The 56,203-nt window shown below is 60.5% G+C and carries 58 protein-coding genes and 1 pseudogene (2 of these 59 running past the window's edge); 33 read left to right on the top strand and 26 right to left on the bottom strand.

Translation table 11 applies throughout. The annotated features are described in order from the left end of the window. The 3 genes from HT585_RS28195 to HT585_RS28185 all read left to right on the top strand — a co-directional run. A protein-coding gene (locus HT585_RS28195; protein WP_176356099.1) for a C4-dicarboxylate TRAP transporter substrate-binding protein crosses the window boundary here: on the top strand, nt 1-60 show its 3' end. 918 nt of this gene lie to the left of the window's left edge; the window shows 60 of its 978 coding nt (coding positions 919-978); its start codon lies beyond the left edge, outside the window; its stop codon occupies nt 58-60. A gap of 159 nt (nt 61-219) precedes the next feature. Beyond that, a complete protein-coding gene (locus tag HT585_RS28190; protein WP_176356098.1) occupies nt 220-732 on the top strand; it encodes a TRAP transporter small permease in 513 nt (170 codons plus the stop codon). Continuing rightward, complete coding sequence (locus HT585_RS28185; RefSeq protein WP_176356097.1) at nt 729-2,042, top strand: TRAP transporter large permease; 1,314 nt, start codon at nt 729-731, stop codon at nt 2,040-2,042. Before HT585_RS28190 ends, HT585_RS28185 begins: the two co-directional genes overlap by 4 nt. Nucleotides 2,043-2,090: 48 nt before the next feature. On the opposite strand, the gene HT585_RS28180 is transcribed toward HT585_RS28185, so the two are convergent. Both HT585_RS28180 and HT585_RS28175 read right to left on the bottom strand, forming a co-directional pair. Continuing rightward, on the bottom strand, nt 2,091-3,386 hold the full coding sequence (locus HT585_RS28180; RefSeq protein WP_176356096.1) for an MFS transporter: 1,296 nt from the start codon (nt 3,384-3,386) through the stop codon (nt 2,091-2,093). 38 nt (nt 3,387-3,424) lie between these two features. After that, a complete protein-coding gene (locus tag HT585_RS28175) occupies nt 3,425-3,820 on the bottom strand; it encodes a MarR family winged helix-turn-helix transcriptional regulator (RefSeq protein WP_176356095.1) in 396 nt (131 codons plus the stop codon). 240 nt (nt 3,821-4,060) lie between these two features. Here HT585_RS28175 and HT585_RS28170 point away from each other — a divergent pair, with 240 nt between their 5' ends. Then, the gene (locus HT585_RS28170) at nt 4,061-4,288 is read left to right on the top strand and encodes a DUF6500 family protein (protein WP_176356094.1); all 228 of its coding nucleotides are present in this window, start codon (nt 4,061-4,063) and stop codon (nt 4,286-4,288) included. Nucleotides 4,289-4,387: 99 nt separating this feature from the next. Here the strand turns inward: HT585_RS28170 and HT585_RS28165 are convergent, their stop codons facing one another. From HT585_RS28165 to HT585_RS28135, 7 genes are all read right to left on the bottom strand, one after another. Beyond that, entirely contained in the window at nt 4,388-5,374 is a 987-nt protein-coding gene (locus tag HT585_RS28165) for a TerC/Alx family metal homeostasis membrane protein (RefSeq protein ID WP_176356093.1), read from the bottom strand. Nucleotides 5,375-5,546: 172 nt separating this feature from the next. After that, a complete protein-coding gene (locus tag HT585_RS28160) occupies nt 5,547-6,437 on the bottom strand; it encodes an SDR family NAD(P)-dependent oxidoreductase (RefSeq protein WP_176356092.1) in 891 nt (296 codons plus the stop codon). Between the two features lie 11 nt (nt 6,438-6,448). Continuing rightward, a complete protein-coding gene (locus HT585_RS28155) occupies nt 6,449-7,219 on the bottom strand; it encodes a hypothetical protein (protein ID WP_176356091.1) in 771 nt (256 codons plus the stop codon). Nucleotides 7,220-7,229: 10 nt separating this feature from the next. Beyond that, nucleotides 7,230-7,811 (bottom strand): protein-S-isoprenylcysteine O-methyltransferase, encoded by a 582-nt coding sequence (locus HT585_RS28150; RefSeq protein ID WP_176356148.1) that lies wholly within the window; start codon nt 7,809-7,811, stop codon nt 7,230-7,232. Nucleotides 7,812-7,888: 77 nt separating this feature from the next. Beyond that, on the bottom strand, nt 7,889-8,473 hold the full coding sequence (locus HT585_RS28145; protein WP_176356090.1) for a hypothetical protein: 585 nt from the start codon (nt 8,471-8,473) through the stop codon (nt 7,889-7,891). 125 nt (nt 8,474-8,598) lie between these two features. Then, nucleotides 8,599-8,730, bottom strand: coding sequence for an ABC transporter (locus HT585_RS28140; protein WP_176356089.1), 132 nt, complete (start codon nt 8,728-8,730; stop codon nt 8,599-8,601). Nucleotides 8,731-8,854: 124 nt separating this feature from the next. Then, complete coding sequence (locus HT585_RS28135; protein WP_176356088.1) at nt 8,855-9,445, bottom strand: L,D-transpeptidase; 591 nt, start codon at nt 9,443-9,445, stop codon at nt 8,855-8,857. A 234-nt stretch (nt 9,446-9,679) separates the two neighbouring features. On the opposite strand from HT585_RS28135, the gene HT585_RS28130 reads away from it, so the two are divergent. Next, a complete protein-coding gene (locus HT585_RS28130; RefSeq protein ID WP_176356087.1) occupies nt 9,680-10,435 on the top strand; it encodes an SDR family NAD(P)-dependent oxidoreductase in 756 nt (251 codons plus the stop codon). A gap of 330 nt (nt 10,436-10,765) precedes the next feature. Further along, nucleotides 10,766-11,191, top strand: coding sequence for a DUF4168 domain-containing protein (locus HT585_RS28125; RefSeq protein ID WP_176356147.1), 426 nt, complete (start codon nt 10,766-10,768; stop codon nt 11,189-11,191). 217 nt (nt 11,192-11,408) lie between these two features. On the opposite strand, the gene HT585_RS28120 is transcribed toward HT585_RS28125, so the two are convergent. Together HT585_RS28120 and HT585_RS28115 are read right to left on the bottom strand one after the other, a co-directional pair. Next, entirely contained in the window at nt 11,409-12,194 is a 786-nt protein-coding gene (locus HT585_RS28120) for an FkbM family methyltransferase (RefSeq protein ID WP_176356086.1), read from the bottom strand. 198 nt (nt 12,195-12,392) lie between these two features. Beyond that, complete coding sequence (locus HT585_RS28115; RefSeq protein ID WP_176356085.1) at nt 12,393-12,641, bottom strand: BON domain-containing protein; 249 nt, start codon at nt 12,639-12,641, stop codon at nt 12,393-12,395. A gap of 291 nt (nt 12,642-12,932) precedes the next feature. Between HT585_RS28115 and HT585_RS28110 the strand changes: the two genes are divergently transcribed. The 6 genes from HT585_RS28110 to HT585_RS28085 all read left to right on the top strand — a co-directional run bounded on the left by HT585_RS28110 (nt 12,933) and on the right by HT585_RS28085 (nt 17,842). Further along, nucleotides 12,933-13,433, top strand: a complete 501-nt coding sequence (locus HT585_RS28110) for an invasion associated locus B family protein (protein ID WP_176356084.1) — start codon at nt 12,933-12,935, stop codon at nt 13,431-13,433. A gap of 93 nt (nt 13,434-13,526) precedes the next feature. Next, nucleotides 13,527-13,997 (top strand): SH3 domain-containing protein, encoded by a 471-nt coding sequence (locus tag HT585_RS28105; protein ID WP_343214104.1) that lies wholly within the window; start codon nt 13,527-13,529, stop codon nt 13,995-13,997. Between the two features lie 441 nt (nt 13,998-14,438). Continuing rightward, nucleotides 14,439-15,671: a glycine betaine/L-proline ABC transporter ATP-binding protein ProV gene (gene proV / locus HT585_RS28100; RefSeq protein ID WP_176356083.1), complete on the top strand. Its 1,233-nt coding sequence runs from the start codon at nt 14,439-14,441 to the stop codon at nt 15,669-15,671. A gap of 26 nt (nt 15,672-15,697) precedes the next feature. Continuing rightward, complete coding sequence (locus HT585_RS28095; protein WP_176356082.1) at nt 15,698-16,576, top strand: ABC transporter permease subunit; 879 nt, start codon at nt 15,698-15,700, stop codon at nt 16,574-16,576. 62 nt (nt 16,577-16,638) lie between these two features. Beyond that, nucleotides 16,639-17,505, top strand: coding sequence for a glycine betaine ABC transporter substrate-binding protein (locus HT585_RS28090; RefSeq protein ID WP_176356081.1), 867 nt, complete (start codon nt 16,639-16,641; stop codon nt 17,503-17,505). A gap of 82 nt (nt 17,506-17,587) precedes the next feature. Next, complete coding sequence (locus tag HT585_RS28085; RefSeq protein ID WP_176356080.1) at nt 17,588-17,842, top strand: transcriptional regulator; 255 nt, start codon at nt 17,588-17,590, stop codon at nt 17,840-17,842. Nucleotides 17,843-17,964: 122 nt separating this feature from the next. Here the strand turns inward: HT585_RS28085 and HT585_RS28080 are convergent, their stop codons facing one another. The 3 genes from HT585_RS28080 to HT585_RS28070 form a co-directional block, all read right to left on the bottom strand. Then, entirely contained in the window at nt 17,965-19,080 is a 1,116-nt protein-coding gene (locus HT585_RS28080; protein ID WP_176356079.1) for a Glu/Leu/Phe/Val family dehydrogenase, read from the bottom strand. A gap of 277 nt (nt 19,081-19,357) precedes the next feature. Continuing rightward, the gene (locus tag HT585_RS28075; RefSeq protein WP_176356078.1) at nt 19,358-20,521 is read right to left on the bottom strand and encodes an MFS transporter; all 1,164 of its coding nucleotides are present in this window, start codon (nt 20,519-20,521) and stop codon (nt 19,358-19,360) included. Between the two features lie 399 nt (nt 20,522-20,920). Beyond that, nucleotides 20,921-21,733, bottom strand: coding sequence for an aminoglycoside phosphotransferase family protein (locus tag HT585_RS28070; RefSeq protein ID WP_176356077.1), 813 nt, complete (start codon nt 21,731-21,733; stop codon nt 20,921-20,923). Between the two features lie 131 nt (nt 21,734-21,864). Between HT585_RS28070 and HT585_RS28065 the strand changes: the two genes are divergently transcribed. The 3 genes from HT585_RS28065 to HT585_RS28055 all read left to right on the top strand — a co-directional run bounded on the left by HT585_RS28065 (nt 21,865) and on the right by HT585_RS28055 (nt 24,468). Next, on the top strand, nt 21,865-22,032 hold the full coding sequence (locus HT585_RS28065; protein ID WP_176356076.1) for a hypothetical protein: 168 nt from the start codon (nt 21,865-21,867) through the stop codon (nt 22,030-22,032). 191 nt (nt 22,033-22,223) lie between these two features. Continuing rightward, nucleotides 22,224-23,171, top strand: a complete 948-nt coding sequence (locus HT585_RS28060) for an ABC transporter substrate-binding protein (protein ID WP_176356075.1) — start codon at nt 22,224-22,226, stop codon at nt 23,169-23,171. Between the two features lie 106 nt (nt 23,172-23,277). Beyond that, nucleotides 23,278-24,468 (top strand): cystathionine beta-lyase, encoded by a 1,191-nt coding sequence (locus tag HT585_RS28055; protein WP_176356074.1) that lies wholly within the window; start codon nt 23,278-23,280, stop codon nt 24,466-24,468. Nucleotides 24,469-24,519: 51 nt separating this feature from the next. Here the strand turns inward: HT585_RS28055 and HT585_RS28050 are convergent, their stop codons facing one another. Beyond that, complete coding sequence (locus HT585_RS28050) at nt 24,520-25,149, bottom strand: glutathione S-transferase family protein (protein WP_176356073.1); 630 nt, start codon at nt 25,147-25,149, stop codon at nt 24,520-24,522. A 7-nt stretch (nt 25,150-25,156) separates the two neighbouring features. Next, the gene (locus HT585_RS28045) at nt 25,157-25,522 is read right to left on the bottom strand and encodes an ArsR/SmtB family transcription factor (RefSeq protein ID WP_176356072.1); all 366 of its coding nucleotides are present in this window, start codon (nt 25,520-25,522) and stop codon (nt 25,157-25,159) included. 221 nt (nt 25,523-25,743) lie between these two features. On the opposite strand from HT585_RS28045, the gene HT585_RS28040 reads away from it, so the two are divergent. From HT585_RS28040 to HT585_RS28015, 6 genes are all read left to right on the top strand, one after another. Further along, complete coding sequence (locus HT585_RS28040; RefSeq protein ID WP_176356071.1) at nt 25,744-26,589, top strand: ABC transporter substrate-binding protein; 846 nt, start codon at nt 25,744-25,746, stop codon at nt 26,587-26,589. Nucleotides 26,590-26,599: 10 nt separating this feature from the next. Beyond that, nucleotides 26,600-27,730: an LLM class flavin-dependent oxidoreductase gene (locus HT585_RS28035; RefSeq protein ID WP_176356070.1), complete on the top strand. Its 1,131-nt coding sequence runs from the start codon at nt 26,600-26,602 to the stop codon at nt 27,728-27,730. A 25-nt stretch (nt 27,731-27,755) separates the two neighbouring features. Continuing rightward, the gene (locus tag HT585_RS28030) at nt 27,756-29,585 is read left to right on the top strand and encodes a TRAP transporter large permease subunit (protein ID WP_176356069.1); all 1,830 of its coding nucleotides are present in this window, start codon (nt 27,756-27,758) and stop codon (nt 29,583-29,585) included. 17 nt (nt 29,586-29,602) lie between these two features. After that, nucleotides 29,603-30,604: a TRAP transporter substrate-binding protein gene (locus tag HT585_RS28025; protein ID WP_176356068.1), complete on the top strand. Its 1,002-nt coding sequence runs from the start codon at nt 29,603-29,605 to the stop codon at nt 30,602-30,604. 310 nt (nt 30,605-30,914) lie between these two features. Beyond that, on the top strand, nt 30,915-31,721 hold the full coding sequence (locus HT585_RS28020) for a phosphate/phosphite/phosphonate ABC transporter substrate-binding protein (RefSeq protein ID WP_176356067.1): 807 nt from the start codon (nt 30,915-30,917) through the stop codon (nt 31,719-31,721). 285 nt (nt 31,722-32,006) lie between these two features. Further along, nucleotides 32,007-33,017 (top strand): fatty acid desaturase, encoded by a 1,011-nt coding sequence (locus tag HT585_RS28015; protein ID WP_176356066.1) that lies wholly within the window; start codon nt 32,007-32,009, stop codon nt 33,015-33,017. 279 nt (nt 33,018-33,296) lie between these two features. On the opposite strand, the gene HT585_RS28010 is transcribed toward HT585_RS28015, so the two are convergent. Together HT585_RS28010 and HT585_RS28005 are read right to left on the bottom strand one after the other, a co-directional pair. Next, nucleotides 33,297-33,974, bottom strand: coding sequence for a phosphoribosylanthranilate isomerase (locus tag HT585_RS28010; protein ID WP_176356065.1), 678 nt, complete (start codon nt 33,972-33,974; stop codon nt 33,297-33,299). Nucleotides 33,975-33,994: 20 nt separating this feature from the next. Then, entirely contained in the window at nt 33,995-34,852 is an 858-nt protein-coding gene (locus HT585_RS28005) for a MurR/RpiR family transcriptional regulator (RefSeq protein ID WP_176356064.1), read from the bottom strand. A gap of 147 nt (nt 34,853-34,999) precedes the next feature. On the opposite strand from HT585_RS28005, the gene HT585_RS28000 reads away from it, so the two are divergent. The 5 genes from HT585_RS28000 (at nt 35,000) to HT585_RS27980 (ending at nt 40,358) form a co-directional block, all read left to right on the top strand. Continuing rightward, nucleotides 35,000-36,253: an ABC transporter substrate-binding protein gene (locus HT585_RS28000; RefSeq protein WP_176356063.1), complete on the top strand. Its 1,254-nt coding sequence runs from the start codon at nt 35,000-35,002 to the stop codon at nt 36,251-36,253. Between the two features lie 73 nt (nt 36,254-36,326). Then, entirely contained in the window at nt 36,327-37,229 is a 903-nt protein-coding gene (locus HT585_RS27995) for a carbohydrate ABC transporter permease (protein WP_176356062.1), read from the top strand. A 3-nt stretch (nt 37,230-37,232) separates the two neighbouring features. Then, entirely contained in the window at nt 37,233-38,069 is an 837-nt protein-coding gene (locus HT585_RS27990) for a carbohydrate ABC transporter permease (protein ID WP_176356061.1), read from the top strand. A 47-nt stretch (nt 38,070-38,116) separates the two neighbouring features. After that, the gene (locus HT585_RS27985; RefSeq protein WP_176356060.1) at nt 38,117-39,319 is read left to right on the top strand and encodes a trans-sulfuration enzyme family protein; all 1,203 of its coding nucleotides are present in this window, start codon (nt 38,117-38,119) and stop codon (nt 39,317-39,319) included. A gap of 10 nt (nt 39,320-39,329) precedes the next feature. After that, on the top strand, nt 39,330-40,358 hold the full coding sequence (locus HT585_RS27980) for a carbohydrate kinase family protein (protein WP_176356059.1): 1,029 nt from the start codon (nt 39,330-39,332) through the stop codon (nt 40,356-40,358). A gap of 149 nt (nt 40,359-40,507) precedes the next feature. On the opposite strand, the gene HT585_RS27975 is transcribed toward HT585_RS27980, so the two are convergent. Then, nucleotides 40,508-40,864, bottom strand: coding sequence for a hypothetical protein (locus tag HT585_RS27975; RefSeq protein WP_176356058.1), 357 nt, complete (start codon nt 40,862-40,864; stop codon nt 40,508-40,510). A gap of 292 nt (nt 40,865-41,156) precedes the next feature. Here HT585_RS27975 and HT585_RS27970 point away from each other — a divergent pair, with 292 nt between their 5' ends. From HT585_RS27970 to HT585_RS27955, 4 genes are read left to right on the top strand one after another with little or no spacing between them, the layout of a single operon-like run. After that, a complete protein-coding gene (locus HT585_RS27970) occupies nt 41,157-42,263 on the top strand; it encodes a polyamine ABC transporter substrate-binding protein (protein WP_176356057.1) in 1,107 nt (368 codons plus the stop codon). 39 nt (nt 42,264-42,302) lie between these two features. Continuing rightward, nucleotides 42,303-43,370: an ABC transporter ATP-binding protein gene (locus HT585_RS27965; RefSeq protein ID WP_246707978.1), complete on the top strand. Its 1,068-nt coding sequence runs from the start codon at nt 42,303-42,305 to the stop codon at nt 43,368-43,370. A gap of 11 nt (nt 43,371-43,381) precedes the next feature. Next, nucleotides 43,382-44,266, top strand: coding sequence for an ABC transporter permease subunit (locus HT585_RS27960; RefSeq protein ID WP_210270594.1), 885 nt, complete (start codon nt 43,382-43,384; stop codon nt 44,264-44,266). 9 nt (nt 44,267-44,275) lie between these two features. Then, a complete protein-coding gene (locus HT585_RS27955; RefSeq protein ID WP_176356055.1) occupies nt 44,276-45,070 on the top strand; it encodes an ABC transporter permease in 795 nt (264 codons plus the stop codon). Between the two features lie 53 nt (nt 45,071-45,123). Here HT585_RS27955 and HT585_RS27950 read toward each other — a convergent pair whose 3' ends face one another. After that, nucleotides 45,124-46,020: a helix-turn-helix transcriptional regulator gene (locus HT585_RS27950; protein WP_176356054.1), complete on the bottom strand. Its 897-nt coding sequence runs from the start codon at nt 46,018-46,020 to the stop codon at nt 45,124-45,126. A 40-nt stretch (nt 46,021-46,060) separates the two neighbouring features. On the opposite strand from HT585_RS27950, the pseudogene HT585_RS27945 reads away from it, so the two are divergent. From HT585_RS27945 to HT585_RS27930, 3 genes and pseudogenes are all read left to right on the top strand, one after another. Next, nucleotides 46,061-47,944, top strand: a pseudogene (locus HT585_RS27945) (amidohydrolase). Nucleotides 47,945-48,019: 75 nt separating this feature from the next. After that, on the top strand, nt 48,020-48,397 hold the full coding sequence (locus HT585_RS27935; RefSeq protein WP_176356051.1) for a cupin domain-containing protein: 378 nt from the start codon (nt 48,020-48,022) through the stop codon (nt 48,395-48,397). Between the two features lie 4 nt (nt 48,398-48,401). After that, complete coding sequence (locus HT585_RS27930) at nt 48,402-49,808, top strand: NAD(P)/FAD-dependent oxidoreductase (RefSeq protein WP_210270593.1); 1,407 nt, start codon at nt 48,402-48,404, stop codon at nt 49,806-49,808. A gap of 86 nt (nt 49,809-49,894) precedes the next feature. On the opposite strand, the gene HT585_RS27925 is transcribed toward HT585_RS27930, so the two are convergent. The 6 genes from HT585_RS27925 to HT585_RS27900 all read right to left on the bottom strand — a co-directional run. After that, a complete protein-coding gene (locus HT585_RS27925; RefSeq protein ID WP_176356050.1) occupies nt 49,895-51,697 on the bottom strand; it encodes an NAD(P)/FAD-dependent oxidoreductase in 1,803 nt (600 codons plus the stop codon). 76 nt (nt 51,698-51,773) lie between these two features. Beyond that, complete coding sequence (locus tag HT585_RS27920) at nt 51,774-52,850, bottom strand: 2,3-butanediol dehydrogenase (protein WP_176356049.1); 1,077 nt, start codon at nt 52,848-52,850, stop codon at nt 51,774-51,776. Between the two features lie 160 nt (nt 52,851-53,010). Then, nucleotides 53,011-54,915 carry a sigma-54-dependent Fis family transcriptional regulator gene (locus HT585_RS27915; RefSeq protein WP_176356048.1) on the bottom strand — a complete coding sequence of 635 codons (1,905 nt, stop codon included), beginning with the start codon at nt 54,913-54,915 and terminating at the stop codon, nt 53,011-53,013. Between the two features lie 346 nt (nt 54,916-55,261). After that, nucleotides 55,262-55,495, bottom strand: coding sequence for a BrnA antitoxin family protein (locus tag HT585_RS27910; RefSeq protein WP_176356047.1), 234 nt, complete (start codon nt 55,493-55,495; stop codon nt 55,262-55,264). 37 nt (nt 55,496-55,532) lie between these two features. Further along, entirely contained in the window at nt 55,533-55,784 is a 252-nt protein-coding gene (locus HT585_RS27905; protein ID WP_176356046.1) for a hypothetical protein, read from the bottom strand. Beyond that, nucleotides 55,781-56,203: the 3' end of a LysR substrate-binding domain-containing protein gene (locus tag HT585_RS27900; RefSeq protein ID WP_176356045.1), read on the bottom strand. Its footprint extends 468 nt past the window's final position; 423 of the gene's 891 nt are visible here — the last part of the coding sequence; the start codon falls outside the window, past its right edge — the gene reads right to left on this strand; its stop codon occupies nt 55,781-55,783. The genes HT585_RS27905 and HT585_RS27900 overlap by 4 nt, the downstream gene beginning before the upstream one ends.

The following is a 56,203-nucleotide window of genomic DNA, read 5'->3' as shown; positions in this document are numbered from 1 at the left end:
AAGGTACCGAACATCACACCTGGCATCTACGATCGCGTCCAGAAGGCGATGGCCGAGTAAGGCGGGCAACCCACCCCTTGCCGCCAACCAGGCGTCGGTCGGATGGTCGCCGCCGGATCGGCAGATCTCTCAGTAGCAATGTGAGACCGGCAAAGCCCGACCGAAATGGGTGGCGCACGACGCCACCCGGACCCCTCTCTTCAAATGACCGAGGCCAGAATGGAAACCTCACACCCTCAGGAAGAGACCATTCCTCTTCTCAGCCTTCGCCGCGCCGACGAGGCGATCGGCGTTGTCGCCCTTATCGTTATCGTCTTCTCCATCCTCTGGGGCGTCGTCAGCCGCTACATCTTCCCGCAGCCGGCCGCCTGGACCTACGAGCTGGCGATCATGGCGTTTGCCTATCTCGTCTTCTTCGGCGCCGTTGCCGGCGTGCGGCTCGGAACACATGCGGCGATCGATGTGCTGGTCACGGCATTGCCGAACATCTGGCAGAAGGCGATTGCCTGGTTCAACTATCTGCTGCTTGCCGTCTTTTTCCTGGTGATGACGGTGCTGTTTGCCTGGCAGGCCTGGACGTCGCGACAGGTTCACACCATCGCCCTCGATCTCTCGCGTAGCCTGTCCTATGGCCCGCTGGCGCTGGCATCGGCCGGTATGTTCATCCAGCACCTGATCGTCGAGAGGCCGTGGACAGGCCGCGTGCACCGCAATGTGGAATCGCTGATATGACCTTCTTTCATCTTGCAGGACCTTCCCTGCTCGTCGTCGTGCTCTTCCTGTTGTCGACCCCGATCACCTGGGCGATGGCGATCGGTGCATTGGCCTTCTTCCTCATCAACATGGACATGATTCCACTTGCGAATTTCGCGCAGGAAATGGCCGAAGGCAGCCAGTCCGTCTCGCTGCTGGCGCTGCCTCTCTTCGTGCTTGCCGGCTGCATCATGAACGCTTCGGGCATCACCCGCCGGCTGCTCAATCTCGCCGACGTACTCGTCGGGCACATGACCGGGGCGCTCGCCCAGATGTGTACGGTTCTCGGCACGCTGCTCGGCGGCCTCACCGCGTCGGCCAATGCCGATGCCGCAATGCTGGCAAAGACGCTCGGCGTCGAAATGTCGGAGCGGGGATACAGCCGAGCTTTCGCCGCCGTCATCACCTCGTCGGCCGCCATCATCACCAGCCTGATCCCGCCGTCGATCGGCCTCATCGTCTATGGCTTTCTTGCCGAAACCTCGATCGGACGGCTGTTTGCCGCCGGCGTGGTGCCGGGCCTCGTGCTTGCCGGTGGCCTTATGATCACCACCTATTTCATCGCGAAAAAGCGCGGCTACAAGCCGTTGCGCAAGGAGCGAGCGACCCGCGCCGAAGCGATGAAGGCGCTCGTCGATGGCCTGTGGGCCCTGTCGATCCCGGTGGTCATCTTTGTCGGCACCCGCTACGGCCTTTTCACCACCACGGAGGCCGGTGCGGTCGTCGTGGTCTACGTGCTGTTCGTCGCCGTCTTCGGTTATCGCGAGTTCACCATCCGCCAGATCCCGGAAGTGCTGGCGGAATCGGTCCGCGATTCCGCCGTCGTCATGATCATGATATGCGCTGCGGCGGCTTTCGGTTTCTACCTCGCCTGGGAGCAGGTGCCTCAGGCGATGTCCGGCTGGCTCGGGGCTGCGACCGACAATCCGCTGTTGATGCTGCTGTTGATCAATCTGCTGCTGATCGTCATCGGTACTGCCATCGAGGGCTCGGCGGCGCTGATCATTCTAACGCCGATGCTGATCCCGATCATCGATGGCGTCGGCATTGACCGCGTGCATTTCGGCGTTGTCTTCATCACCAACCTGACCATTGCCGGGATCACGCCGCCGGTCGGCGGCCTGATGTACATCTCGTCGATGGTTCTGAAGGTGCCGATGATGGCCTATGCGCGCGAGGTGCTGCCCTATCTCGCGATGATGATGGTGCTGCTGGTAATGCTCAGCATGTTCCCGCAGCTTTCGCTCTGGCTGCCGAACCTTGTCTACGGGGCGACTGCCGTTCAATAGGAGATTGCCGGCCGCGGTTGAAAACCGCGGCCGGCAAGGACAAGCCTGTCATGCAGCCTGCGGCATTAGGGTCGCGGGCGCGCGCTTTCCGATGCTCAGGACCAGAAGCGCGGCCATGATGCACAAGAGCCCAGCAGCAATCAGTGCCGGCGTGTATGTTTCGAGCGACGTGCGGCTGGCACCTGCGAGGAACGCGGCGCTCGCAGCGCCGAGCTGGTGACCGGTAAACACCCAGCCGAAGACCAGGGCCGCCCGTTCTGCGCCAAAACGCTCGGCCGAAAGTTTCACCGTTGGCGGCACGGTTGCGACCCAATCGAGGCCGTAGAAAATGGCGAAGATCGACAGGGTATAGAAATTGAAGCCGCTAAACGGCAGAAACAACAGCGACAGCCCCCGAAGCCCGTAGAACCAGAAGAGCAACCAACGATTGTCGTAGCGGTCGGAAAGCCAGCCGGAGAAAACCGTGCCCACCAGGTCGAAGACGCCGATCAGTGCCAGCAGACCGGCCGCGCTGACAGCGGCGATGCCGACGTCGCCGCAGATCGACACCCAGTGCATCTGGATCAGGCCATTGGTGCTGAATCCGCAGACGAAGAAGGTGGCAAACAGCACCCAGAACGTGTTCGTCCGGGCGGCATCCCGCAGCGCCTTCAAAGGCGAAAGCAACAGGGCTCCGAAGCTTTGCTTTTGCGCCGGGGCCGGCACAATCGTCCGGCCGCCATAAGGCGCCAGACCGACGTCGGCTGGCCGATCCTGCATGAAAAGCAGCACAAGGATGAAGGCGAAGGTGAGAACCGCGATGACGACGGTCAGCGCCGTGCGCCAGCCGATTGCTTCGGTGAGGGACGCGAGCAGAGGCAGGAACACTAATTGACCGGTGGCATTGCTCGCTGTCATCAGGCCGATGACGAGGCCGCGCCGCTTGTCGAACCACCGGGTTGCAACCGTTGCGCCGAGCACCAGCGCGGTCATGCCCGTACCGACACCCAGAACCACGCCCCAAAGGGCCACCATCTGCCACAGCTCGGTCATGAAGAACGATGCCACGATGCCGCTGACAATCAGAATGAGCGCCGAGGAGACGACTTTCCTCACGCCGAAGTGGTTCATGAAGGCTGCCGCGAACGGCCCCAACAGGCCGAACAGCACGAGGCGGATGGCGAGCGCAAACGAGATCTCTGCATTCGACCAACCGAATTCGGTTTCGAGCGGTTTGATCAGAACGCCGGCGGACCCCATCGCGCCGGCAGTCGCCAGCATGACGAGGAATGTGACGGCCGCGATAGCCCAGCCATAATGGATGTCGCGTCTGGCGAGATAGCGCGCAAGCACCGGTCCGAACATCGGCCATTTCCTTCCATCGATCGATTGTGTTGAATGTGTCAGAGAGCCTGCAGCAAGGCCGTCAATTGGGCGGAGGCTTCGTTGCCGAGCTTGGCCTCGATTTGCGTCTGGACGCCGTCCCAGAGTGAGGCGCCGTCCTTGAGGACCCGTCGCCCCTTGTCGGACAATTCGACAGCCGTTTCTCTTTGATCCTGGCCGTTCGTCATCGCGACCAGCTCCATCTTTTCCAGGATCTTGACGTTCCGGCTGACCGTCGAGCGGTCGAGTTCGGTACGCTGACCGAGATCCGTCAGCGAGATGGGTTCCGCCCGCTGGATATTTCTGAGCAGGCTGAACTGCGCGAGATTGACGCCGATCGGCGCGAGCGCTTCGTCATAGAGCGTCGTCACGCGCCTCGAGGCCTTCCGCAGGAGGATGCAATAACAATGGGACATAAAGCGTGTATATACACGCAATATCGTGACGTCAAGTGCGGCGGATTGCGGCGAACTGAAGCAACGTGGAACAAGCGCAATTCGCAAGTGCGCCCGATGATCTGTGCAGCGCTGGTATCAAGATTTCGCCGTCTCACTCCCTGTGACTAATTCGCCGACAAGGGAGAGCCTCTTCTGGCGCCCACAGCCGAAGGCATGCCCTTATCGAGGTCTATCAGCCAATCGATTCGGAGCCCGCCCATGAGAGCCACCTTGCAACGGAAGATATTGGAGGTTTGCGATCGGAAGATCGCAGCAAAACGGCCGGATGTCGGCGTCTCGTTCTATGCATTCTTTGCCAACAGGAACGATGATCCTGAGATGCTGATGGAAGCAGCGGAGTGGTGGATCAGGACCCATCGACTTGACCACTTCGAGAAGGCGACGAAAATCCGCGCCTTGGTCGCCGCGGCCGTTGACGAGACATAAGGGCTATAAACGCGAACCGCGGGCGCATTTTCAAGCACCCGCTGTCCATTGATTGTCGGTGGAGGGGATCGGCCGCCCGTTTGGGCAGCCTTCTTGCGATTATTCGGCAGGAACGCGCTCCCCGCGCGTTTTGACCAGGCTCCAGATCACGCCGCTTGCGATGATCGCAAAGGTGATGCCGAGCGACAGCGCCGCCGGGAATTTTGCCAGACCAATGAGATCGGCAACGAAGACCTTCGAACCGATGAAGATCAGGACCACGGCAAGCGCCGGCTTCAGGTAGCGGAAGCGGTGGATCATCGCAGCCAGTGCAAAGTAGAGCGCACGAAGGCCGAGGATAGCGAAGATGTTCGAGGTGTAGACGATGAACGGGTCGGTGGTAATCGCGAAGATTGCAGGTACCGAATCGACGGCGAAGATCACGTCCGCGACTTCGATAAGCACCAGCGCCATGAACAGCGGCGTGATGAACCAGACCAGCTTGCCGGTCTTCGGATGCGCCTGCTTGACGAAGAAGTGTTCGCCGTGGTGGCCCTCCGTCACGTTGAAGCGGCGGCGCATGAAGCGGACCAGGGCATTGTTGGAAATGTCCGGTTCCGCTTCCTTCATGAACAGCATCTTCAGACCGGTCACGACGAGGAAGGCTGCGAAGATATAGAGCAGCCACGAGAACTCGGCGACAAGCGTCGCACCGACGCCGATCATGATGGCCCGCAGGACGATCACGCCGAGGATGCCCCAGAAAAGCACCCGATGCTGGTAAAGCCGGGGAACGGCGAAGAACGAGAAGATCAATGCGATGACGAAGACGTTGTCGAGCGCGAGCGTCTTTTCGACAACGAAGCCGGTCATATAGGCAAGGCCGGCATCTGCACCCAGGTACCACCAGACCCAGCCGCCGAAGGCGAGGCCAAGCGAGATGTAGAGCGCCGAGAGCTTGATGCTCTCGCCAACTTCGATTTCCTTGTTTTTCTTGTGCAGAACGCCAAGGTCGAAGGAGAGAATGGCGATGACCAGAGTGATGAAGCTGAGCCACATCCAGATTGGCTTACCCAGCCAATCGATAAACAACAGGGAAGTATCCACGGAATAAAGCTCCGCCGGCGCAGATGTCGGATAAGGTCCGACATCGCAAGAGCGCCGGTAGCTCTCGCCAGAGGGGCCCGGACCAGCGGGTTGTTCGCTAGGTGGGAGGGCGCTGGTCGGACTTCAAGGGTCTCGCCGTAACTTTTTTCTGCGTCGACGATTGCTAATCGTTTCAGTGGTTTCCGGGACTTTGCTGCAACGCGGAACGGCGCGAGCGGCTCCCGCAGCAATCCCTGAACTTCAGTCCTGAACCGCAAGGGCAAAGGTCGCTGCTGCGTCGCTGCAATCGACCGATCAGCGGCAACATGATTGCCGATGGCAGCCATGCTGCTGCGAACGCTGCCAGTTTGGCGGAGATCCCGGGGATAACCAGTCGTCGTCCCGCCTTGAAGCCGCGCCAGGCCCGCTCGGCAACATAATCCGCATCGACCCTTGGTAACACTTTGAAAAGCGTTACGTGATCCGCGCCGGAGCGACGGAGGAATTCTGTCGCGACCGGTCCGGGAGCAACGCATGTCACCGTGACGCCGGTGCGGCGCAACTCCTGGTGAAGAGCGAACGAGAAAGACCGTACGTAACTCTTGCTAGCGTAATAGAGTGCCATGCCGGGCCCGGGCATGAACCCGGCAATGGATCCGAGGTTGAGAACGCCGCCTCGGCCCCGCGCCACCATTGCCGGCAGGAAGTAAAGCGACAAGTCGGTGAGGGCGCGTATGTTGAGATCAATGATCCCCAGTTGTTCGGGGATGGGGAGCGTCGTTGCGCCTCCACGCAAACCATAGCCGGCGCTGTTGACGAGCACATCGCATGACAGTTTGTTTGCGCTCAGGAAGCCCGCCAGACGCACGGAAGCGTCGACTGAGAAGAGATCGAGCTCAAGTGTGAAGGCTTCGCCGCCGGCCTCGCGAATTTCGCTCGCCGCTGCCGCCAGATCGTCAAGGGAGCGTGCAACCAGAACGATCGGGGCCCCGTCGCGCGCAGCGACTTTGGCGATCGCCCTGCCAATACCGCGCGAGGCTCCGACGACCACGATTGCCAGACGGAATTCATCCAGTGCCTTCATGTGGTCTTCCATCAAAGTGCCGCCGCAGGTACCGCTGCGCCGAGCTCTTGGCTCGACAATTCCTCAGCGATATCACCATTGAGGATCGCTTCGAATCGTTCGAGCGCGCGCGCCACATTGGCGCCGTCCATGACCCGGTGGTCGTAATGGATGCGCACTGTCACTGTGCCGTCCTCAGCGATGCGGCCGTAATTGAAAAGGGTCGTGAGGGGCGTCAGTGGATTGAGTGATTCTGCGCCGAGACCGGAATAGACCGATAGCTGGAACGTGCCGAAATAATGCGCTCGCCGTGACCCCATATTGAGCCCAAGCCACATGAGCAGCCAGCGGATTGGCCCAGGTGCGCGCGCGATCTTCAGGGCGCGTCGGAATTCCTTGATTTCTGTGACCGGTCGCGACCGCGCGTCGTCGATCAACGCGGCAAGTTCAGGGATAGCCCGGCGTTCCGGACATTTGATCTTGCTCAGCAGGACGACCCGCTCCCCCTCGTACTCGCGCTCATGAGCGATGGAGGCTACGCTTTCCGGATATTCGTAGAGCTGGGGCCACGGAAGTTTTACGTATGCACGCCGGAACTCCGGTGTCTCCCGGCAAAGAAGCGCATAGCCCTTCAGGAACAGGACGGTCCAGGACGGCCTGTTCGACTGCGCCAATCTGGCCCTCTGCAGCGGGTCGAGGTTCATCTGCCGCTGCACGGTCACGCGCGGAATCCCGATCGAAAACCGCATCAGGTCGCAGACAAGGCGCCTTGGCACCGAAAGCTTGATGGCTCGGCCTCGCATGATATCGCCTTTAGTAAAGGTAGGGGACGATGCGCTTGGTCCGCTGCATGTAGTCACGGTACTGAATACCGAAAATCTCCAGCATCATACGCTCCTCCTTGTCGACCCTCAGAAAGAAAAGTACCGCGAAACCGAGCAGGCCCGCGAGCCCCGCCACCCAGTTGGGCAACAGCAAGGCCTGGCCGACACCCATCAACATGAAGGAGGTATACATCGGGTGGCGAACGAAGGCGTAGGGACCACCGGAGATCAATTCGTGCTTGTCGCGGATCTCAAGGGTGATGGACCAGTTACGGCCGAGTTCCTTATGAGTCTTGCGAAAGACCCAAAGGGCGAAGAAGAAAACGACCGCCCCGGCGATCACGGACCACGCACTGGCGGAACGGTCGGCAGCCTGTGGAAAGCCGGTTGCGACATATAAGGCGGGAACGATTGCAAGGCCGATCAGCCCCGATGCGAGCCCAAACATGTCCACGGGCGAGCGGCGGTTGCTGACGACGTTAACGCGCTTTGCGCGGCGTTCGAATGGTACGCGAATAAAGTACCATGCGATGATGCCGATCACCCACACGATCTTGCCCAGGGTGGCCATCGATACGATCACTTCAAATCACCGAAGCCCTTCTGCGATCTACAACTCATTGGACGCAAAGCTCTGGATTGATCGCCTTAGCCTGCATTCATCTGCCTAAGCTTGGTAACGAATTCCTGTGGCCTTAGCCAGATACCGGGCGTCTTATATCCCATCGAACGGGCAATGTCCGCGACGAATGCATTGCAGTTGTAAACCGACGCCTGCCAGAATTTCGATTTGGCCTTGAGCTGCCTGATAAAGGCGACCGTCTTGTTGTACTCGGCCTCGGTCAGCATCACGCGCCAGCTTGCCGACCTGTATTCCTCCTCGAGGTCGCCGTCGCTCGCTCCGGTTTCTGCAGGTACGGGCAGGAAGTGGCCGATGACATAGGGTGTTGCGCTGGGGGTTGCCGGTGCAAGCCCGGCCACTTCGGGGTTGATCATTCCGCCGCTACTGTTCGTGCGTCCGAAAACGACGTAGGTATGGCCGTAGCTGAGGGCGTAGCGGGATCTAAATTCGATGAAATAACCGCTTTCGCGGACCGCACCTGCGGTCACAGCAGGTGCACTGCTGCTACTTGAGACGAAACGCGGTTGTGGCTTCTGATCTTCTGACTGACAGCCAGCAATCGCAAATGCGAGCACTGCCATCAGCATTAGTCGGCCTCTCAAAAGCGGCATCACTATGCGCTATCTCCTGAACTCCGATGAGCACACTTCTACTGGCCGACAACGTCAAAGTTGATCCGCCCGGCCAGAATGACGTGGGAAGGACGTTCGTCCTTCCCACCCATCCGAAGTTCAAGTTACTTGTAGACAGGTGCCGGCTCGGCGGCTACCGGCGGCGGCGCCTTGCCTTTGCCTTTGCCAATAGTATCGCAGCCGCTAAGGCTCACGACGGAAAGCAAGGTAACGATTACGATTAGGTTTCTGCTCATCAAGACATCCTCTCCTTACAATGGAATCGGTTTATCGAAGGCAACGCTTATATTAATAGGGCGTTCTACGCTTACGCCTAGTGCAAAAAGAACACATTTTGCATCGTCCGACATAAAAGCGTGTTCAAATGACGAGAACCTTCGTTCCGACAGGAGTGCGGTTGTACAGATCGACGATATCGTCGTTCGTCAACCGGACACAGCCGCTCGATACTGCCTGGCCGATCGTCCAGGGTTCATTTGTTCCGTGCAACCTGAACATGGAATCCTGGCCGCCCCGGTAGAGATAGAGAGCTGCTGCTCCAAGTGGATTATGCGGCCCGCCGCTGACGCCGCCGGCGTATTGTCGCAAGTGCGGTTTGCGCTCCATCATGCTTTCGGTCGGCGTCCACGACGGCCACTCGGCCTTGCGGCCGATCGAGGCCGGCCCCTTGAGCGTACGGCCATCTTCTCCAACGGCAATGCCATAGCGAATGGCCCGTCCGCCGCCCTCGACGAGGTAGAGATAACGCTCGGATGTGTTGACGACGATTGTCCCAGGCGGTTCGTTTCCGTCATAACCAACAGTTCGACGTCGATAGCGATACGACGGTCCGCCGCCGAAGGCAGAAAGAATTGGCCCGCCATACCGTTCTGCCGTTGATGTGCACCCAGATGCCGTTAATGCCAAGCTGCCGAGCAGAATCGCTCGGCGGGTAACGCCGCGACTGTCCATATCCACCTGCTAGTAAATCGGTGAGCACTGTTTCGTCTTTAACACTCATGTGTCCTTCGGCCAAGATGCTATGCTTGGTCCCGTGGTGGATGGCGCCCGGTAATACGGGTGCATCAGGGAGATTGGACTTGGAGGGGCGCGAGGCCGCCTGACAAAATCCATGACATCCGATGAAACTTCTTGCAGCCTGTGTCTGTCTCTGGTCGATTAGAGTCGGCAACGAGGATGCATAGAATGAAGCTTGGCTTCGCCACGAAAGTCGCACTTGTCACCGGAGCGGGCTCCGGAATAGGTGCAGCCATTTCTCGCCAACTGAGCGAGGAAGGGGCGACGGTGGCTGTGGCAGACGTCAATGCCGAGGCCGCGCGTGAGGTGGCGGCTGAAATCTGTTCGTCCGGGGGTACAGCTTATCCCTTTGAGGTCGACGTCGCCGACGCTGCTGCGGTGGAGGAATTGATCGCTTCCGTTGTCAGGGTATGCGGTGGCCTTCATCTGGCGGTCAACAACGCAGGTGTAGACGGCGTGCGAAAAGTGACGGCGGATTATGCGATTGACGATTGGCAGAGGCTGCTAGACGTCAATTTAAATGGCGTGTTCTACTGCATGAAGTACCAGATCACCGCGATGCTCGGGCAGGGCGGTGGCGCGATCGTCAACATGTCGTCCATCCTGGGGTCGGTCGGCTTGCCCATGGCATCCGCGTATACGGCCGCCAAACATGGTATCGTCGGTCTGACCAAGGTCGCAGCAATCGAATATGCAAGACGAGGCATCCGCATCAACGCGGTCGGCCCCGGCTGGATCGAAACACCTTTGGTGTCCGAACGATCCGATCTGGCGAGCAACCGACGTTTGGAAGCGCTTCAGCCAATGGGCCGACGGGGAACACCGGACGAAGTTGCAGCGCTCGTCTGTTTTCTGCTGTCCGAACAGGCCAGCTTTATCTCCGGTAGCTACCACCTGGTCGATGGAGCCTATACTGCCCACTAGACGGCAAGCCGGGTCTCTGTTCGGGTGGTTATCATTCGACGGTCGTTCGGGCGGATCTAAGTTCGCGGAATAAAATCGGATCGGCTGTTCCGCGGCTGACGCCTCTGTTTTGCATGTCCCTTCATCGCCGGACCACGTTCTCCGATGTCGGCGGCGGGCCTCGGTGGGAGCCACAAAGCCGCCGCTCAATGGTCAGCAAATTACCCTACCGCTGCCGCACCCGTCCCTTTCGAGGGCTCCATTGTACGTGACGTTCCACATGCATCCCCTTTGAAGGAGCAATTGAGCACGGCGGTCGATCGCTGCCGAACACGTCACAAAGGAATAGACATGATTACTCGCCACAAACTCGTTGCATCGCTGACCGTAGCATTCCTCAGTGTTGCGGGCTTCAGCCCGGCATCCGCATTCGAAACTGCCCAGTCGCAAGCGGCGCAGCCGACGCAGGATCAAGCTGACAGCAAGGGGGCAGGCGCGCCCATCAGCGACCAGAAAATCCAGGCCTTCGCGGTCGCCTATCTCCAGGTCGACAAGGTCAGGCAGGAATATTCGGCGAAAATCGACGCGACGACTGACGCCGCAGCAAAGGAAAAGCTGGAGGCCGAAGCGAGCAAGGAGATGGTCGAGGCTGTAGAATCGTCTCCCGCCATTTCAGTGGAGGAATACTCGTCCATTCTGTCAGCCGCACAGGCCGACCCGGCTGTTGCCAAGAAGATCCAGGAAAAACTTCAAGCCGGGGCGCCGGCTCGGCAATAATCAGAGCGCGCCAACGCAGCCATCAGGGGCACTAGCCCTGATGGCTGCCGGAGGTTGAGTGCTAAACCCACCTCGCGCTTCCTCATCCAGCTTGCCGCCGGATGGGCGTGTGCGTCAGCTTCTCCTCTTCGATCGCATCGCTCGATACGGATCCCAGCTAGTCAGCGCGCGTCGCTCCCGGCGCAATGCTGTTGGCATGATGTTTTCCGCGCCGAGGTCACTCAGCTCCAGCCGCGCGGTCGCGGCGAAACTCGGGCGGCTTCGGACCCGCTGGCGCGTATCGCAACTCAATATCAGCACGGCGTGACGTGTTGGCTGGCAGTTCCGGCCTCGCTTCGCCAGGCGTCGAGGGGTCGAGCAGGTCGCCCCGGACGAGGCACATTTCCAGAACCAGCGGGTCGCCCTGGTCATCAGTGCCGGCAAAATTGTTGGGATGAAGAAAGACGATTGAAAAATTCGTCATTCCCTCGATAAATCGAAGAATCCGATCTCGATGGAGGTCGACATCGTGAAATTCGATGACGACGCAAGTAAAGCGGCTCGAATTCATCGCTATGTGATCGAGGATTCTGTACTCGGATCCCTCGATATCGATTTTCAGGAAGATGTTGCTGCCCGAAAATTCCTTCAGCAGGCTCGGGACGTTAACTTCGCCCGGTTGATCATAGCCGATCCTGATCTGCCGGTGCTCGACGCCCGGCCGACTGAAGAACAAACGATAATCCAGGTAGCGCCCCAACCTGAGCCAACGAAGGCGCAAAACCTGTTCGGCATAGTACCGGAGCCAAAACTTCCAGGTGACAGAGTGATCGAAACAAACGATATGCACATCTGCAAGTCGCCGAAACGCCTTCTCGAATTGCCAATCGTCGTTCAATCCCATGCTGATCAGGAATTTGGAGGCAAGCACGGCGCGCCTGGGAACGATATAGCCTCCGTCACGCGGAGATCCGAGCCGGATCAGGCCACCTGCTTCGATCGGCTTCCATATTGCAGGCAGCATTTCGGGTCTCCTGATTCAACCCAGCAGTGCTAGCAGCATCGACTTTCGATCGCGTTAACCCGTTGGGTTCAACGGCGACGCCTGTCCGCTCCTATCGCGGTAGGGCCGGAACGTTCGCCCGTGTCGAGGTCAGCGCAAAGCGCCTGACTGTCAGGTGGCGCGGGCAATTCCGAAGCTCTCGTTTTTCTAAACGATCAGTCAACTGGCTACTCGGAGCCGGTTTCGGATTGGTGAGCCGGTAACTTCGTTGGCGACCTTCTGAGCCTCCTCCCGCACCGCCATGGAGGAGACAACGCCGTCCAGGTAGATCAATCCGCGTTCATGCGTCACCGAAATATCAGTTTCCGTCAGGTTGCCGCAATAGGCAATTGCGGTGGTCACCGCCATTACACCAGCAATGTCAAAGCGTTGCGACGTAGTGTGCGACGTGAATGTTAAGCCGAACATAGGCGGTAGCTCCAGGTATTGGTCAAATATCCGTTCATCTCCCGTTCATGTTGGCTGCCAAACGACGGGGTGTCGACCCGTCAGGCGAACACAATCGGGTCACGATATTTTTATCCGCCCCGCATTCGCCGGCGAGATCAGGAGCGCTGGGCTTCGGCCTCGGTCGTTGGTGATAATGTATTTTTTCCGGTGCTTTTCGTTAACGTTTTGACAACGATTGCGACCGCGAATGGCGCATCTTGTGCGCGGTCGAGACGCGCCGCCTGACCCCTCCATGCTAAAGGAAACAAGATGAAATCCAGATCTATTGCTGCTTGCGCGATCCTTTTGACCACCTGCGCCGTTGCACAGGCACAGCCCGTGAAGCTCAATTCCTTCGGCGCCTGGGGCGTGTACTCCTATAAAAACGATGGCCGCGACACCTGCTATATTCTCTCGATTCCAACGACGATGAAGCCCGATCACGTCGACCACGGCGAGAACTTCTTCCTTGTCGCGCCGTCACCGCGGCTGACCAGCGAATACGTGCCGCAAGCGATCATGGGCTACGACCTCGAGCCCGGTTCGACCCTGACCGCTACGGTCGGTGACAAGGCTTTCACCTTGGCTTCGCAGGGCCGGGCCGCATGGACGCGGCGCGAGGCACGCGACGCCGAACTCGTTGCGGCGATGAAGGCGGGGGCGACGATGACGTTGAATGCACGCTCGCGCCGCGGCACGGAAACGAGCTACTCGTTCTCGCTGAAAGGCATGACCGCGGCGCTCAAGGGTGCTGCCCGCTGCGCACGATGAGTTGGGCGCCAGATGGCCTCGCTGATCGTCCAGATGTCCTGCGCGCTACTGTCGTGGCTTGCGTTCGAGAGTTGCGAAGGGAGCGGGAAGAGCGTGGCGGAGCCGCTCGCCGATGCAAGGAGCGTTGGGCGCGCCACCGGCCTTGCAATCCCTCGTTTCGTCTCCCTGAAAAGTGGCGCTGCCAGACTCCGGATAGGGCCGTCCACCGATTATCCGATCATCTGGCTCTACGTCACACCTGGTCTGCCGCTTGAGGTCATGGAAGAGTCCGGCAATTGGCGAATGGTCCGCGACGCGGACGGAGCAACCGGCTGGATGTCGGCGGCGTTGCTCTCCGGTCAAAGAATGGCCACCGTCGGCAGCTGGCTGGAAACGAACGCCGCGCTGCGAACCGCGCCTGCAACGGCAGCATCCGAACGTGCCCGCCTGCAGGGCGGCGTGCTCGTCAGGCTTGATCGTTGCGACGGAACCTGGTGCGAAGTCACAGTCAGGCGACATGGTCTCGTCGGATATGTCAGGCAAGTGGATTTATGGGGCGTCTATCGCAATGAGGTCATTGGCTAACCGTCAGCCTTCCCGAAACGTTGTCATTCATCGCCGGAAAGCCCCCATCGGCGCGGCGACAAAGAGGGCCCGCACAAGCGTGCTTTTGCAGGGGGTTCGGCTATCCGGTGTACGTCGTTGAGTTGCGTCGACGCGTCTCGATTGCGAAAAGAATAGAATTTTCAATGGACATTGGGAACTCCGCGTCGTAATAAAGGCAACCGTTTGCGCCTCGGCCGTCATCAGCCATTGTAAAAGCGCAGTTTCTCCGCGCCAATCGACGCAGCTCGTATCGTTATAATGATACTCATCTGACGATTGCCGAAGATTGACTTAGTGGCCCCCCCGATACTCGGGGTTCATATCTATAGAAGGCGCTTTCTTGAGCGGTGTTTGCTTGAGGAGTGTTGAAAATCACAAACAAGGAGAGTGCGTCAGCTATTGAGCAGGCGGCAAGTTTTTATGGCTTTTATGACTGAATATGAGAATGGCTCTTCCGAGAGGTCGACGAAGATCCGGTTGAAGAACGTCTACAAGATTTTCGGTGAACATCCCGATGATGGCCTAAAGCTACTTCGCTCCGGCAAGAGCAAGGCAGACATTCACAGAGAAACCGGTTGCTCCATTGGCGTCAACAATGCCAGTTTCGACATCAAGGCGGGAGAGATCTTTGTGATCATGGGCCTGTCCGGCTGCGGAAAATCCACGCTTCTTCGCTTGCTCAACAGATTGATCGAGCCGACCTCAGGCTCGATTGAGATCGATGGCCAGGACATCACCAATATGTCGCCCAAGGCGCTGATCGACCTCCGTCGCCGGGACATCAGCATGGTGTTCCAGTCCTTCGCGCTTCTCCCAAACCGGAATGTTGTGAACAATGCCGCCTTCGGCTTGGAAGTGGCTGGCGTCGGGGACGTCGAGCGCAAAGCCAAGGCCATGGCGGCGCTGAAAGCCGTCGGGCTCGAGGGCTATGGCGAAAGCCGCCCGGACGAGCTTTCAGGCGGCATGAAGCAGCGCGTCGGCCTTGCCCGGGCGCTGGCAAGCGAGCCGTCGATCTTGCTAATGGACGAGGCCTTTTCTGCACTTGATCCGCTCATCCGGACGGAAATGCAGGACGAGCTTGTGCGGCTGCAATCCGAACGAAGCCGCACGATCGTCTTCGTCAGCCATGATCTCGACGAGGCGATGCGCATCGGTGACCGTATCTGCATCATGCAGAATGGCAATGTCGTTCAGGTGGGCACGCCGGACGAAATCGTCGTCAATCCGGCCAACGACTACATCCGGTCGTTTTTCCGCAATGTCGACGTCTCCCAGGTTTTCAAGGCCGGCGACGTGGCCCGACGGAATCAGATTACCATCATAGACCGACAGGGAGTTTCCGCTGCTGCGGCATTGGAGCAGATGAAGAGCCGCGACCGGGAGTTTGCGATCATCGTCGGCCGCGACATGAAATACCATGGCATGGTCAGCCAGACGTCGTTGATGGAGAAGATCCGTTCAAAGGCGGAAGACCCATACCGCAAGGCGTTTCTCGCGGACGCGGCGCCGATCCATGCCGGCGAACAACTCTCTGGAGTTCTTGGGCAGGTGGCGGCAAGCGCGTGGCCGGTTCCCGTTGTCGACGACCAGCATCGCTATGTCGGCGCCATCAGCAAGTCGGCGCTGCTTGAGACGCTCGACCGCGCCAACTGAACCTTCCCAGCCAATTGGATAAAACCATGAGCTTCGACATCGGAGACGGCATCGATTCGGCCGTCAATTACATCCTCGACAACTTTTCACCAGCGCTCGATCTCACCGCCGCGTCGATCGGGTTCGTCACGACCGGGTTGCAAAGCGGCCTGCTCGCAATTCCAATGCCGGTCGGTATCGCGATTTTCGCTCTTCTCGCCCTGTGGCGCGTCTCGTTCGGCTTCGCGGTCTTTGCTAGCCTGTCGCTCGCGCTGGTTGGACAGATGGGGCTGTGGGCCGCGATGATGGAGACGTTGTCTCTGGTCATTGCTTCGACGGTCATCGCGATGATCGTCGGCCTGCCGCTCGGCGTCGCCATGGCCCGCCGCGATAGCGTCGCGGCGGTCATCCGCCCGGCGCTCGACCTGATGCAGACAATGCCGGCCTTCGTCTACCTCATCCCGGCGGCAATGTTTTTCGGGCTCGGCGCCGTTCCGGGAACCATCGCAACCGTCATCTTTTCGATGCCTCCAGTCGTGCGCCTGACCAATCTCGGCATCCGCCAGGTGGATTTGGAATTCGTCGAGGCCGGCAACGCCTTTGGTTGCACGCCAACCCAGCTTCTCCTCAAGGTCCAACTCCCCAATGCCATGCCATCGATCATGGCGGGCATCAACCAGACAATCATGCTGTCGCTGTCCATGGTGGTCATCGCCTCGATGATCGGCGCCGGTGGCCTAGGCAACACGGTGCTGACGGGCATCCAACGGCTCGATGTCGGCACTGGTTTCGAAGGCGGTCTGGCGGTGGTCATCCTCGCCGTCATTCTCGATCGCCTCACCCAGAGCCTCGGAAAGAAGGGGGCCACCTGGCGCCTGCCGTTTGTGAAACTCGCCATGCGCCACCCTGAGGCAAAGACGGTTTGAGTGCCATCCTCTCTGCCGCGGGCCGTGCCCGCCGTCGTCCGAAATGCATAGGAAGGATTGATATGTTCAAGACAATCACAACCATCGGCCTTGCAGCCATGCTTGTTGCCGGTCCGGCAGGCGCCAGCTTTGCCAAGGAGGCAAAGCCCGTGAAAATCGGCTGGGCCGCCTGGTCCGACGCGGAATTCGTCACCAAGCTCGCAGCAAAGATCATCAAGGACGAATTGGGGCGGGAGGTCGAACTCGTGCAGACCGACGTGGCGCCGCTCTATCAAGGCGTGAGCCGCGGCGATCTCGATGCGATGATGATGGCCTGGCTGCCGCAGACCCATGCCGACTATTACGGCAAGGTGAAAGACAAGGTCGAGACGCTGGGCACCGTCTACGAAGGCGCCAAGCTCGGATGGGTTGTTCCAGCCTATATTCCCGAAAGCGAGCTCAACTCGATCGAGGATCTGCAGAAGCCCGAAATCAGGCAGAAGCTTGGCTCGACGGTTCAGGGCATCGACCCCGGCGCGGGCCTGACGCGGCTTTCGGAAAAGGCGCTCAAGGACTACGGACTTGAGGACTATAAGCTTCAGATCTCCAGCGAGGCCGGCATGCTGACCTCGGTCGACCGCGCGGTCAGGACCGAGAAGTGGTTCGTTGCAACGTCGTGGAGCCCCCATTGGATGTTCGGCAAGTACGAGCTTCGCTATATCGCCGATCCGAAGAGCTCGCTTGGTGAGGCCGAGCATGTCGATGTGCTGGCGCGGCAGGGGTTCAAGCAGGACAATCCCGAGGTCGCAGCCTTCCTTACCCGAATGAAGCTGCCGATCGGCGATCTGGAAGCCGCGATGTTCGAGGCGCAGCAGACCTCGTACGACGCCGCGGTCGAGAAATACATCGCGGATCATCCCGATCAGGTGAAGGTCTGGATCGGAAGCTAAGCCGACCATCCGCTGAAGATCAGCCGGCGTCTGCAAGAGGACGCCGGCCGCACCGTTGGCACGGGAATGGAAAGGGATACCGATGAACTTCAACAATTGGGAAAACGTGGCCTGCGTACAGGACGATACGATCGGCGGCCGCATGTCACTCGCGCGCGACGCGCTGAATGTCTCGGCACAAAGCGCTGCCAAGATCGTTGGCGTGGAGACGAAAACGTGGTTCGACTGGGAAAATGACCGCGCCGCTCCACGCGCCAATCGCCTGGCGATGATTGCCGGCGTCTTGAGTGTCAGCCTCTCGTGGCTGCTGACGGGCCGAGGGGCGGGGCCGCGCTGAAGAGCGAACAGCGAACCCCCTTTGCCCCAGTCCGCCAGGCCGTCCGTGTGTTCAAGGTGCGTTCGCGCGTTTGCAAGCCGCCCGAAAGAGCACCTCCACGGTTGGGGAGCCTATTTCCCGGCTTACCGTCGAGCTGCCTCGATGATCTCCCGGGCCATGGTTTCAGCCACGTCGTCGGTTGTGCGGCCTTCTTGCGCGGCGCGCTCGAAGATGCGCGTCAACGTCGAGGGGATCTGGCTGACGCGGGCCATCACGTGGTCCAGGTTATAGCGGCCGCTTCCAATTTCCGCAGCGACGTTGATGACGCCGCCTGCGTTGATCACGTAGTCAGGCGCATAGAGGATGTCTCTTTCCCGCAGACGTTCGCCGTCGGTGACCGTGGCAAGCTGATTGTTGGCGGCTCCGGCAACGATCCTGGCTTGCAGCAGCGGGATCGTGGCGGCTGATAGGACGCCACCGAGCGCGCAAGGCGCGAATACCTCGACATCCGCAGCAATGATCTCCTGACCCTCGACGACTGTTGCGCCGAATTCTTCAGCAGCACGTTCGGTGCGTGCCGGGTCGAGATCGGAGACAACCAGCGTGGCGCCTTCGGCTTGGAGCCTTTGGGCGAGCCCCCAACCGACCGAACCGAGTCCCTGTATCGCCACGCAAATGCCCTTCAGGTCGTCGCTGCCGGTGCGATGACGCAACGCAGCCTTGAGGCCGAGGAATGTGCCCAATGCGGTAAAGGGCGATGGATTGCCGCTGCCGCCACGGGTCGTTCCGCTGACATTCGGTGTGCGCTCGGCAAGAAAATCCGCGTCCGCAAGCGTCATGCCGACATCTTCGGCCGTGATATATTGGCCGACGAGGGCGTTCAGCATCTCTGCGTAGGCCTCGAGCATTGCCGGCGTCTTGTCCTTTTTCGGGTCGGCGATGATGACTGCCTTGCCGCCGCCAAGCGCCAGACCGGCAATGGCCGATTTGAAGCTCATGCCGCGTGAAAGGCGCAGCGCATCGGTAACGCCGGCCGCGAAGCTAACGTGCGGCCAAATGCGCGTACCTCCCAATGCCGGGCCGAGGACCGTCGTGTGAACGGCGACGATTGCCTCCAGGCCACGCTCGGTGTCGCGGCCCAGCCAGACCTGCTCGTGGCCGTCGAAGCCGGGCAGGGCTGTGGCTTCCGCCGTAATGTCGGTGACATCGAGGGTGGTAGCGCCGGTCACTTCACGACGCAGATTCAGCACGTTTTGCATTGGTTTTCCTCCCCAATGGTTTGACGGCTTGAAGACTACCCATTCCTGACGATTTTTGGTTTCGAAATGGGACCCGTCGTTCGATCGTGAATTTCGCCGGAGCAAATCGCTGCGCAACAATTGCAAAGGATAGCCCCTCCCGCCACGGCGGCTGTCTGTAGTAATTGGATGTTGTCGCGACGAGTTTCGGCGGCTTGTTCTGTCAAACGGCTCCGCTGCCGGGGCGAGCGGGCAGTCGAACGCAGCCCATTGAGCGGGCCCGCAGGCGTTTGCGACTTTAGGTCGACGCCGGCGCGGGAACTGCGCTCGTGGCTGGTTTCAGCCTGCCGGTCAACACAAGGCTCAGGGCGAGGAATGGAATGAGCATGCCGAGGCCCAAGCGCATGTCGCTGTGCTCCGCGACCAGGCCGATCATCGGCGGTCCAATCAGGAAGCCGAGAAGTGCCACGAACGACAGGATGGCGACACTGGCTGCCGCCGGCCGGTCGTTCTGGTCGGCGGCGGCCGTGACCGCAAGCGGGAAACCGACCGAGACGCCGAAGCCCATGGCTGCGAAGCCGACGAGAGCCACCCAGGCCGCTGGGCTCGTGGCGACGAGGGCCAGCCCTGCGATACTCGCAACGCCACAGGCGCGGGAAACTGCAATCGGTCCATAGTTGGCCTTGAGGCGGTCGCCCCCAAAGCGTCCTGCGGCAACCATGAATGCGAAGATCGAATAGCCGAAGCCTGCGCCAGCGCCGGTGAGTCCGAACACGTCACGCAGGTAGACCGCCGACCAGTCCGCCACCGCGCCTTCTGTCATTGTAATGCCGAAGACGAAGAAGCAGATGCCGAGCAACGCCCGGCTTGGCCCGCGGCGCCTTGCGCCAGCGAGAGGCGCATCGGGCCTTTCCGTGGTACGAAGATCGGGTAGTGTCCTAGCCGCCAGCAGGCTGATAGGCAACATCGCCGCTGCCGTTGTCAATACGGCCCATTCGGGCGATACGCCGATCGCCGCCAGACCAATGCCGACCAGGCTGCCCGCCATGATGCCGAGACTCCAGAAGCCATGACAGGTGCTCATGATCAATTGGCCGGATCGCTTCTCGATCGCGTCGGCTTCGACGTTGAGACCCAACTCCAATGTCGCCAGCGCCACTCCGACAACAGCGAGTGTTGCGAAAAGCATCTCGATGCTTGGCGCCCATGTCGGCAGCCACACCAGACCCAGGAAGACCACAAAACCGTAGAGAATGGTGGCGCGGCCGCCGATGCGAGCGACGAAGCGGCCAGCGAAGGGCAGGGTCAGCAGGATGCCGGCGGGCATTCCCAGCAGTGCGATTGCCAGGTCCGCCGGTCCGAGGCCGAGCTTCTGCTGAATGTCGGGAATGCGCGGCAGCCAGGCGCCGAAGGCAATCGGCTGCAGGAAAAAGATCAGCATGATGAGTCGTTGACTGGTCATGCGCATTGCTCCTCGCGGTATCGCGTTGTCAAATTGGCCGATTGTCACCGTCCCCACGGCACAGTGCGTGAGAGTGAGTCTGAAAATGATTTTCATAATTTCTGAGGCACGGTCGCTGTGCTGTCAACCGGGCGTTGCCGAGATTGGTCAGAATTCGATGCCCAAGAACCGCCAATGCCGATAGAAATTGCGGGTAGCGCACGTGGCCTCCGCATGCGGCTCGTTGCGCGTTCTTCACCAGCTTTCGATAGGGCGATGAAAAGAATGAACACGAACGCCATGCGGTTGGTTCAATAGCCGTGAAGAGCACGATCAGGTGAGGAATGCGGTGGTTCGCGCGCCGGCCGCGAAAAGGCGCAGGCCGGGCACGACCTCAATCCCCCTGACCGGCGTGCGGCTTCAGACTTTGTCGATTTCGGCTGCGGCGATGTCAGCGATTTGCAGGGTTGGCACAATATGCTGCACCTCTCCATCCTCGATGTGCCATGCCGCTGAAAGGCCCGCCCAGGCGAGTATCCATTGCAACAGGCGCTTGCGCTCCAGCTGTGCGGCCTGAGCCACCACTGCCACCTGCCTTGCCAGGCGACCGGGAGCCGTGGCGATTGGATGGTCTGGATTGCAGAAGAGGTTGGCGTAGTCGAATCCACGTTCACCCTTCAGCCGTTTCGGATCGATAGCGAGCCAGCCCCGATCCGCGAAATCGAGAATGTTGCCGTGGTGAATGTCGCCGTGAAGGGGGACGACGTCACGGGGGTCGGAAAGAAGGAAGCGCGCCGCTTCGGCGGATCGCTCCAACCGCTCGCCCTCCGGTGCCGTCGTGAGCGCCTCAAAGCGCTCAGCGAGCGGGGTGAGGCAAGGCTCTGGTGCCGTGCGTGGTTTGTGCAGAGACGCAACGGCGTTGCAGATGATGAGGCTGGCTTCGTCGTCGGCGCCATTCGCGGCCATTTCTGCGAGCGACCGGACACCGACCGCGCGCTCAAGCAGGATGGCGTCGTCATCATGCGCGATCACGCGCGCAGCGCCGACCCCGCCCCACCATAACATGAGGCCAGCACCCCATTTCTCCTCCGGCGCCGTCGCAACCTTCAGCATGGCAGGCGCGCCGCTGCAAAGCACCGGAAGGAGGCGGCTTGAATGCGTGACAATCGGATCCCCATCGGGCGTCAGCGCCCAACGGTCGATATAGGTACTGAAGCGGTTGCCGTTGGCCATGGTCTTCGTCCTTGTGCACAATGACCGCTATAGGCCACTTCGAAAGTGGAACAAAGCCGCGTCCTGAAGGTCACTTCCTCTGCGCCGACGCATAGCGACGAGATGTCGAGATGGTCCGCCCGGGACTTGTCGTGTCCGCTGATCTGCGTCTGGGATCCATCGTTGATGAAGAACCGCGTTTGATCGGCGATGTCGGTTTCGCCAACGAAGGCCTCATGGATATCGAGCAGCTGACGGCTGGCCGTTTTGATCGATCGCAAGCCGCGTGTGTTCAATCTAAAGCACAAAGAAGGCAATAAATACAATCTTGTATGATAGCTGTTTGACATATTGGTTTCGAAAGTTCTTCGGCGAATCCCGAACGGATTTTTCCCACTCCGACAGAATGACGATCAATCATTTCTTTTGTCTACTATTTTAATAGACAATAGTTCGTATCAGATCAGGTCTAGCACCTGGCTTGAAACCGAGAGATGAAGGGACGGGCAGAATGGGCATTCTCCAAAATAGAAAACTTCTGGCAGCCGGCGCGATGGCCGCCATGGTGTTTGGTGCATCGGCGACGTTTGCGGCCGACGCTTTCGATCTCAGCCCCGAGCAGACAAACCGGTTGCGGGTGGAAAAGAACGACAAGCGCATCGCAGAGGTCCCTGCGGACTTTAAGTTTGTCCAGGACGGCGCGCTGACAATCGGCATCAGCACCAGTGGCCATCTTCCGCTGCACGACTACGCGTCCGACAGCAAGACGGTCATCGGTTATGACGTCGATCTGGCGCAAGCGCTTGCCGACAGCCTCGGGCGCGATCTGCAACTGGTTTCCGTCGCCTGGGCGGATTGGCCGCTTGGGTTGGTGTCCGGCAAGTTCGACGCCGTGATCTCCAACGTCACGGTAACGGAAGAGCGCAAGGAGAAGTTCGACTTTTCCACGTATCGTAAGGATGAACTCGGTTTCTATGTGAAGGCCGACAGCAGCATCCAGGCGATCAAGGCGCCGAAGGACATCGCCGGTCTGAAGGTGATTACCGATGCCGGAACCAATCAGGAAAAGATCCTGCTCGAATGGGACAGGCAAAACCTCGCCGCCGGCCTGTCGGCAATCGAGGTGCAGTACTATGACGATGACGCCGTCAAGGATCTGGCGGTTCAGTCCGGGCGGGCGGACGTGGTGTTCAGTGTCAACGCGACGCAGGCCTATTCCGCAGCAATCAACGGCAAGACCAAGCTCGTCGGCACAGTCAGTGGCGGTTGGCCGATCTCGGCCGAAATTGCTGTTACGACCCGTAAGGGCAGCGGCCTTGCCGAACCGTTGACCGGCGTCATCAATGATCTGATAGCAAGCGGCGATTATCGCAAAATTCTGGAGACCTGGAAACTCGGTCCCGAAGCGATCGAGAAAGCCCAGACCAATCCGCCCGGCCTGCCGAAGAGCGGCTCGTAAAACGCTGAGCAGTGCAACATCGAGCCGGCGCGCTACAGCGCCGGCTTTTCGCATGTGCACCATCTAGGAAAGCCGGGGCTGCCTCGGCTGGGAATTGCAGGATTTCATGAACGACAACGATGACATCTCGAAGAAACTCGGAACCAACACGAAGCTTTCGCGGGCGGGATACGATCCGTTCGACTATCACGGCTTCATCAACCCGCCAACGGTGCGCGCCTCAACGGTGCTCTTCCCGAACGCCAAGGCGATGGAGAGCCACGACCAGAAATACACCTACGGTACACGCGGCACGCCGACGACGGATGCTCTTTGCGAGGCCCTTAACGAGCTTGAAGGGGCGGCCGGTACCCTCCTGGTACCGTCAGGGCTTGCAGCGGTCACGCTCGCGTTCCTGGCGCTGCTGTCTCCGGGGGACCATGCGCTGATCGTCGATTCCGTCTACGGCAACGTCCGTCATTTCTGCGACACCATGCTGGCCCGCTTCGGCATCGAGGTCGAATACTACGATCCCGGTATCGGTGCTGCGATCGAGACCCTGTTCAAGCCGAACACCAAGCTCGTTCACCTCGAGGCACCAGGCTCCAACACGTTCGAGATGCAGGACGTGCCCGCGATCACCGCCGCCGCGCACCGCATTTCGGCTGTCGTGACGATGGACAACGCCTGGGCGACGCCGCTGTTCTTCAGGCCGCTCGATTTTGGCGTGGACGTCTCGATCCAGGCGGCAACCAAGTACCCGACGGGCAATTCGGACATCTTGATGGGCACCGTCTCTGCCAATGCGCAATATTGGCCGCGCCTCAGGCATATGAATGGCGCGCTCGGAATATGTGGCGCACCGGATGACGCCTATCAGGCGCTGCGTGGACTGCGCACGATGGGCGTGCGTCTCGAACGCCATCAGGCGAGCGCGCTTGAGATCGCCGAATGGCTCGAAACGCGCGGCGATGTCGCGCGTGTGCTCTATCCAGCACTTGCGAGTTTTCCTGGCCACGCCGTCTGGAAGCGGGATTTCAAAGGTGCGAGCGGCGTCTTTTCCTTCGTGTTGAACGTCGCACGACGTGATGAGTACAAAGCAAGGGCCCAGGCATTCCTGGACGGTCTGTCGCTCTTCGGGCTCGGGTATTCCTGGGGCGGGTTTGCGAGCCTCGCGCTTCATGTCGATCTCGCGGATCGGCGCATCCTGACGGCGCCGACCGAGGGGCCGGTGCTGCGGCTTCACATCGGCCTCGAAGACGTCGGGGACTTAAAGGCCGATCTTGAGCGCGCTTTCGCGGCAGCCACTGCAATCTGAGCGGCTGCTGCAGGTACCGTTCAAAGGTTTCCTCCCTGACCCTGCCGTCGATCAGGGCAGGGGGATGGCGCCGGTGACATGGGGCACTTCATAGCCGCGCTTGACGGCCGGGCGAAGCGCAAGCCGCAGATACCAAGACCGGACATTCGGATAATCGGCAAGGTCGATCTTGTGCCGTGCATAGCGCGAGACCCAGGGCCAGGTCGCCATGTCGGCAATCGAGTAGTCGTCGACCAGGTAGTCGCGGCCTTCAAGACGGGCATTCAGCGTTTCGTATAGCCGCTGCGTGTCCCTGCGGAAGGTCTCTTCGGCAAAGGGTGCCATGCCGACATTGTAGGTCAGGAAATTGTGGGCGTGGCCGAGCGTTGGACCAAAGCTTGCCGCCTGCCACATTGACCACTCGATCGTATGGTGCCTTGCAGCGCCGCTCGCTGGAAGGAAGCGGCCGGTCTTTTCTGCGAGATAAATGAGAATGGCGCCGGACTCCGACAGAGTGATGCCGGTGGCGTGGTCGGTGATCGCCGGTATCTTGCCGCCTGGATTGATCGCCAGAAAATCCGGTGAGAATTGCGCACCCTTGCTAATGTCGATGGCATGCGCTCGATAGTCCAGACCGAACTCCTCAAGGGCGATCGCGATCTTCAGCCCGTTTGGCGTGATCCAGGTGTAAAAATCAATCATCTGGCGCTCAATCGAACATCAGTTCGTCGACCGGCAATTTCGCCATGCCGAAGCGGCCGGTGATATCGTCGAGCCCGTCAAACATCTTGCGCAAGGCATGAACGACCGTTTCCACGCGTGGATCGACGACCCTGTAAACAATAGCCTTGCCGTCACGCCGCCCCTCGATAATGCCGGCCTCGCGCAACTCAGCGAGTTGTTGCGACAGTGTCGGCTGGCGTATGCCGAGCTCGGTTTCCAGCACTGAGACCGATGCCTCCGTTTCCATGAGATAGCACACGATTGCCAGGCGATTGGAGTTCGCGATCAATTTCAACAATTCGCTGGCCTCGCCAACGCTGCGACAGACCTTTGTCGGTGCCGGTTTCGTCATGAATGCCTCTCTCGCTTCATAAAAAAGTAAAGTGAGATTCGGTGGATTTCAATGCGCAGACCGATACGAAAGGCCTTTGCGGCAGAACATTTTAATGTCGGTAGAATTTGTAGATTAATTATCTCGACAAGCAATCGGCAAGGGCACGACCTTTCTCGCATTCATTTTATAAAAAAGTAGATTGATCGCACTGACACTGCAAGACTTCGATTGGAATGGTCATGAGGATTGGCGTTCACCCCAACAACCTGCATCTGCGTTTGGCAGGTCTATGGCCCGGCGCGTTTGCTGAACTCGATCCGGAATTTATTTCCTACGGCGAGGGGCGGGATACGGCCGCGCTGATCGATCAGGGCGCTATCGATTTCGGCGGCACCGGCTCCACGCCGCCGCTGGAGGCGGACGCCCGTGGTCTTGGGGTGGAATACATCGCTGCCTCGGCCCCGCGTCCCGCAAATGGTGCGATCTTCGTGCGCGCGGCGAGCGACATCGCATCGGTCGCCGATCTGGTCGGGCGCAGGGTCTCGTTGATCGACGGCTCCTTTCACACCTATCTGCTGGCTCGCAGCCTGGAAGGGCAAGGCTTTGCGCTGTCCGATGTCGAGCGCGTCGAGAGCGGCACCCGCGATTCGTTGACGGAGTTGCTGGAAGGCCGTGTCGATGCCTGGGTGGCGATGTCGCCGCGCCTCGAAAAAGCGATCGAGCGAAGCGATCTGCGTCTGCTTCTGCGCTGCGGGGCGGCAATCCCGAACCGTTCCCTGTTCTGGACGCTGCGGCGGACGGGGCTTTCATCCGGCGAGCTTGCGGCAATCGCAGCCGAGCTCAACCGGATCGGCCGCGAGATTGCCGCCGATCCGAAGGCCGCTGCACACCTGCTCGCCGCCGATGACCGCATCGGGACGCACGTCGACGTGTGGGAGCGGGTCGTGCGTTCGCGCGATTTTACCGTCGGTCCGATCGATAGCGCCGTTCTTGCCGAGCAGCAGGAGGAAGCCGACACGCTGTATCGCCACGGCCACTTTCATCATTCCATCGCGGTCGCCCAACCGCTGAAGACAGCCTATTGAGGATCTGAACGTGAACGTATTCTGGTATATGTGCGCGCCCGACGGCGCTTATCCCTGGCAGCCGGAGGGTTCGCGCAAGGTCGATTACGGCTATTACAAGCAACTGGCACAAGCCTACGATCATCTCGGCTATACCGGCACCTTGTTTGCAACGGGTGCCCACGATGTCTGGGTGCTGGCGAGTGCGCTGCTCTCCCATACCGAGCGCCTTCGCTTCCTGGTCGCGATCCATCCGGGGCTGGTCGCCCCGACATTGCTCGCCAAGATGGCGGCCACCTTCCAGGAGTTTTCGCGCGACCGCCTGCTGATCAATATCGTCTCCGGCGACGCCAAGATGCTCGGCGCCTACGGAATGATGCTGCCGCATGACGAGCGCTACGACATGGCGGATGAGTATCTGCAGCTCTGGCATCGGCTTTTCGCCGGCGAAAGCGTCACCCACAAGGGCAAGTATTTCTCGACCGAGGGCGCCAAGCTCGCATTGCCCGTCAGTGAGACGATCGCGCCGCCGCCCCTTTGGTTCGGCGGCTCCTCGGACAAGGCGATCGATGTCGCGGCCAAGCACGTCGATACTTATCTGTCCTGGGGCGAGACGCCCGAGCAGATCAGGCACAAGATCGAGGCGGTGAAAATCCGGGCCGCCACATACGGCCGCGAACTCCAATACGGTATCCGGCTGTATGTCATCGTGCGCGACACCGATGAAAAAGCCTGGGAGGCGGCAGCCGATCTCTATTCGCGCATGGACGACGCCGCGATCGCCGCCAATCAACGCTTCGTCGCGAAAAGTGATTCCGTCGGTCAACAGCGCATGACGGCCATGCACGGCGGGCTGAAGCCGGACAATCTGCGCGATCTTGAAGTCGCTCCCAATCTCTGGGCGGGCATCGGGCTGGTAAGACCAGGTCCGGGCACGGCGATCGTCGGCTCTCCAGATACTGTCCTTCGCACCCTCGAAGCCTATCAGCAGGCCGGCGTAGAGACGTTCATCCTATCTGGCATGCCACTGCTGGAAGAGGCATACCGCTTCGGGGAAAAGGTTCTGCCGCGCCTTGATGTTCAGCGGGATGTGGCACCGGCGCGCAACTTCACCTGGTCCACCCTGTTCGACCGCGATCTGTCCACCGTGAAGAGCACGTGAGCCTCTCGTCATAAGGTATGTTTGTGTGGCCATCACCGAAATCCACCCGACCGAAGCGGCCTCCAGCGGGCGCCTGTTCGTGCAACGCATACTCAAGGGGATAGAAGCGAGCCTGGGCATCGCGGCAGCATCGGTGCTCGCCGTCCTTCTTGCCGTCGTTCTTTCGAGCGTCTGCATGCGCTACTTCTTCAACACCGGCCTTGTCGGCGCAGAGGACCTGGGGATTTGGCTGCACGTGGCGCTGATTGCAATCGGCGCACCGTTGAGCCTCAACAGCGCGCTGGCCATGCGCCTTGATGTCTTTGCCAAGATGCTGCCGTCGCGGCTCTATCCGGCAACGCAAGTGGGGGCCGATGCCTTCACGGTCGTCACCGCGTTGGTGCTGGCGTTCGGCGGCCGTGAGATCATGAGCATGCTCGGCGGCATCTCGCCAACGCTCGGGGTACCGGAATGGTACCGGTTCGGCTTCCTTGGCGGTGGCGGTTTGCTGATCCTCCTTGTGCTCATCCTGCAGCGCGTCGGCGAAGGCAGAACCCTGCAAGGCCTGCTTTCCGTTGTGATCGGCGCTGCGATCTATGCCGGAATTCCGCATGTTGCCGTCGAGGTCGACTGGCCCCCAAGCATCGTTCTCGGTCTCGTGGCCGCCCTGGGGCTGGTGCTGGCCGCGCCGCTGCCGCACGCCTTTCTTGCCGCAGCCTACGTTGCCATCGCCTTTGGCAGCAGTCTTCCGGAGCCAGCGATCGTCTCCTCGACGGTAACCGGGATCTCCAAGTTCCTTCTTCTCGCAATACCCTTCTTCCTGCTGGCCGGTGGCTTGCTGACCGCATCGGGCGTCGCCAACCAGCTCGTGCGCTTTGCGGCTTCTATCGTCGGTCATCGGCGCGCGGGCCTCGCCCAGACCACACTTCTGACAAGCGTGCTTTTCTCTGGCGCTTCGGGCTCTTCCGTTGCCAACGCCGCCTTCGGTGCCTCGACGTTCCAGCCGGAACTCGTCAAGCATGGCTATCCGCCGGCACAGGCCGCAGCCATCATCGCGTCCACGTCGGTGCTCGACAATGTCATCCCGCCATCGATCGCGTTCCTGATCCTCGCCACCGCGACCAATCTCTCGGTCGGCTCCCTGCTGGTCGGTGGCTTCTTCGCCGGCGGTCTGATGGCGATCTGCCTTGCGGTTGCGATCCATCTGACCGTGCGCGAACAAGTGCCGCAAGCCCGTGCGACCAGCGCGCAACGCTGGCAATCGGCGAGACAAGCCATTCCCGCCTTCGGCCTCGGCATCATCGTCGTTCTCGGCATTCGCTTTGGCATCGTCACCACGACGGAAGCTGCGGCATTGGCTGCGCTCTACACGCTGTTTCTCGGACTTGCCGCGCGGTTCGGAATCCGTTCGTTCTATGCGGCGTTCCGCCAGGCAGCGACCGAAGCGGCCGCGATCGGGCTCTTGATCGGAACAGCCGGCCCCTTTGCCTTCCTGCTTGCCGTCGATGACGTCGCCGGCCTGGTGTCCAACCTGACGATGCTGCTCGGGGGTAGCGCGCTTGCAGTACTTCTGCTTTCCAACATCATTCTTCTGGTCGTTGGTCTGGTGCTCGATATCGGTGCGGCGATCCTGCTTTTCGGCCCTATCCTCTTACCCGCAGCCGTCGCCGCCGGCATCGATCCGATCCACTTTGGCGTCATCATCGTCGTCAACTTGATGATCCATGGGCTGACGCCGCCGCTTGGCATGCTGATCTTCGTCGTCAGTGGCGTCACTGCAATACCGGCCCCCGCACTCTTCAAGGCGGTGGTTCCCTATCTCCTCGCACTTCTTGTCTCCCTCGCGATCCTTTGCGCCTGGGCAATTATTTTCTAACCAACAGGATCTTCGTCATGAACGCTTTCAACAGACGTGCCTTCCTAAAGACGACCGCCCTTGCCGGTGCCGCGCTTGCGTCGCCCGCCGTGCTGCGCCCCGCCCAGGCCCGGACCACGGCGATCACGATCGCCTCGCTCTTCGGCGACGACAAGCCGGAGACGAAGATCTGGCTGAAGATCAGCGAACTGGTCGAAGCTAGGCTGCCCGGACAGTTCCGCTTCAACATTGTCAAGAGCGGCGCGCTCGGCGGTGAGAAGGAAGTCGCCGAAGGTGTCCGCCTTGGCTCGGTCCAGGCCAGCCTTTCGACGGTGTCTTCGCTGTCCGGTTGGGCACCGGAGCTGCAATTGCTCGACCTGCCGTTTCTGTTTCGCGATGCCGACCATGTCCGCAAGAGCGTTGATGGCGAGATCGGCGTCGACCTCAAGCAGAAACTGCTGGCGCAGAATTTCGTCGTCGCCGACTTCATCAACTATGGTGCCCGTCATCTGCTGACCAAAGAGCCGGTGATGAAGCCCGAACAGCTCCAAGGTAAGCGCATTCGGGTCATTCAAAGTCCGCTTCACACCAAGCTCTGGAGCGCCTTCGGCACGACGCCGATCGGCATTCCGATCACCGAGACCTACAACGCACTTGCAACCGGCGTCGCCGATGCCATGGACCTCACCAAGTCGGCCTATGCCGGCTTCAAGCTCTACGAAGTGGTGCCTTACCTGACCGAAACCGGTCACATCTGGGCATCGGGCGTCGTCTACTATTCCTCCGATTTCTGGAGTCGCCTCAACGATGAACAGAAGTCCGTTTTTGAACAGGCTTCGAAGGAGGGGGCGGCTTACTTCAACCAGTTGATCGTCGAAGACGAAGCAAAGTCGATCGAGCTTGCCATTCAGAACGGCGGAAAAGTCCTGAAGCCGGAAGCACTGGACGAGTGGCAGAAGGGTGCGCACGGCGTTTGGGACGAGTTTGCCCCAATCGTTGGAGGCATCGAGAAGATCAAGTCCGTGCAGGCCGTTTCCTAATCTGGTCGCACGGCCGGTCACGGCGGAAGCCCGAGATGCTGCTGACAGCAATAGCCTGCTTTCCCGAGCAGGCTATTCGGCTGCGAGAACGAACGCGCTTGCACATGGTATGAAGCCTACCCGTCATTACCCGCGGCGTCGCCTGAACGCCTTGATAAGCCGCGGAAGGTCTGCCGCATTTCCGATCTCCCGAGGGATGCGTTTGCCGGCGACGGAAAGGCCCGCCAGACGGCTTTCGCCGCAGAAACCGCATTGCGATTTTATTCTATGCATTGCATAGGTTTTTGACGTGCTTTTCCGGAGTTCTGCCATGTCTCTCGCCAGCCTCGCAATGTATGCCAGCCCGCCGCCGGTCGCGGAGGCGACGCGGCTGTTCTGGCGCGCACTCGGCGAGCGCATCCGGGCCTACGGGCTGGAGGCGCCGGAAGTGCTTGACGAAGACATCCGTTACAACGAGGCGTGGATACGTCCGGACTTGCTGTTCAGCCAGACCTGCGGATATCCCTATGTCCAGCATCTGCGAGGCAAGGTGCAGCTGGTCGCATCGCCCGTCTATCGGCTTCCTGGCTGTGACGGTCCACTCAAGTGCAGTTTCATCGTGATCAATGCTCAGTCGTCCGCGACGTCGATCGAAGATCTGCGCGGTGGGCGCGCAGCGATCAACGAGGTCGGCAGCAATTCCGGATACAACCTGTTTCGCGCCTTTGTGGCGCCTCATGCCGTCGATGGCCGGTTCTTCTCAAGCGTGCTGGAGACCGGCGGCCACCTGGCAAGCATGGATGCCGTGTCGAGTGGGGCGGCCAATGTGGCGGCGATCGACTGCGTGACTTTCGGCAACACCCTGCGCTTCGACCCCGATCGCGTCGCTGGCTTACGCGTGCTGGCTGAAACGGCCAAAGGGCCGGGCCTGCCTTTCATCACCGCCATGTCGACGCCGGCAAAGAACCTGGTGATCCTGCGCCGGGCCCTGTCGGAAACGATAGCCGATCCGGAGCTGGCCGAAGTCTGCGACACGCTCTCGCTGCAGGGCATCAGCTTGCTCGGCGATGCCGACTACGAGGTGCTGGCGGACTTCGATCGCGATGCTGCGCGCCAAGGTTACCCGGCAATCGGGTGAGGCAGGGCGGCCTGTTTCCCTGGAGGCGGGAAGTGGCATAGGAGGCGTGCGAACAGAGCTTGCAGAGCCGGTATCCGGCAGCTCGCGCGGGGTCAAAGCACCCCTATGGCCATCGGGTCAATAATCTACAAAGTGCATAGAATATATATTCTCTAATCACGGCTGTTTACGCAACCGGGTTTTCCATATTCCCGTTTGCTTGCAAAGCGGTGCGGCGCGCTTTGCCGTACCCGGATTTTATATTGGCGGCATGCATCCATTCGCTTTCTTCCTGGAATTCGTTTCATGATCAATCACAAGCCGGACGACACGCTTCCCCTAAAATCCACAATTTCCGCAACCTCCCGTGTCGAATGGCAAACGGTCACCCTGTCGATCATCATCTACGGCGGTTTTCTTGCCCTGACTTGGTTTTGGCAATCGCTGCCCGTAGTGGCTGTGATCGGTCTCGGCGGTTGGCTGATCGCCTGGCACGGATCGCTCCAGCATGAGGTCATTCACGGGCATCCCACCCGCAACCGCTTCGTCAATGATGCGATCGGCTGGCCGCCGCTGTCGCTCTGGCTCCCCTATGCTATCTATCGCGAAGGGCACTTGACCCATCACCGCGACGAGCACCTGACCGATCCGATCGAGGATCCGGAATCGTCCTATTTCACCCAAGCCGCCTGGGAGCGCATGGGAGGCATCGGCCGGTTGCTGGCAGCCTGGAATACCACGTTACTGGGTCGGCTGACCCTCGGGCCGATCGTCATGATTGCCAGCTTCCTGGCACAGGAAGCGGCGCTGGTGCTCAACCGTGACCGACGGCGGGCGGTAATCTGGTTGCGACATGCGCTCGGTGTTGCCGTCATCCTCGTCTGGGTGAGCGAAGTTTGCGGCATGCCGCCGTGGCTCTACGTCTTCGGTTTCGTCTATGTCGGAGCGGCGCTCACCAGGCTGCGTTCCTATGCCGAGCATCGCTATGCCGACCACCACGACGAGCGCACGGCGATCGTCGAAAACAGCCCATTGTTCGGGCTCCTGTTTCTCTACAACAATCTCCATGTGCTGCATCACAAGCGGCCTGGAGTTCCCTGGTATCGGATACCAATGCTCTACCGCCGAGACAGGGACGCCCTCATCGCTGTCAACGGTGGCCTGGTCTACGACGGCTATCTCGACGTCGCCCGACGTTTCTTGTTCCGCCCGCACGATGATCCGCGCCATCCTCTTCATCGGCATTTCGGATCCGGGACCGCCGACGGGATGACCGAGCACGCCGGAGTTTCCATTGTCGAGAGAGAGCTGGCGTAGAACTCTGCTTGCGATGCGCCGTGCACCGCCAGCCTTGCTAAAGCACGGTTGGCTGCAATCGTCAGGAAGAACGGCCGCGAACAGCAAATGAACTCGGTCACTTCACGCCCGGCGTTGGAGCCCGGCCATTCGTCCGTTGAGAGAACGGCACAGCCCAAGCGGTCGGCTCAGGCATTTCGGCCGTGGCGAGGTGGAAGACAAAAGATGACGTCAAGGCCGAAGGGTGTCGGCCGACGGCGCGCAACGCGGTTGCGCGCCGGAAAGCATTTGACCGTAAGCTCAGGCGCGCGTTGCCGCTGCCACAAACGCGGCGATCTTGTCGATGTCCTTGCGAAAGCCGCCTTCCGGGAGAGGGAAGTTCGTATGGGTAAGCGAGTCCACCGCCCAGGGGCGCACAGCCTCGATCGCAGCTAAGACGTTCTCAGGCTTGAGGCCGCCCGCCAGGATCACCGGCCGCTTGCTGCGTTTGACGATCTCGCGGCTGAGAGACCAGTCATGAGTGACGCCGGCCGCACCAATGCCGCCGATATGGGCGGCGACGGAATCGAGGATGAAAATGTCCGCAAACGGCTCGAAGCGAGCGGCGTGGTCTAGCGCTTCAGGACCTGTCATCGGAATGGCCTGGAGGATCTGCAGGTCGGGATGCTTCGCCAGCAGTCTGGTGCGCAGCGTCTTGACGTGTTCCGGCGTCACGAGCTCGATATCGCCACACAGGTGCAGCACGTCGGGCTGAACCGCGTCAACCATCTCAACGATCGCCTCGAGATCACTCTCAACCGACAGCGCCACCCGTTTTGCCTTGCCCTTGAGGGCATCCGTGATCTCGCGTGCCTTGGCGAACGAGATCTCGCCGGGCAGGCCTCGGTTCGAAGGCGTGACACCGAGATAGTCGACGCCGACCCCGGCCGCAGCAATGGCCTCGGCGACCGTCTGCATGGTATAGATTTGTGTTTTCAATGCCTTGCTCGTTGTTTTCGCTAGATTGATTTCGGAAGGATCGCTTTGACCATGCGCTCCTCGGTGAGTTGAACGCGTTCGGCATTGCGTGCCGCAAAAACCGAATAGAGCGCATCGACCAATGTCATCTGCGCAATCTGGGCTGCCATCGGTTCGCTGCCTTGCTCATGCGAGACACTGACAAGCACGACGTCAGCGAGGCGGGCCAGGGGTGAGCTGCTATTTCCGGTGATACAGATCGTCGAGGCGCCACGTGACTTGGCTTCCTGCAGTACGAGAACCGGATCGCTGGTGATGCCCGAATAGGAAATGGCGACCACGAGATCGCCTGGTCCGGTCAGGGCCGCATGCATGATCTGCAGCTGGGAATCGACCGGCGCATCGCAACGAAGTCCCAGCCGGATACAGCGCTGGTAAAACGCCTGTGCGACGATACCGGATCCGCCGACGCCGCCGACCAAGATGTGGCTGGCGCCGGCCATCAGATCGATCGCCTCGGCGAGGATTCTTTCGTTGAGAACGCCGAGCGTATCGGTCAAAGCCTGGCCGATGGCGCGAAACAATCGGGTGGCTGCTTGCAGATCACTTGTTTGCGGTTCGGTCGATGTCGCGGTTTGGACGGTGCGTGGTTCCTGGGCCAACGCCAATTTCAGATCTGTGAACCCTTCAAAGCCGGCGGTGCGGCACATGCGCAGCACGGTCGTATCGCTGACATCCGTGGCCTGGGCGATGGCCGACATCGACTGGCGGATGGCGCTGTCGCTGTTGTCTAGCATCCAGAGCGCCACGCGACGCTCGGAATCGGACAATTTCGGCAGCACGCTTCGAAGCCGGCTGCTGGCTGGGGTGCTGTTGTTGGCTCGCGCATCATTGGTCATTGACGGGGCTTTCTTCAGGTTTGCGGTGAGCCTCGGCGAAGAGGCTAGCACAATCATGTTGTGGTGTCACTATAGACACGCTTTGTATGATGTGGCATCACTGCATGAACGCGAAGAGATGCGCTGCTGGACTTCTGGGAGGATGTCATGGGATTGAAGCGTTTGTTGATTGCCGGTGCGGCCATGGTGCTGACCGCTCTTCCGGCCGCGGCCGGTGAACTCTCTTTCTGGCACGCTTATGCCGGCCAGCAGGACAAGGTCGATTTCATCAACTTCGCGTTGGATGAATTTGCCAAGGCCCATCCCGACATTAAGCTGGATGTCGTTGCGGCCGAACAGTCGGCCTATAAGGCCAAGCTCAATACCGCCATGGCATCCGGCAATCCGCCAGACGTCTTCTACACGCTGCCTGGAGGTTTCCTGAACGCCTTCGTCAACGGCGGGCAGATGTACGCGCTCGATGCGGATCTGGCCAAGGACGGCTGGGGCGCCAGCTTCCTTGAAAGCGCGCTCGCGCAGACAAGTAAGGATGGGCATGCCTACGCCGTTCCCGTCGATGTCGATTCCGTCGTGTTCTGGTACGACAAGGCGCTCTTTGCGGAGAATGGCTGGGCAGTGCCGTCGAGCTACGACGAGCTTCTGGCGCTGGCCGAAAAGATCAAGGGTGAGGGCATCGTCCCGTTTGCGCTCGGCAACAAGGATGCCTGGCCGGCGACGTTCTGGTTCCAGTACCTCGAAATGCGCCTGAAGGGCTCCGGCGTCGTCTCTGCCTTCGTCAACAAGGATGCCAAAGCCGCGCTTGGCGACGAGGGCACCAAGGCGCTGGAACATGTGGCCGCGCTTTCGAGCAAGGGCTACTTCCCGATCGGCTTCAACGGCATGGGCGACCAGGAAGCCAACATGCTCTTCCTCAACGGCCAGGCGGCGATGATGCTGAACGGCACCTGGCAGATCGGCGCGTCCGCCGATGCGCCGGAAGGTTTCGAGCTCGGCTACTTCGCCTTCCCGACTGTTGCCGGTGGAGCAGGGGACCAGTCCGACGTGCTGGCCGGTGTCGCCGCTACGTTCGGCATCTCTGAGAAAGCCGAGAACAAGGCCGATGCCGTGACCTTGCTCAAGTTCCTGACGTCGAGCCAGGTCATGACCAAGTATGTCGAGCTGCGAAAGACGATGGTGACGGTGAAGGACGCCACGACCGAGGCGGCTGCGGGCCCGGTCCTGTTCGATATCAGCAGCAAGCTGATGGCGGAGGCAGGCCACCTCGATCCCTTCTACGACACGGCGATGCCGCCGGCCGCGACCAATATCTACTACACCTCGCTCCAGGGCGTGCTCGACGGTTCCGTGCCGCCGGCCGATGCGGCCAAGCGCCTCGAGGATGCGCTGCGGGCCGACAAGTAGCAGACCCTAGCAACATGACCCGTTTGCGCGGCAAGCCGCTCGCCGCGCAAACCCTCCATGGAGCCCGAGAACGATGAGTACCAGCAAAGGCTTTGCCAACAGCCACAACAGAGCGGCGTTCCTGTTTCTGTCGCCAGCATTTCTGCTACTTGCCGCCTTCGTCGCCTATCCCGTCATCTATGCTGGCTGGCTTTCGCTTTTCCGTTGGGACGGGGCGTCGGCGCCGGTGTTCGAGGGGGCTGGTAACTTCGTGCGTCTTGCCGGCGACCCGATCTTCTGGCGGGCTCTTGGCCGCAATCTCCTCGTCGCGCTTTCGGCGATGGTGTTTCAGGTGTTTCTGGCGCTCTGCATCGCCTATTGCCTGGTGCGCATCGTGCCCGCCTTCAGCCGGATCTTACTGTTCTTCTATCTCGTGCCGGTGATGGTCAGCGAGATCTGCATCGGGTTGCTCTGGCGCTTCATGTACAATCCCTATTTCGGCCTGGTGAACGCGGCATTTGGCGCGTTGGGTCTGGACGGCCTGAAGCGTGGTTGGCTGGGCGAATCCGGTACCGCCTTTTCGGCCGTGGTGGTGGTGATGAGCTTCACCTATCTCGGCCTTTACGTCCTGCTTTTCGTGGCCGCAGTGAGAAGCGTGCCCGAAAGCGTCTACGAGGCCGCCGAGATCGACGGCGCCGGCCATTTCACCAAGTTCTTCTCGATCACCATTCCCATGGTCGGGGACGCGGTGCGCGCCAATTCGCTTCTGGCGATCATCGGCTCGCTCAAGACTTTCTCGCTGGTCTTTGTGCTGACCAATGGTGGCCCGAACCACGCGAGCGAGGTGGTCTCCACTTACCTCTACAAGATGGGGTTCGGCAGCTTCGAGATGGGGTACGCAGCCACCATCGGTTTCACGCAGATGATGCTCACGGCAATCGGCGCGTGGCTGGTCTTCCGGTATCTGAAAAGAACCGGCGTCGGCGGGAGAACGTAAGCAATGGCAGCCGTTCGCCGCTGGACAGCCACCAACACGGTGGTGCTCTTTCTCCTGACCCTGCACGTGCTGTTGGTCATCTTCCCGTTTATCTGGATGATCTACAGCACCTTCAAGACCAACAAGGAGTTCATGCGCTCGGTCTGGTCGTTCCCCACCAGTTTCTCGCTTGATGCCTATGTCGGCGCCTGGAGCGGCGGTGCGCTTGGCGGCTACGCGGTCAATTCGCTGCTGATCATGGCGGGGGCGACTGTTCTCACTGTGGCCGTCGCGACCCTGGCGGGTTATGCCCTTTCGGTCTATCGGCCCCGCTGGATGCCGGCGGTCGAACTCAGCCTGACGGCGGCCATGGCAATCCCCGCCTATGTCGCGCTTGTACCATTGGTGGTGATGCTCCGCGGCGCCGGGCTGCTCGACACCCATATGGGCGTCGTGCTGCCGACCGCCGCCTTCAACGTGCCGGTCACCATCTTCATCATGCAGGCCTTCTTCAACACGCTGCCCCGCGAACTCTTCGACGCGGCGCGCATGGACGGTGCCTCCGAATGGTCAATCTTCGCCAAGGTAGCGCTGCCGATCGCGCGCCCGGCGATGTTCACCGCGGCCATCGTCAACATGATCTGGGTCTGGAACGATTTCTTGTTTCCCGTCGTCTTCATCAACAATCCGGCGCGCAAGACGCTCCCCGTGGGGCTTACGGATTTCGTCGGCGAGCACATCACCAACTACCCGGTGATGCTGGCGGCCATCCTGATCGCCGCCATCGCACCGCTTGTCCTCTTCATCTTTTTCGAACGCCAGATCACCGCCGCTTTGCTCGGCGGTGCCGTCAAGGAATAGCCGTTAATGACCGGGCTCAAGCCCGCGTCCAATGCAGGAGAATTTTCATGTCGCCTAAAGAGCTCGATTTTGCCAGCCGGGCAGTCTTCTATACGCCGGAAGAGCATTCCCAATCGATCAGCTACCCGATCTACATGTCGGCGAACTTCCAGTATGGCGGCGACATCTACGACCAGATCGTCGCCGGCGCGCGCAAGGAAGTGAATATCTATTCGCGCTGCGGTAACCCGACGGAATACAAGTTCGAGGAGCACATCGCCCAGTTGACTGGCGGTACGGCCTGCCTGGCGACGGCATCGGGAATGGCGGCGATCTCGCATGCGTTGTTCGGCATCCTCAAAGCCGGCGACCATATCGTCGCCGATCTCACGACCTATTCGAGCACGCACGAGTTCTTCGATCACCGCGCCGGCGATTTCGGGCTGAAGGTCAGCCTAGTCGACTGCACCGATGTCCGGGCGGTCGAAAACGCGTTCACCGATGAGACCAAGGTTCTCTATGTCGAGGCGATCGCCAACCCGACCATGAAGGTTCCGCCGCTGAAAGCGCTGGTGGAACTCGCCCACTCGCGTGGCATCGTGGTGATCTGCGACAACACGTTCGCCTCTCCGGCCGTGTGCCGTCCGCACGAGTTCGGCGTCGACGTCGTGGTCGAAAGCGCCACCAAGTTCATCGGCGGCCACAATGATGCGGTTGGCGGGGTCATCACGCTGAAGTCCGACATCCTGCCGGCCGATTGGCTGGAAGACGTGCGTTGGAACACACTCAACAAGCTCGGCGCGCCGCTGTCGCCGTTCAATGCCTGGCTGTTGCTGCGCGGCGCGCAGACGCTGGCGCTGCGGCTGGAAAAGCAGTGCGCCAATGCGCTGGCGCTTGCCAAACATCTCCAAGCTCATCCGAAGGTCAAGCGCGTCTTCTATCCGGGGCTGCCTTCTCATCCCAATCATGCCTCGGCCAGCGAGCAGTTGCGCGGCGGAGGCGCCATGCTGTCATTCTGCGTCGAGGACGAGGCTTCTGGCGTGCGCCTTCTGAAGCGGCTGAAGCTTGGCTCGTTTGCGGCAAGCCTCGGCGGACTGCGCACAACGACGCAGATGCCGGCGACCATGGCCTTTCTGGATATCCCCAGCCAGGAGCGCGAGGCGATGGGCGTGGTCGATGGACTAGTGCGTTTCTCTGTCGGCATCGAACATGTTGACGACATCATCGCCGACGTAGATCAGGCAATCGAACAGATGCACATCGACCTCTAGGGATTGCGAAATGGCAGCGATCGTCCTCCTTGGCGATATCAATATCGACTTGGTTCTTGATATTCCCGAGTATCCCCTCGAGGGAGAAGAGGCTATCGCAACCGCCCAGCGGCACATGCTGGGCGGCTCCGCCACCAATACGGCCATCGCGCTGTCGCGCGCCGGCCACGACTGCCGGCTGATCGGCAGGGTGGGGCAGGACGCATGGGGACAACAGGCACTGTCGTCGCTTGCAGCGACCGGCGTTTCGACGGCGTGGATCGGGCGGGACCCTATCGAGCCGACGCAAACCAACATCGTGACGGTCGGCAAGAGCGGTGAGCGGACGATGTTTGCCTATCGCGGGGCCAATGCCCAGTTGTCACCGACCTTCATCTCAGACGATGTGTTCGAGGGGGCGGCGCTTTTCCATCTCTCCGGCTATGCCCTGCTGCAAAGCCCGCAATCCGACGCGGCGATGAGAGCAATCGAACTGGCGCAGCAGTTCCAGGTGCCCGTCACCCTGGACGTTCCGGCCGGCGTTGCCGTGATGGTTGCCCCGCATGTGCGCAATCTGCTGCCGAAACTCGACATGATCGTGCTGGGCCGAACCGATCTTGCGCCGTTGGCGGGCGGAGGCACCGCCATGCCGGCGGAAGAGGCAATAAGGTCCCTCCTGCATCAGGGCGTAAAACGCATCGCTCTCAAACACGATGTCGCGGGATCGTCGCTCTACCAAAAATCTGGGGTTGAAAGCGCGCCGTGGTTCTCCGTCGATGCCGTTGATACGACAGGCGCCGGCGACGCTTTTGCGGCAGGCCATATCATCGGTCGTGTGTCGGGTTTGTCCGGCTCCGAATGCTGTCGGCTTGCCAACGCCTTTGGAGCCGTTGCGGTGACGCGCCAGGGAGCAGGGACGTCGATGCCCGCGCTGGCGGATGTGATGGCACTAATTGGTGTCGACAGTGGCAACGGGCTTGAAAGAGCAGGCCCGAGCGAAGAGCGGGCACGATCGCAACTCTGCAAACCTCAATCCTTGCAGGATTCAAACCGAACATAGGCTGGCAGCACAAAGTACTTCTCTGTTCGCTCGAAGGAGGTCAGAGCGTCTTCGTTCGCGACACGGATTGCCAGGCCTTCTGCGCAGCTCAAAGAATAGGCCGTGAGGCCTCCAAATACGGTATGGGTGACCTCGCCCTGCTCCCTGATTTACTCGACAGCAAGAGGGAAGGCGGCGCATTGGTCGCTTTCTTCATCGGTGCTCGAGTGTGCGGTTCTGTCGAGCTTCAGATTGCACATCGGCACGACATCAGAACAAGAAATTTCGCCGTCGACCGACCAGACGAGCTTGTCTTTGCGCCATGTTTCAAAGCTGATTTCCTGCGCGCGAGGGGGGAGTTCCGATCGCTGCGCTACCTGCAGCTTGAATACTGTCCGGGTTGCATCCTCGTCTTCCCAATCGTAGGCGTAGATTGCCTCTTCCCGCGGGCAGGGTTTGGCTTCGGCAGATGCCACCGGCGGCGCAATCGTGAATGCCAGGGAAACAAATAGGCTCAGTTTTTTCATCGGAAATTGCCCTTGGCGCGGTTTGTATAAGCCATTACCGCGCCGTTGCCAACAGGTGCAAATCTAACCCGCAGGCAACCTAGGCTTCGAGTGAAAGCCTCCTAACATGTGCCACTATTCGACGCGGTATGGTTGTACTAAGAGACTTGGGAATATGGCTATTTTTAGTGCCTCGGGTCATGTGCTGCGCCACCGAACCGCTGCCCAGCCTAGCCAAAGGGAGTGTTGACCCTTCCCCGTTACCCCAGCAGGTTTTCCCGAAAACAAAGGCTATTCTGCCTTGGGAGGGAACATGTCTGGTACGTGCCGTTCGCTGTTGCACTCGGTTGCCATCGCCTCGATCGCCTTGCTCTATGGGCAGGGGGGAGCGAAGGCCGGTGAGAAGCTGTTTATCTATAATTTCTCCGACTATTTCGCCGAGGATACGGTTTCGAATTTCTCCAAGAAAACGGGCGTGGACGCCCGTGTGGATTTCTTCGATTCGCTGGAAGTGCTGGAGACGCGCCTGCTGGCAGGCGGAAGTGGTTTCGACGTTGCCTTTCCGAGCGCGACCGTCGGCGAGCGGCTCATCCAATCGGGTGCCCTGAAGCCGATCGATACCTCCAGCCTCAAGAACTATGACAACCTGGACAAGGACCTCCTGAAGCTCGTTGCCGAACACGACCCCGGCAATCAGTACCTCGTTCCGTACATGTGGCTGACGACAGGGATCGCCTACAATCTGAAGCTCGTCGAAGAGCGGGTGGGCAACGCACCGACGAACAGCCTCGACATGTTCTTCAAGCCGGAACTGGCGCAGAAGTTTCAAGATTGCGGCATCGGCATCGTCGATGCGCCCAACGAAGTGATCCCGATCGCCCTGAACTACCTCGGTCTCGATCCCTATTCGACAAAGCAGGAAGATCTCGACAAGGCCAAGGATCTGCTCCTGACGTTGCGCCCGTACATCCGGCACATGCAGAGCGGTCAACTGGTGGCGGATATGGCATCCGGCCAGCTTTGCCTGGCGATGATGTGGAGCGGCGACGCGGGCATCGCTGCAGCCCGTGCAGGCGAAGCCAACAATGGTGTCGCGGTCAGCTATTCGATCCCGAAGGAAGGCACGATCATATCCTTCGACACGATGGCCGTGCCTGCCGATGCGCCCGATCCCGAGCAAGCCATGGCCTTCATCGACTACGTTCTGGAGCCGAGGACCGTCGCCGACATCAGCAATCACGTATTCTACGCAAATGCAAACGCCGCAGCGACTCCTCTCGTCGACGAGGCGATCCGCACGGATCCGAACGTTTATCCGCCCGCTGAAGTCCGCTCCAAGCTCTTCGTAGACAAGTCACTGCCGCCGCGCCAGGCGCGCGAGAGGACACGGGTATGGACCGCGTTCAGGGCCGGCAGCTGAGCACGTCGCCTGAGAAGCGGAAGTAGAAGGACACTCGCATTGCAATCTTACGTATCCATCGAGAACCTCTCCAAATCATTCGGCTTCTTCACTGCCGTTGACGACGTTTCTATCGGCATCGGGAAGGGGGAGTTCTTCTCGCTTCTTGGTCCATCCGGATGCGGCAAGTCGACCTTGCTGCGCATGATCGCCGGCTTCGAAACGCCCACATCCGGTGCCGTCCGGCTTGATGGGGAAGAGGTCACGGACGTCCCGGCCCATCGCCGGCCAACCAACATGATGTTTCAATCCTATGCCCTGTTTCCCCATTTGACGGTGGGCAAGAACATTGCCTTCGGCCTTGCGCAGGACCGGCTGGCAAGGGCTGAGATCCGGCAGCGCGTCAGTGATGTGGCCGAAAAGCTGCAACTGACCGCGTTGCTCGATCGCAAGCCGCAACAGCTGTCCGGCGGGCAAAGGCAACGGGTCGCTTTGGCACGGGCATTGGTCAAGCGACCGAAGGTGCTGTTGTTGGACGAGCCGCTCGGTGCGCTGGACAAGAACCTTCGCACGGAAACGCAGCACGAACTGGTCAGGCTTCAGCGTGAGTTAGGGTTGACGTTCATCATCGTCACCCACGACCAGCATGAGGCCATGACAGTGTCATCGCGTATAGCGATCATGCGGCAGGGCAAGGTGCTGCAGATCGGATCGCCTGCCGAAGTCTACGAAACACCGGTCTCCCGCTATGTCGCGAAATTCCTCGGTGAGGCCAACGTGTTCGAAGGTGGCGCGACCAGACGTTCGGGCAACGACCTGGCCGTCGAAAGTGCAGAGGCGGGCGGTTCGGTCTTTGCCACCGCCGCGGACCATGTTTCCACCAATGGACGCTTTTGGGTGTCGGTGCGGCCGGAGAGGGTCGAGCTCGCCAGGCAGGGCGACGGTCTCGAGGGCGTTATCGAACAGTTCAGCTACGCTGGATCGGGACGGCACTACAGGGTTCGCCTCAAGAGCGGGGCAACGCTGGATGCGCTGCGCGTCAACCTGGGTGCCGAGGACGATCTGTCGGTGGGCGACACCGTGTTTGCCTCATGGATGCCGCAGGCCGCCCGCCTGCTGGCCGATTAGGGAACGACATCATGCAATCAAAATCCGATCTGGGCCGACGCGCATTGGTGCTCGTCCCCTATGGCTGGCTCGCTGTCTTCTTTCTCATGCCGTTTCTGCTCGTGCTGGCGATCAGCCTCTCGTCCGTTCGCCTCGGCATGCCGCCCTATGAGCCGCTCTATGCATGGCAGGGATCGCTGCTCAGCATTCGCCTCAACCTTGAGAATTTCATCTTCGTCGTGGGCGAGAATACCTATCTGCTTGCCTATCTCACCAGCCTGAAAGTGGCGGCGATTTCGACGGCGCTGATGCTGGCGATCGCCTATCCGCTGGCCTACGGCATTGCAAGCTGCGCGCCGCAAACGCGTTCCTTTCTCATCTTTCTGGTTATCGTGCCGTTCTGGAGTTCGATGCTGATCCGCGTCTATGCCTGGATGAGCATCCTGCGCAACGACGGGCTGTTCAACTCGCTGCTCCTGAACCTCGGCATCATTTCCGAGCCTTTGCGGATCATGAACACCGAGACCGCGATCTATATCGGCATCGTCTACACCTACCTGCCATTCATGGTGCTGCCGATCTACGCCAATCTCAGTGCCAGCGACCGCACCCTGATCGAGGCGGCGCGCGACCTCGGATGTTCGCGCCTGGCGGCGTTCTGGCGCGTCACGTTTCCGCTCAGCCTCAGGGGAGTTGCCGCCGGCTCTGCGCTGGTCTTCATCCCGGTCATCGGTGAATTCGTCGTGCCGGATCTCCTGGGAGGCGCCGACACCCAGATGATCGGCAGGACGATCTGGATGGAGTTTTTCAACAACCGGGACTGGCCGGTGGCATCGGCAGTGACGGTGCTGCTTCTCGCCATCCTGGTGATACCCATCGTCCTGTTTCAGACACGTTTGTCTCGAACCTCTAAGTGAGGAGCGACTATGCCCAAGCCATCCTGGTTCAACCGGCTTTCCATCTTCGCCGGGCTCGCCTTTCTCTACCTGCCGATCGTGGTTCTGGTCGTCTACAGTTTCAACGCCTCGCGGCTGGTCACAGTCTGGGGCGGGTTCTCCACCCAATGGTATACGGCCGCGATCAGCAATCAGTCGATCGTCGAGGGGGCGAAGATCAGCTTCCTCGTGGCGGCGATCTCGGCAACCCTTGCGACCGTGCTCGGATCGCTCGCGGCGATCGTGGCAGTGAGAATTCGGCGCTTTCGCGGCCATCATGTTTTCAACGGCATGCTGGTGGCGCCGATGGTGATGCCGGAGGTGGTGATGGGCGTGTCGATGCTGCTGATGTTCGTGACATTGGGTATCGATCGCGGCCCGGTGACGATCACGCTTGCCCATGCCACCTTCACCATGTGCTTTGCGGCCGTGGTGATGCAATCCCGGCTGGTCGAACTCGACCCGTCGTTGGAGGAAGCCGCAAGAGATCTCGGCTGCCCGCCATTTGTGGCGTTCATGAAGGTCGCGGTTCCGAACATGTTGCCGGCCTTCGTCTCGGCCTGGTTGCTGTCGTTCACGCTGTCGCTTGATGATCTGGTGATATCGAGTTTCACGACGGGGCCCGGGGCCTCGACCTTGCCGATGAAAATCTATTCGCAGATCAAGTTCGGGGTGACCCCTGAGGTCAACGCCATCTCGACGCTTATCCTTGGCGTCGTCGTCTTCGGCCTGGTGGCGTCACGCATCGTTTCCAGGCCCTCGGCAAAGAGCAGCCTTGCTGTGTAGGCGGTCGAGCAACTCAAGACCACAAGAGTTCGTTAGCCTGCAGCAGACCCCTGTCAGTTGCAGGCGAGCTCGCCCGTCAGCTGCCCGCGCTTGGCGAGGTAGCCCGAAAGCGGGTCTTCATAGACGTTCCTGGCTGAGGAGACTGCGTCTATGAACAGCGCAAACAGCGCCGTCTGTGAGGTGATGTCCAGCTTGGAATAGAGGTTCCGGCGGTGCAGCTTAACCGTTGCCGGCGAGATGCCGAGCTGCGTTGCGGCACCCTTGACGGAATAGCCGCGCAACACGAGTTGAGCGACCTGGCATTCGCGCTCCGTCAGGATGCTGCGGCCGAAATTGCCGATCGCCTGGGCAAGCGCCTTCTGCAACGCGGAGCCCTCGCCATCCAGTGTCTCGGGCCTGAGGTCGCGGAAATGGCGGATCACCGCCGTCCGCAAGATCGGGGCAAGGCTCTCAAGCAGTTGCACTTCCTGCTCGCTGAAGGCGATGCTCGTCCGCTTGCGGCCGAGAGAGATCGCGATCTTCGAGGCATCGTCGAGGCTGACGATAAAGTTGAACTCGTCGTGAAGTCCGGAGTGCTGGTAATATTCGCGGTAGTATTGCGTGCGATCGAACGAAGGCGCGATCTGGCTCAGGCGATAAAGCCCATCATCCTCGTTCTCGACCGCGAGTTGATAGAATGGATCGAGCCGGTATGGCCCCTGAAGGTAATGCCGGATGTCGGACAGGCCGCGATGCGTCTGCCAATCGTTGAAGAGTATCTTCGGTGCGCTCTCACCGCGATAGAGCAGGATCAGCCCTGCATCCACGGAAACATGCTGCTTCAGCGCTTCGGCCAGGCGTTCCTGGAAATCCATTCGACCGATATTGCCGATGAGTGACATCGCCAGTTCATTGATCGCAGGTGACTGCGTCACCGCGCCTGGCTCGCTCGTCGCGATACTCCCATTCATGCCTGCATCCTCCCTCGCGCGAGCGTAGGTCAGTTTGAAAATGGCCGCAAGAGACGGCCTCAGCCTGTTTCGGACTGGGCACGGCTGTTTGCCGTGGTCGCCGATCGGCGGACCTAGCCCTTTGGAGTATTCCGCTTATGGCCGCATTGCCGCTTACTCCATGCATCCGCTTCAATCTGTTCGGACCTCGGGAGGGAAAGACGTGCGCATCAAGAAAACAACGGTTCTGCTGAACCAGCTTCTGGCTGGCACCATGCTCGCCGCGCTAGCGGTCGGGTCATCTTTTACGGTTGCGAAAGCAGCCGCCGATCTTATCGCCGTCAACGGCGACGTGCGGACCGTCGATCCGAACACGCCGCGCGCCGAGGCCTTCGCGGTCGAGAACGGAAAGTTCGTCGCAGTCGGCTCCAGCGCCGAGATCCGGGCGCTCGCCGACGGCAAGACCACGGTGCTCGACCTTGCCGGCAAGACGGTTACGCCCGGCTTCATCGACGGACATACCCATCTGACGAGCGGCACGGACTATGTCACCGGCGTCGACCTCTCCTACATCCCTGACAAGGAAACCTGGTTGAAGAGGATCAAGGAGGCGGACGAACGCCTGCCGCCGGGTGTGTGGATCACCGGAGGTGGCTGGGACTATACGCTGAAGGAAGGCAAGCTTCCGACGAAGGAAGACATCGACGCCGTGGTCAAAGACCGCCCCGTCGTTCTCCGCGATATCGATTTCCACTCGATCTGGGTGAACAGCAAGGCACTGGAAATCGCCGGCGTCACGGCAAAATCCGAGGTGCCTGCGGGCGGCGAGATCGTTCTCGACGCCAAGACCGGGGAACCGACCGGGATCTTGCTCGAAGGCGCCGGCGACCTCGTCACCAACAAGCAGCCGGCCTATTCCGACAAGGAACGCGCCGAGGCGCTGCTGCAGACCGTGAAGTTTGCAAACAGCGTCGGCCTGACCGGCGTTCACGATATGTCGTCCATTGCCGCCGTCTACGATTATCTGAAACTCGTCGAGGACAAGTCCCTGTCACTCCGGGTCTGGTACGGCTTCTTCGAAGACAATGCCGCCAACATCCCGGCGGCGGCAGAGGATCGTGAAGCCGTCGACAGTCGTGTCGCTGCCAGCGGTGAGACGAAGGTCAAGGGTCCGCTTCTGACGGTCGGCTATGCCAAGTCGGTCGTCGACGGCGTGCTATCGACCCACACGGCCTATATGCTGGAAAACTACTCGGACCGCACGGGATGGAAGGGTGAGCCATTCCAGTCGGAGGCGGATCTGAGCGCCTTGATCAAGGCCGCCAATGAAAGCGGCTTCCCGACAGCCGTTCACGCGATCGGCGATGCCGGCGTGCAGATGACGCTGAACGCATTCGAAAAGGCACAATCACACGCCAAGTATCCCAACCGCGTCGAGCATATCGAGATCATCAATCCCTCCGATATCGAGCGGTTCAAAACGCTCGGCATCGTGGCGTCGATGCAGCCGAACCATGCCACCGGCACGATCGGAAAATACATCACTGAGCGTGTGGGCCATGAGCGCGAGTCCCATGCCTAAGTCTGGAAATCGATGCTTCAGCACAAAGTTCCGGTCGTGTTCGGATCCGACTGGGCGACATCGCCGCTAAGCCCGCTGACCCAGATCAATGATGCCGTCTTCCGCGAAAGCCCCTTCGGGCTTGGCGACGGCCCGTGGCATCCCGAGCAGGCTGTCACGTTCGACGAGGCGCTGTTCGCCTACACCCAGGCCGGCGCCAACATGACGCCATGGGCCGACCAGATCGGCTCGATCTCCACCGGCAAATGGGCTGATTTCGTCGTGCTCGATGCCAAGCTGCCTGACCCCGTCGACCGGTCCATTCGAAAGCGGCACGTCGAGGCGACATATGTCGCGGGAACGGAAGTCTATCGGGCGAAATAGCCATGCCCTATCGCATCCGGCGGGACCGGTGAGTTTGCGTCCCGCCAACAGCTGACCATGCATTCAGGAGCATACATGACCAAGGTAGTGAAAATCGATCGCAACGGCGTCGGCCTGCGCGAGCTGGAAAAGTGCAGCGTCGTACCGGTTGAGGCGATCCTTTCGGGTTTTGCCGACGAGATGGGCGATGTCCATTTCGAGAGCGCCGACGGCTCGATCGTCGTCGGCACATGGCAATCGACGCCCTATGCGGAAATGCTCTCCTATCCCGATGCGGTGGAGTACAGCGTCATCCTTTCCGGCAAGGTCGCGATCACCAGCCCGGACGGATCGGTGCAGACGTTTCAAGCGGGCGAAAGCTATGTGCTGCCAAAGGGGGTGGAGGTTCGGTTTGAGGTGCTGGCGACGATGCGCAAGGTCTACGTCTTGCACACCGCAAAGACCGACGGGTGAACTCATGCTGCACCCAATGCAAAGATCGTCGGTGACATCCCTTGCCGACGTGACGATGTCGCCGTTCTGGCTGGATCGGCCGGATGCGCCCGAACCGCTGCCGCCGCTGACGGCCCATAGAAAGGCTGGCTTGCTGATCGTCGGCGGCGGTTTCACCGGGCTCTGGGGGGCGATCCAGGCCAAGCAGGCCCAGCCGGATCTCGATGTGGTGCTGATCGAGAAAGGCGCCGTCGCCAACGGCGCTTCCGGGCGGCCGGGCGGCGTCGTCTCCACATCGGTGATGCACGGCCTGTCCAATGCGGTGCGCGTGTTTCCCAACGACATTGCCGAGTTGGAGCGGCTCGGCAAGGAGAACATGCATGGTTTCATGCAGACCCTTTCCGACCATGGCATCGACTGTCACGCGGAGTGGGGTGGCGAGCTGACAGTCGCAGTGGATGCAGATCATATCGAAGCCCTGCACAGGGAACACGAGTTGCATCTCCAATACGGGCATCAGGCCGTGTTTCTGGACCAGGACGCCGTCCAGGCGCAGATCGGATCGCCGCGATACAAGGCCGGCATCTGGTCGAAGGATATCAGCGGCACCGTCCATCCGGCCTTGCTCGCCTGGGGTTTGAAACGAACCGCCCTTTCCCTCGGCGTCGAGATTTTTGAGAATACGGAATTGCTGTCGCTCGGCGAGGTTGGAGCCAGGATCGAGGTGAAAACGCCGTTCGGCTCGGTGACGGCACCCAAGGTTTTGCTCGCCACCAACGCGTTTGCCTCCGGCCATCGGGGCATCAGGCGCCGCGTCGTCGCCATCCGGGATCGGGTGCTTGCCACCGAACCGTTGTCTGAGCAGCAGATGACGTCGATCGGCTGGAAGAACCGGCAGGGTGTCTACGACACCCGGACCCAGATGAACTACATGCGCCTGACGAAGGATAACCGCATCATCTTCGGTGGGAGGCTCGGATATGCTTTTGCAGGCACCACGTCACCGGGCGTCGATAGCGATGTCCAGACCTACGAGCCCCTGGCCGCTGCGTTCTTCGACACGTTTCCGCAATTGCAGGGTCTTCGGTTCACTCACGCCTGGAGCGGCCCGATCGATCTCAGCACGCGCATGGCGGTGCATTTCCAGAGATATCACTCAGGCAAGGTCGTCTATGCCGGCGGCTATTCGGGTTTTGGGGTCTCCGCTTCGAGGTTCGGCGCGCGCATCGCGCTCGACATTCTCGACGGCTCGAAGACTTCGGAGAGCAGATTGGATTTTGCAACGCAACTGCCCAACGTCGTGCCGCCCGAACCCTTTCGTTGGCTCGGGGCGCAGGTCACAATGTACGCGCTCGATACTGCCGACCGAAAGGGCGGATGGCGCAAGCCATGGCTCAGGCTGGTTTCGGCAATGGGCTTTCCATTGAGCTGAGTGTGCCGGAGCCCGCCTGAAGTTCATAGGCGCGAGCCGTATGACGGGACTGGCCAGATACTCCGCTCCGGCCAGTCCTCAAGGCGTCAGCCGCGGTGATGGCTCTCCTGCAAGCCGTAGACCGGTGTTTCGATGCCGGCCTGGCGGGCTTTCAGTTGCAGTGAGAGATACTGCGAATAGTGCCGCGACTGATGCAGGTTGCCGCCGTGGAACCAGAGAGCCTCCTGCTGTGTCGGCTTCCACATGTTGCGTTGTTCCCCTTCCCACGGGCCGGGATCCTTTGGCGTGTCGGAGCCCAACCCCCAGCATTTTCCAACCTTTTCGGCGACCTCGCGGCTGATGAGATCAGCCGCCCAGCCATTCATCGACCCATAGCCGGTGGCATAGACGACCAGATCCGCCGGCAGTTCGGTGCCGTCCTTGAGCACCACCGACGTTTCAGTCAGGTGATCGACGTCCGAGCCGGACTTCAGCTTGATCGAGCCGTCGATGATGAGGTCGCAGGCGCCGACATCGATGTAATATCCCGAGCCGCGGCGCAGGTACTTCATGAACAGGCCGGAGCCGTCGGCGCCCCAGTCGAGCATGAAGCCTGCCTTTTCGAGGTCTGAATAGAACTTGGCGTCGCGCTCGCGCATCTTGTCGTAGAGCGGGATCTGGAACTCGTGCATGATTTTATAGGGCAGCGAGGCGAAGATGAGGTCGGCCTTGCGTGTCGTCATGCCGGCGGCGACGGCCCGCTCGGAGTAGAGGTCGCCAAGCCCGATCTCCATCAGCGAATCCGAGCGCACGATGTGGGTCGAGGAGCGCTGAACCATGGTGACGTCGGCGCCGGCCTCCCACAGAGCCGCGCAGATGTCATGGGCCGAGTTGTTGGCCCCGACTACGACCACCCTCTTGCCCTTGTAAGCGTCCGGTCCCGGATGTTGCGAGGAATGCTGCTGCTCGCCCCTGAAGGTCTCCTGTCCCTTGAACTTGGGCACATTCGCCTTGCCGGACATGCCCGTGGCCAGCACAAGCTGCTTCGGCCTCAGCACCACTTCCTTGCCGTCACGCTCGACAATAACTGTCCACTCCTGTTTGTCCTCGTCATAGGCGGCGGATTTGCAGGCGGTCGAGTTCCAGTAGTTGAGCTCCATCACCTTGGTATACATCTCCAGCCAGTCGCCGATCTTGTCCTTCGGCGCAAAGACCGGCCAGTTCTCCGGGAAGGGGATGTAGGGCAGGTGGTCGTACCAGACGGGGTCATGCAGGCAGAGTGACTTGTATCGCTTGCGCCAGCTGTCGCCGGGCCTTTCGTTCTTCTCGATGATGATCGTCGGTACGCCGAGCTGGCGCAGTCGCGCGCCAAGCGCGATGCCGCCCTGGCCGCCGCCGACGATGACCACATAGGGCTGCGTCTCGTAGCCGAGGCGCGTTGCTTCGTCCTGTCGCTTTTCGCTCCAGGTCCTGCGATTGGGGTCATGGCCGTGTTCCGCTCCCATCGGTCGCTTCAGGCCCTTGGGTTCCTCATGTCCCTTGATCTCGCTCATCGTCGTCAGCAGCGTCCAGACCAGGCCGTTTTTCAGGCGGGTGTGGCCATAGCCACGGGCAACATCGGTTTCAAACTCGAACCAGCCTTGCGTGATGCCGTCGCCATCCGTCGCCAGTTCCGTCTCATCCTGGCGGAAGCGGGATGGTTTGATCGTGTTCAACTGGCTTGTCAGCATGTCGCGGATCTGATCATGCCCCTCCATCGTGCGCAGATTCCAGGTGAACGTGACCAGATCTCGCCAGTAGCAGTCCGCCTGGAACAGGTTGACTGCCGCTTCGATATCACCGCTCTCCAGCGCCTTGCCGAGCTTCGCCAGGGCCGCGTCTATCTTCGTGTTGGGGCTGTCTTCAAGCATGGTATCTCCTCCGTTTTGCTCGAATGTCAGGTCGCAACGTCGGGAAAGCTCCTCCTTTCCCGACGTTGCTATGGGGTCATTTCGAAAGGTCGATCAGGATCTTCAGCTGCTTTCCGGCCGGATCCAGCAAGGCGTCGAAACCTTGGGCAACGGCCTGATCAAGAGTGATGGTGTTCGTCACGACTTTGCTTGCGGGCAGCAGACCCGATGCGATCAACCGGATGACGCGTGGCCAGTAATGGGTCGGGTATGCCCAGGAGCCGCGCAGGTCGATGTCCTTGAAGGTGACCTGGAACCAGTTGAGCGGGTTCTCGTGCGGATGCAGTCCCGTTTGGACGACGACGCCCTGTTTGCGCACGGCATCTACGCAGGCCTTCAGCGCATGTTCGTTGCCAACGCATTCGATCGCGACATCGCAGCCGACATTGCCTTCCGACATGGCGCGAACGACGTCGCCGGGTGCGTCACGCTTGGGATTGATCGTGATCAGATCCTGTAGGATCGCTTTTGCGAAGGCGAGCCGCGCATCGTTGATATCGGAGACGAATAGCTGTGTGGCGCCGGCTGCCCTTGCTGCCAGCAGCGTCAGTATCCCGATTGGCCCGGCACCGGTGACGAGCACACTGCTTCCTGCGGTCACGCCACCGCGATCGCAGGCATAGACGGCAACCGCAGTCGGTTCCACTAGCGCGGCCTCCTCGTCACTCATGGCATCCGGGATCTTCTGGACGTTGTACTCGTTGAGCGTGGCATAGTCCGCCATCCCGCCCCACTGCCAGCTGAGCCCTGCGAGTGCGAGATCCGTACTGAGGTGATAGAGGCCACGATCGGCAAAGTAGTCGCCGGCTCGCGGCATGATCAGCGGCTGAACGGAGACCCGGTCTCCAACTGCGACGGTGCTGACGCCGTCGCCAGCCGCTTCGACGACGCCGCCGAACTCGTGCCCGAGGACTTGTGGGCCATGGGCGCCGGTGTAGGGATGTGGCTCCTTGGGAATAAAGATCGGGCCGTAGGCGTATTCGTGCAGGTCCGTGCCGCAGATGCCGACAAAGCGGTTGCGGATGAGAACCTGACCCGGCCCAGGATTGCGATCGGGCGGTGGGATCTGCTCAAGCCGCAGTTCCTTGGCGGCATGAAATCTGAGTGCGCGCATGTTTCCTCCGTTCTGTCTTTTGTCGCGACAATACGGAGCAAGGCACGTGCCAGAACTGGATCAGGATTGATTGATATTTATAATCAGAAACATAAGTGTGATTGTTGAAGTTGGATACCTGTGGCGGCTGCAACAGGTGTTGCACCACACCTGTTGCACGCTAGTGACTGGCACGCAGCCCGTGGCGCTTGATCTGGCGGTGAACCGTGGAACGATCGACCCCCAGGCGTCGGGCCGCTTCGGAAATGTTCCAACCACAGGACGAGAGCAAGATCTCGAGCGCCGCGCCGTCGTCGGCCTGTCGGCTTGGGGTGGACGTCTCCGCCTTGCTTGTCCGCGCGGCAATGAGGTGTTCCGGCAGGTCGATGAGTTCGATCCTGCTGTCGTCGCAAACGGCAGCCGCGACAGCCAGGACGTTGTTCAACTCGCGAATGTTGCCGGGCCAGCCATGGGCTTTCAGTGCGGCCAGTGCGTCCGCCGAAATGTGCAACGGTGGCCCTTCGGTCCGGTGCCTGTCGAGCAGTGCCGCAAGCAACCATTCGAAATCCGGACGGTCGCGAAGCGGCGGCATTTGGAACACGGCGGCATTCAGGCGATAGAACAGGTCTTCGCGGAACCGTCCCTCCTGAACCAGCTGTTGCAGCGGTCGGTGCGTCGCCGAGATGATGCGCAGGTTGACCGGCTTCGGTTCCGCCCCGCCGAGCGGCAGGATTTCCCGTTCCGCCAGGACCCGCAGCAATCTGGTCTGCAAGGCGAGGGGCATGTCTCCGATCTCGTCGAGGAACAGGGTTCCGCCATCCGCCTGTTCTATCAGCCCCTTGCGCCCCTTGGGCGATGCGCCGGTAAAGGCGCCGGGCAGATATCCGAAGAGTTCGCTCTCAATAAGATGTTCGGGCAACGCTGCGCAGTTGATCGCAACGAACCTGCCCTTGAGGCGGCTGCTGTCGTGGATGACCCGGGCGAGATGCTCCTTGCCCGAGCCGGTCTCGCCCTGGATAAGGATCGGCAGGGCGGTTGGCGCCAGCTTGGCGATCCGGTCCTCAAGGGCGGTAATGACCGGTACAGCGCCGCCGAGCCGTCGCGTGGCCGAAAGGGTTGTGATCTTGCCGGCAGACCGGCCAACCGGAAACTGCGGTTCGATTGCATGGGCGAACAGCGCGTTTCCGTCCCGGGCGGTCAAAAGCCGCTCCTCCGTCGGTCTGCGGCGCGTCAAGTCAACCAGGCCATCAACGCCGATATCGAAGAAGCGCGATATCGGCTGCCCGATAAGGTTCTGCGGATCACGCCAGTCGAGGCCTGCCGAGCGGGCCAGGATACGGGCGCCGCCATGAGTCATGCCGATGATGTGGCCGCGCCCGTCTATCGAGATCGCCGCCTCAGGATCGACGTCGAGGAACTCCGGCGAGCGGGCAAAACGCAGCACCCATTCATGGCGCGTGCGAGCCATCAGGTTGGCGAGTTCGATACGCCGCACGGTAGCGGCGACGAGGTGACGCGCAAGATTCTGGCTCGCCTTCAGAATCGGGGAACTGAGCAGCGAAATGTCGAGAACGGCCGAAAGACCGCCTTCGGTGTCGTAGATCGGCGCTGCGGTGCAGGAGAGCGGGGTATGCGTTGTGTCGAAATGGTCGCTCTGGTGGATCGTCAGCGCTTCGCCGGTCTCCAGGCAGGCGCCGACCGCGCATGTGCCCGCACGCGCTTCCGCCCAATCCGATCCGAGATAGAGGCCGGCACGCCGCAGGTTGTTGTCGAACGAAGGATCGCCCAGAAACTCGACTGTCACGCCTTGCCTGTCGGAAAGCAGGAGCACGTAGTTCTGTCCGGCGACCTGATTGTAGAGGTTTTCAAGGCCCGAGCGCGCGATCCTGATGAGATCCTCGGCTTCCTGCCGATGCTCACGCAGGCGAAGTTCGGGCAGGATATAGGCCTCGCAGGTCTGCGCCGGATCCAGCTTGTGCTGATCGAGACACCGCAGCCACGACTTGACGACGACATCGTCGCGTCCCGTTGCCAGGCCCTGTCCCACCCGCTCGATTTCGCGGACATGTTCTGAATGTGAAACCATGGAACTTCGATGGCGTCGCTGCCATGCTCCTCCATTCCTCCAAACGCGAATGTGTCCATGCCGAACCGGCTTTGTAAAGGGCAGGGGGACATTTCATGCGCATTGACCCCGATCGGTGGCTGCCTTGCCGCCGAGCCGGTCTCAAAATGTCTGGTGCGCCATTTTACCATTGAACTCCGGGCCAAACGTTTCGGTCGCGCAGCTCAGTCGCCAAGTCTCACACAAACGGTGCGTTGCTCTTCGGCTGCTGTGCCCTCGCATGCTCGTTGGCATCCCTGGGAAACAGCCGGTTCGTCAATTCGAGACACTCAACGCCGCGAATGCATCCTGCGTTTGGCGAGGACGGTCACGCCGACGATTTCATGGCGGCGCGCAAGGTATCGTTGATGCGCTCCTGCCAGCCAGGTCCGTCCGCCTGAAAATGCGCGAGGACATCGCTGTCGATCTTAAGCGAAACAAGTTCCTTGGCATTCGGGAGCGCGGGTCTTTCGACCGCAGGCGCGGCCACTTTCTTTGCCGGCTTGAACAGAGCCTCGGCTGCATCTTTCGGATTTGCTGGTCTTCGGGGAGTCGTTGCCATGAGTACTTCCTTTTCGTGCCCGATCGGGCTCCGCTACCTATTCGCCCTGTTGAATGCTCAAGGGATAGCGCTTTGGATGGTGCACAGAGATTAATATGTTGATAGGGCGATTTTCGGCTGAGAACGCGATCTGATTCAACGTCAGCACCGCGGTCTTTGATGGTCGTTCGCGACTCCCAACGGTTCGCCAGGCGTTTTCATCACCACTTCGCCTGAATTGATCATGGGTGTCGCGGCTGTCGGCCATAGTCTGGCCGGCGACCAGGCTCTTGCCGATGTGGAGATTCAAGAGATTTTTCCCTCTGCTCCGCCTTGAGTGAGCTTGCGCGCTATTTCGTAGAAGGCATGAACAAGCTTTCCGTTGCTGCGTTCGCGCAGGCAGATGAGCGCCTCATCCATCAGCATTTCCGGAGCATCGATCCTGATTGGCACGAGACGGTTGTCCTGGCCGAACTCGGCCGACGAGACGAAGCCAACACCGCCGCCGGCGGCGACGATCTCGCGAACCGCCTCGCGCCCCTCGGCCTCGATCAAAGGCGTGAGGGTGACGCCGCATTGTTCGGCCATCGCCTCGAGTTTCTGGCGGGTCTTCGAGCCTCGTTCGCGCATGACGAGCGGGTGATTTGCCAGTTCCGCGAAGGTGACGCTTTCACCCGCCGCAAGAGGATAGTCGCGGCTTGCGAAGGCGACGATTGGTGTGGAATTTAG

This window comes from Ensifer oleiphilus (assembly GCF_013371465.1).
Classification (GTDB): domain Bacteria; phylum Pseudomonadota; class Alphaproteobacteria; order Rhizobiales; family Rhizobiaceae; genus Ensifer; species Ensifer oleiphilus.
This window is presented reverse-complemented; position numbering and strand designations above follow the sequence as displayed.

Coding starts and splice junctions, on each gene's coding strand:
- HT585_RS28025 (WP_176356068.1), top strand. CDS start 29,603: ATGAACGCTTTCAACAGACGTGCCTTCCTAAAGACGACCGCCCTTGCC.
- HT585_RS28155 (WP_176356091.1), bottom strand. CDS start 7,219: ATGCGAGGCCGAGCCATCAAGCTTTCGGTGCCAAGGCGCCTTGTCTGC.
- HT585_RS28055 (WP_176356074.1), top strand. CDS start 23,278: ATGAACGACAACGATGACATCTCGAAGAAACTCGGAACCAACACGAAG.
- HT585_RS28015 (WP_176356066.1), top strand. CDS start 32,007: ATGATCAATCACAAGCCGGACGACACGCTTCCCCTAAAATCCACAATT.
- HT585_RS28180 (WP_176356096.1), bottom strand. CDS start 3,386: ATGTTCGGACCGGTGCTTGCGCGCTATCTCGCCAGACGCGACATCCAT.
- HT585_RS28145 (WP_176356090.1), bottom strand. CDS start 8,473: ATGCCGCTTTTGAGAGGCCGACTAATGCTGATGGCAGTGCTCGCATTT.
- HT585_RS27950 (WP_176356054.1), bottom strand. CDS start 46,020: ATGAATGGGAGTATCGCGACGAGCGAGCCAGGCGCGGTGACGCAGTCA.
- HT585_RS28130 (WP_176356087.1), top strand. CDS start 9,680: ATGAAGCTTGGCTTCGCCACGAAAGTCGCACTTGTCACCGGAGCGGGC.
- HT585_RS27975 (WP_176356058.1), bottom strand. CDS start 40,864: ATGAAAAAACTGAGCCTATTTGTTTCCCTGGCATTCACGATTGCGCCG.
- HT585_RS27925 (WP_176356050.1), bottom strand. CDS start 51,697: ATGCTTGAAGACAGCCCCAACACGAAGATAGACGCGGCCCTGGCGAAG.
- HT585_RS28095 (WP_176356082.1), top strand. CDS start 15,698: ATGAGCTTCGACATCGGAGACGGCATCGATTCGGCCGTCAATTACATC.
- HT585_RS28160 (WP_176356092.1), bottom strand. CDS start 6,437: ATGAAGGCACTGGATGAATTCCGTCTGGCAATCGTGGTCGTCGGAGCC.
- HT585_RS28050 (WP_176356073.1), bottom strand. CDS start 25,149: ATGATTGATTTTTACACCTGGATCACGCCAAACGGGCTGAAGATCGCG.
- HT585_RS28005 (WP_176356064.1), bottom strand. CDS start 34,852: ATGACCAATGATGCGCGAGCCAACAACAGCACCCCAGCCAGCAGCCGG.
- HT585_RS27920 (WP_176356049.1), bottom strand. CDS start 52,850: ATGCGCGCACTCAGATTTCATGCCGCCAAGGAACTGCGGCTTGAGCAG.
- HT585_RS28070 (WP_176356077.1), bottom strand. CDS start 21,733: ATGGCCAACGGCAACCGCTTCAGTACCTATATCGACCGTTGGGCGCTG.
- HT585_RS28135 (WP_176356088.1), bottom strand. CDS start 9,445: ATGGACAGTCGCGGCGTTACCCGCCGAGCGATTCTGCTCGGCAGCTTG.
- HT585_RS27910 (WP_176356047.1), bottom strand. CDS start 55,495: ATGGCAACGACTCCCCGAAGACCAGCAAATCCGAAAGATGCAGCCGAG.
- HT585_RS28190 (WP_176356098.1), top strand. CDS start 220: ATGGAAACCTCACACCCTCAGGAAGAGACCATTCCTCTTCTCAGCCTT.
- HT585_RS28170 (WP_176356094.1), top strand. CDS start 4,061: ATGAGAGCCACCTTGCAACGGAAGATATTGGAGGTTTGCGATCGGAAG.
- HT585_RS28045 (WP_176356072.1), bottom strand. CDS start 25,522: ATGACGAAACCGGCACCGACAAAGGTCTGTCGCAGCGTTGGCGAGGCC.
- HT585_RS27985 (WP_176356060.1), top strand. CDS start 38,117: ATGTCGCCTAAAGAGCTCGATTTTGCCAGCCGGGCAGTCTTCTATACG.
- HT585_RS28060 (WP_176356075.1), top strand. CDS start 22,224: ATGGGCATTCTCCAAAATAGAAAACTTCTGGCAGCCGGCGCGATGGCC.
- HT585_RS27970 (WP_176356057.1), top strand. CDS start 41,157: ATGTCTGGTACGTGCCGTTCGCTGTTGCACTCGGTTGCCATCGCCTCG.
- HT585_RS27935 (WP_176356051.1), top strand. CDS start 48,020: ATGACCAAGGTAGTGAAAATCGATCGCAACGGCGTCGGCCTGCGCGAG.
- HT585_RS28080 (WP_176356079.1), bottom strand. CDS start 19,080: ATGCAAAACGTGCTGAATCTGCGTCGTGAAGTGACCGGCGCTACCACC.
- HT585_RS27960 (WP_210270594.1), top strand. CDS start 43,382: ATGCAATCAAAATCCGATCTGGGCCGACGCGCATTGGTGCTCGTCCCC.
- HT585_RS28020 (WP_176356067.1), top strand. CDS start 30,915: ATGTCTCTCGCCAGCCTCGCAATGTATGCCAGCCCGCCGCCGGTCGCG.
- HT585_RS28175 (WP_176356095.1), bottom strand. CDS start 3,820: ATGTCCCATTGTTATTGCATCCTCCTGCGGAAGGCCTCGAGGCGCGTG.
- HT585_RS28185 (WP_176356097.1), top strand. CDS start 729: ATGACCTTCTTTCATCTTGCAGGACCTTCCCTGCTCGTCGTCGTGCTC.
- HT585_RS27955 (WP_176356055.1), top strand. CDS start 44,276: ATGCCCAAGCCATCCTGGTTCAACCGGCTTTCCATCTTCGCCGGGCTC.
- HT585_RS27990 (WP_176356061.1), top strand. CDS start 37,233: ATGGCAGCCGTTCGCCGCTGGACAGCCACCAACACGGTGGTGCTCTTT.
- HT585_RS28085 (WP_176356080.1), top strand. CDS start 17,588: ATGAACTTCAACAATTGGGAAAACGTGGCCTGCGTACAGGACGATACG.
- HT585_RS28000 (WP_176356063.1), top strand. CDS start 35,000: ATGGGATTGAAGCGTTTGTTGATTGCCGGTGCGGCCATGGTGCTGACC.
- HT585_RS27980 (WP_176356059.1), top strand. CDS start 39,330: ATGGCAGCGATCGTCCTCCTTGGCGATATCAATATCGACTTGGTTCTT.
- HT585_RS27915 (WP_176356048.1), bottom strand. CDS start 54,915: ATGGTTTCACATTCAGAACATGTCCGCGAAATCGAGCGGGTGGGACAG.
- proV (WP_176356083.1), top strand. CDS start 14,439: ATGGCTTTTATGACTGAATATGAGAATGGCTCTTCCGAGAGGTCGACG.
- HT585_RS28115 (WP_176356085.1), bottom strand. CDS start 12,641: ATGTTCGGCTTAACATTCACGTCGCACACTACGTCGCAACGCTTTGAC.
- HT585_RS28125 (WP_176356147.1), top strand. CDS start 10,766: ATGATTACTCGCCACAAACTCGTTGCATCGCTGACCGTAGCATTCCTC.
- HT585_RS28075 (WP_176356078.1), bottom strand. CDS start 20,521: ATGACCAGTCAACGACTCATCATGCTGATCTTTTTCCTGCAGCCGATT.
- HT585_RS27995 (WP_176356062.1), top strand. CDS start 36,327: ATGAGTACCAGCAAAGGCTTTGCCAACAGCCACAACAGAGCGGCGTTC.
- HT585_RS28150 (WP_176356148.1), bottom strand. CDS start 7,811: ATGGCCACCCTGGGCAAGATCGTGTGGGTGATCGGCATCATCGCATGG.
- HT585_RS28120 (WP_176356086.1), bottom strand. CDS start 12,194: ATGCTGCCTGCAATATGGAAGCCGATCGAAGCAGGTGGCCTGATCCGG.
- HT585_RS27930 (WP_210270593.1), top strand. CDS start 48,402: ATGCTGCACCCAATGCAAAGATCGTCGGTGACATCCCTTGCCGACGTG.
- HT585_RS28110 (WP_176356084.1), top strand. CDS start 12,933: ATGAAATCCAGATCTATTGCTGCTTGCGCGATCCTTTTGACCACCTGC.
- HT585_RS28140 (WP_176356089.1), bottom strand. CDS start 8,730: ATGAGCAGAAACCTAATCGTAATCGTTACCTTGCTTTCCGTCGTGAGC.
- HT585_RS28040 (WP_176356071.1), top strand. CDS start 25,744: ATGAGGATTGGCGTTCACCCCAACAACCTGCATCTGCGTTTGGCAGGT.
- HT585_RS28090 (WP_176356081.1), top strand. CDS start 16,639: ATGTTCAAGACAATCACAACCATCGGCCTTGCAGCCATGCTTGTTGCC.